The following is a 43,433-nucleotide window of genomic DNA, read 5'->3' as shown; positions in this document are numbered from 1 at the left end:
CGGACGCGCCGGCGGGCCCCGAGCCGGTCGGCGATCGGTCGGGGAGCATGGGAGAGCCGTCGGCCCGTGGCCCGAGCCGCGGCCCGTGCGGGCCGTCGTCGGGGTCGATTCGGCGGCGGGTCCGGTAGTCGGTGGAGCGCTCGACCGGGGTGCGGCCGATCGCCGAGATCATCTCGACGTAGTCGTCGAACGACCGGTACTCGCCGTACTCGCCGCCCGCGCGCTTCGTGATCTCCTCCGAGAGGATGGTCCCCATGAAGTCGTCGGCGCCGCAGTTGAGCAGCTTCAGCCCGTGGGCGTCGCCCGACTTCACCCACGAGGCTTGGACGTGGTCGACGTTGTCTAAGAAGAGGCGCGCGACCGCCACCACGAGCTCGTCCTCGTCACGCGAGGGGCCGGAGTCGACGACGCCGTGCCGGTAGAGGGGGGTGTTCTGGTGAATGAACGAGAGCGGGACGAACTCCGTGATCCCGCCGGTGCGGTCTTGGAGGTCGCGGATCACCTGCAGGTGCTGTGCGCGGTGCGCGACCGTCTCCACGTGGCCGTACATCATCGTCGAGGTGACGTCGAGGCCGACGTTCATCGCGCCCTCCATCGCCGCCACCCAGTCGTCGGTGCGGATCTTCCCCGGGCAGATCACGTCGCGGACCTCGTCGACGAGGATCTCCGCGGCGGTGCCGGGCGCCGAGTCGAGCCCCGCGGCCGCCAGCTCGCGGTAGACGCGCTCGTACTCCCAGCCGGTGCCGCGGGCGGCGTGGTACGCCTCCTCCGGGGTCATCGAGTGCAGGTGGACGCCGCCGACCGACATCGCCTCGAGCTGGTCGACGTAGGTGCCCGGATCGGTGGCGTACAGCTCGGGCGGCTTGTAGTTCACCTCGCTCGCCGGGTCGTCGTAGCCGGCGAGGATCTCGTGGTGCTCCTCGCTCAGCGCCAGCGCGGGGTGGAGGCCGGAGACGGAACACACCTCGTAGATCCCCATGTCGAGCGCGTCCTCGACGACCTCGCGGGACTCCGCGGGGGTCTTGGTGAAGCCGGCGTGGTCGGCGTCGCTGTCGGCCTCGAACGCGTGCGCCGAGTCCTTGAAGTTACAGAACAGACAGCCCGTGTTGCAGGCGGTCGTGACGTTGTTGTTGAGGTTGGCGACGAACGTCACTTCGTCGCCGACCTCCTCGCGGCGCCGGCGGTCGGCGGCTTCGAGGACGGCCTCCTTCCGGACCGAGTCGATCCCCTCGGTGTCGGTGCCGGTCGCGAGCAGCTCGGTCGCGTCGTCGACGGAGAGGCGGTCGCCGTCGCGGGCCTTCGCGAGGGCGTTTTCGAACGACTGGTCGGTGGACGGCTCGGCGAAGCCGAAGTCGTCGTCGAGATCGGCGGCGTCGCGGTCTGTCGCGTCGTGGTCCCGCGCCGGGTTCATCGCGTGTGTCTCTCCGTCCCACGGATAAAAACGAGACGGTCACGACACCCCCTTCTCAGAAGTGTGATGCGCGCCGCGAGCGAGGTTCCAGCGGGAACGGAGGTGACGGACCGCCGTCGGCGACGTGGGTTATCGACCGCCGAGAAGCGTCGTCGTCGATACGTAAACGACTGACGAGGCTGGGGAGGTGTTCCCCGCGGAGGAGTCGATCACCGAAAGCCGAGCGGCCGGGGCGTTGACAGTGATCACCGCGTCGTTGAGGAAGAGATGCGACGGATCTGCTCAATAGCACTGCTCGTCCCGAGCGCAGTCAGGGAAGCTAAACCGCTCGACGCCGTACGCGGCGTACATATGCAGTTCTGTGACGACTGCGGTTCGATGATGGTCTCTCAAGACGGGGAGATGGTGTGTCAGAACGACGACTGCGGCGGCACCGCCGAGCGCGACGAGGCGCTCGCCGCCGACTTCGAGTCCACCACGGAGCAGACCGGCGACGAGGTGATCGAGACCGAGGAGGGCGCGAACTTCGAGGGGAAGCCGACCGCGACCGATGTCGTCTGCGACGAGTGCGGCCACGGCGAGGCGTGGTACACGATCAAACAGACCGGCGCCGCCGACGAGCCCCCGACGCGCTTCTTTAAATGCAAGGAGTGTGGCCGGCGCTGGCGCGGGTACAACTGATCGGATCGCTCACCGATTTCGCGGCGACCACCGCCAAACCCTCAGCCGCTCGGTTATAAGTAGCAGAACACGGATCGACGGTACCCACCGCCAAAGCCCCACCCGACCGCACCGCGACCACACCTCACACCTCCCCAGCCTCGTCAGTCGCGTTCGGTTATCAATCGCCGTCCAGCCGCACTCCGAAAAACGCCGCCACGCGCTCCCCCACGTCGCCCGCGCGCCCCACGAAGAAGTGGTCCGACTCGAACGCCTCCGTCTCGATCCCGAGCTCCTCCGCCCGCTTCACGACCGGCTCCCAGTCGGCCGTCGAGTCGCGGGTCGCGTACAGGACCCGGGTCGGCACGCCGAGGTCGACGAGCCCGCCGAGGGCGATGACCGCGTCGACGTCGGGATTCAGCCGCGCGGTGGGCGCGAGCGCGCAGACGCCGACGAGCCCGGGACGCGAGGCGGCCGTCACGAGCGCGACCGTGCCTCCGAACGAGAAGCCGAAGAGTCCCACGCGCTCGTAGCGCGCGGTCGCCCACGCGACCGCGTTGTCGGCGTCCGTGCTCTCGCCGTACCCCTCGTCCCAGTCGCCGTAGTCGAAGCGGAGGCAGTCGATCCCGCGCTCGCTCAGCGCGTCGCTCGCGGCGGTCAGGCGCACGTCGCCGCGGTGGCCGCGCTGCTGTGGGTGCGGCGGGCAGGCGACGACGACCGCATCGGATCGGGCGTCGTCGCTCGCAGCGGTGTCAAGACTCGCGCGCACGTTGCGGCCGCCGGGGATGAGGACGGTGTCGCTCACGGGTTCGAAAACCGGACCGCCGCGTCAGGGCACCTGCGTCACGCGGTCGACGTCGTCGAGAGCGGCGAGGTCCTCCGCGAGCGCCTCCTGGTCGGCGCCGGCCTCGTAGTAGAAGACCAGGTCGAAGGTGCCGTCGCGGAGGAGCTGCTGGCACTCCCAGACGAACTCCTCGCCGTCGAGGGTGAGGCCTTGGAACTGGTTCGAGGAGAAGCTCGTATCGTCGTTGCCGGCCTCGATGTACGCCTCACCCTTGTCGGCGTGGTCGGCGATGACGCCGTTGATGGCGACCGTGAGCTCGTGCATCTCCAAGTCCTCCTGCCCGCCGAGCGTCGTGTGGACGATACAGCCTCGGAGTTCGATGTCTCCCGGCTCCAGCAGGGCCTTCGTCCGCGTGTAGAGGTCGGAGTCGACGGTCTCGCTCATGGGTCAGCGTTCTGGCTCCGGTGATAAACGGGTGACGGTTCCCCGCCGGGCCCGGGCTCGGAGACTCACCGTTGCAGCGACACGACCACGTCCCCGCCCGTGCCGTCCGATTCCCCCTCTCCGGCCTCGACCGCGACCAGCCCGTCGTCGGCGAGGTCGCCGACGAGCCCGCGGAGCCACTCCCGCCCGTGCTCGCCGTCGGGCGCGTAGTCGACTCGGATCCGGGGGTCGAGCTCGTCGAGCGCCAGCGCGTCGTACTCGCCGAGCGTCCGGACCACGCGCCCGCGGAACTGCCGGCGGCTCCCCTCGAAGCTCGGCTGCTCGGGCACGTCGGGCGCGGTGAAATCGCCCGTCTCGTACGCGTGACACCGCCCGCGCCACGGGCAGCCGGCCTCGTCGCAGCGCGGTGTCGTCCCGCAGGCGACGCCCCCGAGCTCCATGATCGCGTTGTTCCAGACGCGTGACTCGCCGTCGGGCATCACGCGCGAGGCGACCCGCCCGAACGCCGCGTCGTCGTCGGGGACCGCGAACGCACGATAGTTGGCGAGAGATACCATAGATCCGGAGAAGACGCAGCCATCCGTCTCCAGAGAGGTATTATCTAGGCTACGATTCGTCTACTATCGAGCTGATGTAGTCTTCGAGCGTGTCATAGACTGGGTTGAACTCGGGAAGATCCGCAACCAGGTCGGGGAGGGTATTCTGCCACCCGTCGCGGATTTCATCCCGTTTCTCCCCGGGAAGTCCATCTCCGAGGTCGATGTCCAGACCGTCGTGTTCACACTTTCGCGTGAATGCTGGAAGAATAACTGAGTCATCAACGTCAGTCTCGGTAATCATCCGATAGAGATCGTAGTAGTCACGGGCCTGCGATCGCTGATAGAGCGCTCGCAACTTCTCTGCGAAAATCTCCTCCAGGCTGTACGCGGCCAACTCGAATTCGGGGACATCTTCGTAGCTGTGGTGATGGCTTACCGAATCGAACGCCACGTGTTCGTCGATCATCACGTCCAGACTCGTTGTGTTCTTGTGACCGAGAACAGCGTTGTACTGGATATCGATATCGACGTAGTGTGTCGGATACGCTTCTTTCTGTAGCTCGCGGTGTTTGGTCACCTCGAAGTCGATGCCGGAGGCTCTGGTAGCGTCTTCCAATACGTCTCGCAACTCCGCTTCGCTCCCCTGGTACTCTCCCTCGACACCGAAATCAAGATCCTCCGAATAGCGCCACGTCTCCGGGAAGTACAACTTACTGAGCGCAGTGCCGCCCTTGAACAGCAGGTTATCGCCGTACTGGCTCGTGTATATCGCCCAGAGGATCCACGAATTGACGTAGTTCTTCTCCGCGTAGCCGAGTCGAACATCCAGCTCTCTGGCCAGCCGTCGGAGGTGCGCTTCGGAAATCATTATGAGAAGTCCTCCGGCTGGAACGACTCGGGGCCGACATTCAGGCGGAGCTGGTACGTGCTGTTGCGGGTTCCCTTCGCTTCTCTCGTCGGATCAAGCAACGGGTACCCGGTCGTGAAGTCCGCAACGAGCTCGTCGTACTCCGGCATACCGATGTCCAACTGGTCGGCGAGGTAAACGATTCGTTTCGTCGCGGCACCGTTCCCAACTCGCCGCAGATACTCAACGACCCGCTTCCAGGAGCATCGCGTTTCTGCCGCGTTCTGCATTGCCTTTGCAAGCTCGTCGATGCCTCCACAGAACTCCGGATGGTCAGCGCAATCGACCAGCGTTTTCTCGATACTCGAAATATTCACTTGGGTAGACCCAACCGCAGTCGGTTGATAGCCGAAGAACTTCTGTTCAGTGACTGTCACCGGTTGATAGGTAACCCCGTGGATTTCACGCTCTTGGGCGCGTTCTGTCGTCACGATGTACACAGTACGGGACAGCTGCTCTGTAAGCCCGTGATGGTTCATCGCACTCCAGTACCCGATGTACATCGGCTTGACGAGTGCGGACGCGATCACGAACTCGTGTTCGGTATACACGGCGTTCTCACCCGCAGCGAGCGGCAGGATGAGATACTTCCCGTACGCGATCCGCTCAAGCCAGCCCTTCTCCTTGAGCGTATACGCCATATCCTTGGCTGACTTCCGAGGGATGTCCATGACATCCGCGATGTCACCGATGGTGATGATCTGTTGGCCCTCGCTTGCGAGCCGTGAGAGCGCCTGCGATTCACGTGTTGACAGGCTCTTTCTTTTAGTGTCTTTCTTGTTTGTGGGCTCCATAGCCGCTTAGCGTACATAGAATCTAAATCTGAACGGAAATAAAGGTACTCGTTGAGATTGGGTTTACCGAAAGTCGCCTTGATAGACGCTCAAAATACATAGACACAAAATAGAGTGTGAAATAAAATCGGCCTTCTCGTATGTGAGTCGTTCAGCGGGCCTAAATCAGACTACTGGAGGCGAGCAGTTATCTGATCGCCCCTTTCCTCGACTTGGATGAGACCGTCGTCGGCGAGGTCCGAAAGGAGACCTCGCAGCCACTTTCGCCCGTGCTCACCGTCAGGTGTGTAGTCCACTCGGATCCGATGACCAAGCGTGTCCAGATCCATCTCGTCGTGTTCACCGAGAAGCCGAACGATCCGTCCACGGAACTGGCGACGGCTTCCCTCGAAGCTCGGCTGAGTGGGAACGTCGGGCGCGGTGAAGTCGCCGGTCTGGTACGCGTGACACCACTCGCGCCACGGGCAACTTACCTCGTCACACCGTGGTTTCTTCCCGCAAGCAACGCCGCCGAGTTCCATAATCGCGTTGTTCCAGATTCGGGACTCTCCGGCCGGCATGAGGGCGTTCGCAACGGTTTCGTAGTCCGGATCGTCCGCATTACGGATTTCTGCAAACGCGCGGTGGAGCACGCGCTTCACGTTGGTGTCGACGACCGCGTCGCCGTTGTTAAAGGCGAACGACGCCACCGCGTTGGCGGTGTACGGGCCGACGCCCATCAGCTCCTGCAGTTCCGCGGGCGACTCCGGGAACTCGCCGTCGTAGTCGTCCTCGACCTGTTCGGCGGCCTCGTGGAGGTACTTCGCGCGGTTGTTGTAGCCGAGCGAGTGGTCGGACCAGAACGCGACCACGTCGCCGCGGTCGGCGGCGGCGAGGTCGGCGGTCGTCGGCCACTCGTCGAGGAAGTCCTCCCACGCGGGGACCACCCGATCGAGCTGCGTCTGCTGGCTCATCACCTCGCTGACGAGGATCGCGTACGGGTCCTCGGTGCGCCGCCACGGGAAGTCGCGGTGGTCGGCCTCGTACCAGTCGACGAGTCCCTCGCGGACCGCGTCGAGGCCGGCCGGGAGCTCCGGGGCGTCGCCGTCGGTGAGGCCCTCCGTGCCGCCGTCGGCGCGCAGGGGCGTACCGCCGTCGCAGTCGACGACGGACCCTCCCGCGGCCGCGTCCGGATCGGTCATTACCGGTGCTCAGGTCGGCGCTCGTTTATGAATGCTGGTCCTCGGTCGGCTCGACCGAGACCATCGAGCGCGGGTCGCGGTCGGGGCCGGGGTAGTCGCCGCTACCGACCTCGGGGTAGAGGCTCTCGGCCGAGAACACGGTCGCGAACGCCCGTGGCTCGCGGACGCTCACCGCCATCCGGTCCCGGAGCCCGGCCGCGGCTCCCGGCCCGGTGAGCGACGTATCGAGGCTCACGACCTGCATCGCGGCGCCGCGGTACGCCGACGCCAGCGCCGGGTGGTCGCCCGGGGGATGCGCGACCGGCTCGCGCCACGCCTCGACCGCGTCGCGCCAGTCGGCCGCGAGGCCGGAGTCCGCGAGCGCGGCGATCACCGCCTCGGCGTCGTCGAGGAGGGCGTCGCTGGCGACGAGCGTCGTCCACGAGTGCGCGCGCAGCGCGTCGAGCGCCTCGCGGGCCGCGCCGCCGACGAGGAGATCCGCCGCGAGTACGTCGGCGTCGGCGACGACGCGGGCGGGGCTCGGCTCGCGGTCGAGCGGGGAGATGTCGCCCTCTGCGTCGTCGCCACCGGTGCCCGATCGGCGCTCCGCGAGCGCCGCGCGAACCGCCTCGGCGCTCGCGTCGTACGCTGCGCCGCGGTCGAACAGCTCGTCGAAGGTCATTGTCGGTGGATCGAGGGCGAGGGATATCGGGCTTGCGGCCGACGGCGACGGCTTTGAGAGGGAGGGCCGTCCGCGAGAGAACCGAAACGGGCCTCGCCCGTGATTTGAACTCGGAGTCTTCCTCTCACCGACACGATATCGACGCGTTTCGTGGCCCCAAAACGACTCTTCGACCGCCTTCAGACAACACGGTTTCAACGCGCTTTCAACTCCTATCGGCGTCTCAACGTTCGGTCGACTGGTCCCTGTCGTGATCCAGCGCGTCCAGATCCAGATCCAACGACTGTGACGGTGTGGAATCGGTAAACGAGGCGAATCCGAACTCGTCGGTATTCCCGTCCTCGCCGTCACGGTACTCGTACATGAGGTTCCCGTCGACGACGGCGTAGATGTCTTTCGTGGTGTCGTGAATCACCCGCTTCTCGGAGTCGATGGCGATGTCGACCAGATCGACCAGCGCTTCGACCGGGACACGAGCGTATTTTCCTGTCGTCGGGATGGTTCCCCGAGAGATCCACTCGACGTACCGCACGCGTTCGTACTGCCGACGGAACTCGTCGAAATCACCGATCTGCCGTCTGGTGTGCCAAACGCCCACTGCGAGGCTTATCGCCCCGAGACCGCCGAGACTGGTTCCCAGATCGCGCGGAGAGACGCGGCCACCAGAGCCGAAGAGACCACTCGCCGTTTCGCCTCCGGCGACGGTCCGCTGTATCGTTGTCACGTTCGTCTGTTGGTCCCGCTGCGGGGTCTGCAGTTCGTACACGCGGTCGGTAACCGTCAGCGGAGCCACAGCCGTCGTTTGCCCGTTGTATCTGTCGGTGTGGTACAGCGCGTTGGCCGTGACCTGCGCTTCGATCGTACCGATGTCGCCGGCTTCAGTGGTCACGTTCGACAGCTGTTCGCGGGCGAGCTGTTGGACATCGAGCGTGGTACGGGTTCGCGCGGTGCCGTTTGTCACCTCCTGAGTATCGATAGCGAGGGTCTGTGAGTCCCGCCAAAAGACCTCTCCATTCCGCGTTGCCGACAGCTCGAGGACGACCTGCTGTGTGACCGAGACGGTTCGGTCGGCCGGCGTCGACGTGACGGCGATCAACTCCACTTCCGGGGTTGCCGTCCGGAGGTACACCGGCATATCGGTCAGCGTCTCGCTCCGATTGTACAACGACGTGTTTCCGGTTACCGTCGCCTCCGTCGACAGCGTCGTCTCGACGGTCATCGAATCGGTCTCGACGGCGACCGGTTGTGGTTGCGGCTCCGAGGCGACGCCGGCCGCAACGCTGCCGACTGCGATAACGCCGACGAGAAGCAGTACCGGTACGAGACGGTGCCAGTACTTGATACAGAGGTATTTTGCTCGAAGCTGAAGGTCGCTCGTCATCCGATCGACCTCACAACGGTGAACCGTTCGTTCATACTACTACAACCGGCATACGTGTCAAAAAGTGTATGCTAACCCGACTGTGAGCGGGCCACTTACCGCCGGGTAAGTCAGTCGGAGGCCTCACCGCAGCGGACGATCACGACGCTCTCCCAGCTCACGTCGATTCGTTCACCGTTCCACTGCCGTCGGCCCTATCCGTGACCACGATGCGTTCGCTCTGGACCTCGCCAGTGCTGTCGAACAGCCGAACCGTGATCTCGAAGCGCTCACCGGTTCGCTGACCGCCACTTTTGAAGCTGATCGTGTCGCTCCGTGCACTCGACTCTCTGGTTATTACGCCGTCACTCCGGTCGAGATTCCTGATCTCGACTCCGACCCGATCGAACGAGCCCGTGTCGTTCGCGACGGTGTAGCTGACGGCGTACTCCGCTTTTCCCCCCTTAGCGCTCGTCGTCTGATCGACGATCTCGGTGTTCCCGAAGACGAGCGTCGAGTCCGCACAGCCGCTCGTATCGACCGTCGTCGATCGAGTGGCACGCCCGCTGAACTGTCCGTTTGCGTTCGCGGAAATCGTCACGGTCAGTTCGCTCTGCGGAGACTCACAGCTAACGCTGGCCGCCGTCGTAATCGAGTCGCCAGGGCCGAGCGTTGCTCGACTGTTCGACAATGCGGCCGACGCAGACACGTCGACAGTCAGTGTTCGATTGAGTTGGTTCGTCACGGTGACGAGCCGGTCCTCACCGCCTGCCCGTACGCTGTCTGTGACATCGATACCGAGGAAGCCACCGGTGTCATCTACAACCGGGGCCGCGGCTCCACGATCGACCGAGCCAGTCGTGAACGCCACTGAGGGTGCGGCCACGAACCCGGAGACGAGAAGCCCGATTACGACCCCGACGACGAGGAGCAGTGCCCAACTGCCGCCTCCGTTTCGAGACCGCGAGCGTGACCGTCGACCGAGGGTCATCGACGACCTCCGAACGTGCGCTCAAGCCGACTTCGACTGCTCCGAAGCGGCACTGTCGAGTCGACGAGCAGCCAGTAGATGACGTACAGTGGCAGGACGCCGGTCACCACGGTCGCGATCGCCGCGACCAGCGGGTGTATCTCGTGGAGCAGTGTGATGATACCCTCCGGCAGCGTCGCAGGGTAGGGATGTATCCGGATGCTCGTCGAGTGGGACCCCGCGGTCTCCGGCGCCGTAATCCGGGTCTCGACGGTCCGGCTCGACGACTCGAACGGTTGCCATGGAAGCCAGCCGGCGGCCTCCCCCGGCGGTTGGCTGCCGTCAGCCACGCCTGGCTCCAGTGTCGTGCGGACGATTTCCATTCCGTGGGCCTCGGTGACGACGTGTGCGAACGGCGATGTTGTCATCTGGAGTGAGATCGATTCGGTTTCGCTCTCGCCGACCGTCAGCGTCGACGGGAGCGGGGTCGGCTGTTCGGTGACTGTGTAGACCTCCGTCTGCCCGACGGCCCCCATCGAGACGAACGCGACACTCACAACGATCACCAACACCAGCACCGGGAGAACGACCTCCCGACTCCTGAGGACGTTTTTCCGCGTCCTCCGTCTGTCGGACCCCGAACTGGTCAGCAGGTAGGCAGCGAGTGCGCCCGCGACCAGATACCAGTAGCTCGTGATCGCCCCGATCACCGTTCCGAGATACGGGATGACGACCAGACTCCCTCCGAGCGTTAGGAGTTTTCCCGACACGTCGGACGGACTGACGAGGGAGTAGCCCGACGCTTGGTCAGTCGAGGGGTTACCGTCGCCCTTGGTGACGATACCGTCAGGAGTCACCTGTGTCGCCCGGTGTGTTACGTACGTTGACCGCTCCTCGGAGTAGAACGTGATGACATCTCCGGGCTGAACTGTCTCGACCGGGACGAGGACGTACCCCTCGTCGGTGTCGATTGTCGGCGACATACTGTCCGAGGAGACGTACGAAATCTGGACAGGTGCTCCGGCTGGCAGGGCAAGTGCTACGAGGACCAAGAGCCCGACAGCGATGCCAGCTTTGTGTATCATTGGTGTCTGGAACGTCGGAAATGGAGGCGGTCGGCGCGGTTACTCAGTAGCTGCTTGCGACGGAATTAGGCGCCACCTTCGACGGTGTCGTCGATGCTGAATCCGAGCGTCCCCGAGAGGTCCGCATTCGGACCGAGAAGGTCGGAGCTGTGGCCCGTATCGACAGTGACGACGACGTAGTAGGTGGTGTTGGCCGGAGCGCTCCACGATGCGGTCGTGCCCGAGGCGCTGATCGTGTCGACGAGAGTGCCACTGCCGTCGTAGACCTCGAACTTGAGGTTGTCCTCGGCGGTGGCGTCAGTGGTGTTGGCTCTGTATTCGGTCTCGATCACGTGGGACTCGACGTCGTTGTTCGTGATCATGAACGCCTGTGAGGCGGTCGGGTCGGCGGGGTTGCCCAGTTCGAACAGCGCGTTCGTGTTCGCGCCGCCTGCCGTGCCCGCGGTGAAGTCGATGCCGAGCTGGCCTTCACCGTCTTGGAACACTAACTCGCCGGAAGTGCCGTCGGTAAGGCCGAGCAGTCCGGCCTCGTCGGCGACGACGTCAACGTTTGCTTGCCGGTCGACCTGTGCCGTGGTGAACGCACTCGTGCCAACGGAGACCCCAGCGACAAGGAGCACTCCGGCAACGAGCAGCGTTTTCGTAAGCTGTGACATTACATGCAATTCAATGTGAGCGCCACGTATATACATAAGCTAACTGATAAGTTAGCAGCCGTGTTACCCGGTGGTAAGTGGGAGCCGAGATCGACGGTCCCGCGCGGGAGCGTCGGCCCTGCGATCCGAACAGCGGGGGTCGACACAAACGTCGACCGTCGCTGGTGTACTCGACGGCTGACCTCTTCGAGGGAGAATTGCAGATCGGAACGAGCGTCGTGCTGAGGCTCCTCGAGTCAATCGAATTCCGCGATCAAACGCCGACCCTCACGTCGTCTTTGACGGGCTCAGCGTGGACGCGGCGAGTCCGATTCACGATCGGGACAAACCCCGAATACCCCCGAGAGTGACCCACGACGCCACCGACATTTCATTCCGCCGTCTCGGAACCCGACGCGGTTCCCGAGCCATCCCCGCTCCTCTTCGACCGATGCGATCGTCCGGCGGGTTCAGAACTCTGTTCCGTCCTCGCAGTAGTCTCGTACCGTCTCGGTGATCGGCTCCCGGTTGGAAATCGACTGCCGGATTCTGTCGAGTGCCTCGGCGTTGATCTCTTCGTCCTGCGGGAACCGGCAGTTCCGCCCGAGAACTTCGAATTTGTCGGAGCCGAATTGCTCGCAGAACCGCTCGTTCGCATGTCTCAGTGGATTACCGCTCACACTGGTGTCTCCGATCGTGATTCCGGTCGGTTCGTCGTCCGTCGCCCGCGCTTTTGCCCGGAGTTCGGACTGCTGTTCGACGCGATCGGTGATGTCGCGGGAAACGAAGAGGTGTTGGCCGGGGACGATGTTCGCGGTTCCGGTGTACTCGACGGTCCGTTCGCACCTATCACCGTCGACGATCGTCATCGTGTCACGCGTGGTTCCGTTCGCGAGGAACGACTCCCACGTGGCGTCGAAATCGAAGTCGTCCGGGAGGAGCTCGGGGACCGACTGACCGAGCAGTGCCTCCTTGGTGGCGCCGTAGAGATCGGCCGCCGTCGAGTTGGCGTCGATAATTCGCCCGTCGTCGTCGGTGATTACCATCGCATCGTTCGACTCCTCGAAGGCTGCCCGGTACTGATCGCGTGCCCGCGTGCATTCCGGAACCCGATCCTGTCCCGTCGGCATCGAGTCGGCAGGCGGCTCTGTGGCTTGCGGAACCGACACGGTCATCCTGGTTCCGTCCGCGGTCACCGTCGACTCGACAGTGCCACCGTGGCCGGTGACGATCCAGTGGACGATCCAGAGGCCGAGACCGCTGCCGTGGACAAGCGGTGTTTCGGCCTCGTTTTCGAGTACGTCCCGTTCCTGTCGAGGAAGCCCCGGTCCGTCGTCGGTGACATGAACCGCAACCGCAGTCGGCGTCTGTTCGACCTCGACAGCGACGGTCGGACTGTCCCCGCCGTGTTTGACAGCGTTGTCGAGTAGCTCTTTGAGCGCCCGTTCGAAGTTCGGACGGACTGGTGTCGTGAGTCCCTCGCTGGCGTCGACAGTGATCGACGCCGCAGGGGTCTCGTCGTCGGCCGTGCTAACGACACGCGCAGCGAGTGCGCCGATATCGGTCGGCTCCCGCGAGGCCGTCTGATCGATAACCGACTCGAGGGTGCGGGCCTTGTCGCCTAGCTTGATGAGTTTGTCGACGTTTTTGAGAATCAGGTCGCTACGGAGCTCGGACTCCAACTGGTCGGCCATCGCTTGGGCGTGCCCTCGGATAACCGTCAAGTTGTTCCGGAGATTGTGCCGAAGAATCCGGCTGAGAACGGTCGTGAGGTTGGCCTGATTTCGAATTTTCTTCTCTTTCCGATCGCATTTAAATTCGTCTCCCAGCACTCGCGCCAACAGTTCTGCAAACAGCAGCTCCGCGTCATCAAACGGCCTGCTCCGTGGCTCTTCGGAAACAAAACACACTGTCCCACGCTGTGTTCCGTCGACGATGAGCGGCGTGCCGAGATAGCAGTGGCAGCCGAACGTTTGATACCCCGGATCGTCGGCAAACCCCTGATTTGGGAGGTCGTGGAGAGCGATCTGCGTGTCATCCTCAGTTGTTCGCCGACAGTAGGTAGTCGAGAGCTCGCGGGGGCTGTGCTCCGGGACGCCCTCGGGTATTTCCGTACTAACGATCGGCTCCCAGTAGTTGAATTGCTCGTCGGTCACCGCGAGGTAGCCGAAGTCGGCCCCCAGATACTCGATCCCAAGGTCGAGTGCGTCCGTCGCTTTCTGTTGAGTGGACGTGTCTTGGCGAACAATCTCGTCAAGCCGGTTTCGTGCTGTGTGAACAGTGGGGTTAGCGCTACTCATCTGAGTTGACTTCCCGTCTAACACCGGTCGTCGACCCCGTCGTGAGACGCTCCTGTCTCGACAGGCGGAGTTATCTGTTCGGCACTGACGGTGCGTGTGGTCGGCTGGTTGGGTGGGCGATCGATGGTCACACGGCGTCGAGACGAGCGCCTCCGCTTCCCCGCCGCGCACGGCTCTGAATCACACCGTCGGGTGTGCACCGAGTCTGCGGATAAGTACCGTATGATCATACACAAAGGGGGTGTCTGGTATACATAAACGTGGGCGAACACTGCGGTAAGTACCCTACTAACGTACATCTCAGTGGCTAAGCTAACGGTAAGTACCTCGATTACCTCGAAGTTAGCGACGTTATATATACGAGGTTCGAAGACGTTTCAGCAATGTATCATCAGTTGGAATGCTTCCCCAAGCGGGCGGTTATCTAATGGTTCCGAACGTCGCACAGAGCCAAGACGGCGAAAAACTGCGTGTCCTGTTTGTCGGAACGCCCCCGATAAATCTGCAGGAAGCGTGTGACGAGTCCTGTACTCGGCCGGTCGACATCGATGTCGTCACCGACGGTCGGGAAGCAATCCAGTGGCTTACTGATACCAGCGACGGTGAACCGTCAGTCGACCAGCCACGGCCGGACCTCGTGTTGCTGCAGTTCGATTTCGAGCTGCCCGACGGGATGACCGTCCTTCATGCGATCAAATCCAGCCCGCGTCTCGAAACACTGCCCGTGATCGTCCTCAACCCCGACGAGAGTAATGTCGACATGACGTACGAGGCCGGCGGGAACGCACATGTCAAGATCCCGCAAACGTCTGAGAGATACGTCGACCTCATTGGATCGATCGAACAGTTCTGGTTCGAGTGGGCGGAGTATCCGGCAGAGTCCTTATATTCTGCTGAGTAGATGTATGAATATGACTGATTCACACACAAACGAGACACCAGTGGTTCCGGAGTCGCTTCTCGACAGTGTCTCCCTGCTCTCGAAAAAGTGGCATCCGGCTATCGTCCGCTGTCTGTCCAACGACGACGGCCTCGGATTCAGTGACCTCGAGCGTCGGCTCGATGGTATCTCTGCGAAGGTACTGACCGACGCGCTGACAGATCTCCGAGAGTACGAGATCATCGAGCGTCACGAGATCAGCCAGAGTCCGCTCCGCGTCAACTACACGCTAACCGAGCGGGGCAAAGAGCTTGACGACGTGATCGAATCGCTCGCCGACTGGGGCGAAACCCATCTCGCCGAACCGGAGACCGAACAGGTCGTTTTGGTCGCTGACGACAACAAGCGCATCAACACGATGCACACCGCTTGGCTGGAAAACGACTACACCGTCCGGACAGCCAATGACGGCGAAGAGACGCTCCGGAATCTCGACACCGACGTCGGTGTCGTCGTCTTGGATCGCCGAATGCCGGGCCTCTCCGGCGGAGAAGTTCTCGACTGGATTCGGTCTCAACGGTACGACATCCGCGTCGTCATGGTGACCTCCGAAGATCCCGACTTCGAGATTCTCGACATGGAGTTCGACGAGTACCTTACGAAACCCGTTCGCCAAGACGAACTCCACGCAGTGGTCGCGGATCTCTTCGACCGCCGAGAGTACAGTACGGAACTGCAAGAGTATCTCGGGATTCGGTCGAAACTCGCGCTGTTACAGGTCGAGTACCCCGAGGAAACTCTCGAAACGAACGAGCTGTATCAGCGCCTCCGGAGCCGACTCGATGAACTCGAATCCACGGGCATCGATCTCGACGATGTCGACGCCGAGGCGATCGAACGCCTCCCGATCGGAGGCGCCGAATGAGCGCTGATATAACCGACAACTCGGTCGAAGACTGCACGCCCGGGAAGATACTGGGTCGCGTCGACGAGGCGATCTGTGCACTCAACGGCGACGGTGAATTCACCTTCGTCAACGAACGGGCGGCAGCGATGTTGGAACGGTCACCCGACGAACTACTCGGCCGAGACGTCTGGGAGGCCCTGTCGGATATCAGTGAGACAACCGTCGAGGAGGAACTCCAGCAGGCGCTGTCGACACAGACGTCGACCCGGTTCGAAAGCTACCAAGAGGAGCTCGACCGTTGGGTCAAGGTGTGCATCTATCCGGACGAAAACGGGGCCACGGCGTTTTTTTACGATATCTCCGATGAGCGCAGCGAACGAATCGACGCACAGCGGCAACGTCGGCTGTTCGAGACCGTCTTCAAGGAGACCGAAGACGCCCTCATCGTTGCCGACACCGACCGCCGGATCACCGAGTTTAATCCAGCGGCTGAACGGCTGTTCGGCTACGAGACAACCGAAGTGATCGGCGAGGAGACGCGCCTCCTCTACGCCGATGAAGCGGAGTACGACCGCCAAGGAGACCGGCGGTTCAACGACCAGGCCCCCGTGCGCGAGGAGACGTATCTGAGCGAATACGAGCGAGCCGACGGAACGACGTTCACCGGTGAAACCTTCGGGACGGCGCTCAAAGCCCCGGACAACGATACGCTGGCGTTTCTCGGCTCGATCAGAGATGTCAGCGCGCAGATCGAGTACGAACAGGCGCTTGAATCCCACAACGACGCGCTCGCAGCGTTTCACGACATTTCGACCGACGATGACCGGTCGGTCGGCGAACGGATCGACGCAATTCTCGAGGTCGGCAGTGAGTATCTGGGACTCGACCTCGGCATTTTCTCGACCATCGACGGCGACGAGTACACCGCCGAAAGAGTCACCGCACCGGACGACGCGATCCGGCCGGGCGATCAGTTCGACCTCGGTGAGACGTTCTGTGATCTCGTCATCGACACCGAGGAACTGGTGGCCGTGGCCAACGCCGGCGACAGCGAGCTAGCGGCCCATCCGGCCTACCAGTCTCAGGGTCTCGAATCGTACATTGGTACCTCGGTGGTTGTCGACGGCGAGCGGTACGGTACGCTCAACTTCTCACAGACAGCCGCACGTCAGCGACCGTTCACGGAGGGCGAACGCACGGTGGTGCGTATCTTCGCCCAGTGGATCGGCAAGGAACTGAGTCGACGGCAGAACAAACAGCGGGCGGCCGCAAATCGCGACCGGCTGCGCCAGATCATCGACCTGTTGCCACAGTTGGTGTTCGCTAAGGACAGGGACAACGAGTACATCCTGGTCAATCAGGCGCTTGCCGACGCCTACGGGTCGACCGTCGAAGAGGTCGAAGGCTCGACCGACGCCGATTTCGTCACGTCGGAAGCCGAAGCCAAACAGTTCCAAGAAGACGATCTCGCGGTCATCAATTCGGGCGAGCAAAAAGTGATCCCCGAAGAGCCGCTGACGAAAGCCGACGGCGAGACGGTAACCCTACAGACGACGAAAATCCCGTACGATCCCGTCGACCACGACAGGGAGGCCGTACTCGGCGTTGCAACCGACGTCACAGACGCCAAACAGCGGGAACGAGAACTCGAAGAGATATCACAGCGACTCACCGTTGCCTTGGAGGCCACGAACGCGGGCGTCTGGGAGTTGAATCTGGAGACCGAGGACGTGGTCTGGACGGAATCCATGGAACAGCTGTTCGGTCTCGAACCCGGCGCGTCCGACGGGACCTACGAGGAGTTCTTAGAGCCCGTTCATCCCGACGATGTCCCTACGGTACGGGAATCACTCGAATCGGTAACCGCGGACGGCGACACGCTGCAAGTGGAGTACCGCATCGAACAAGACGATGGGACGCAGCTGTGGATCGAAGCCCGCGCCGAACTGCACGCCGGGACGAACACGACGCGTCGACTGGTCGGGATCGCGACCGATATCACCGAGCGAAAAGAGCGTGATGCAGAAATAGAGCTCCAAGCGGCGGCCATGGAGGTGGCGATGGACGGTATTGCCATCCTTGATGGCGACGAGTACGTCTATATGAACCAAGCCCACGCCGACATCTTTGAGTATGACCCCGAGGAACTGCTCGGCTGCGAGTGGCGAGACCTCTACGGTGACGCCGAGATCGAACGGATCGAAACCCAAGTGTTTCCGGAACTCACCGAAACCGGGTCGTGGCGAGGCGAAACCCGCGGCCGAAAGCAGGACGGGACCCTTGTCCACCAAGACCTCGGCCTCTCGATTCTCGACAGCGGTGAGTTGATCTGCACGAACCGGGATATCACTGCTCAAAAGGAGCGCGAACAGGAACTCATGCGACAGCGAACCCGCATTCGAGCCCTGTTCGACAACTCTCCGGACGGCATCGTGATTCACGACGCCGAGGGAGCCGTGTTCGATGTCAACGAAACGATGGCCGAGTCGCTCGGTTACGACCGGGAGACGCTCTGCTCGATGCACGTGGCCGAATTCGAAGCGGGGATCGACCAGTCGGAACTCAGCTCCATCTGGTCGGAAATGGAACTGAACGACATCCTCAAAGTGGAAGGCAGACACCGTCGACGGGACGGTGAGACGTTCCCTGTCGAGGTGTGGGTAAATAAGGTCGAAGTCGGCGGGGACACTCGATACATTGCTGTGGCCCGCGATATCACCGAGCAGAAACGCCTCGAACGTTCCCTCCGAGAAAGCGAACAGTCGGTCCGGGAACTCACCGGTATCGCCTCGGATACCGACCGGGGGTTCGAAGCCAAACTCACGGCCCTACTGGAACTTGGGACCGAACGGCTCGGCATCCCGTACGGCTTCTTGAACAAGATCGAAAACGGCACACAACACGTCATTCAGGCCGTTGGCGATCACCCTCAGCTTCGGACGGGAGCTTCGGCCCCGAAGTCGGAGTCGTACTGCCGAAAGACCATCCAGCAAGCCGGACCACTTGCTATTCAAGATTCGGTCGCCGAAGGGTGGAAAGACGACGCAGCCTACAAACGGTTCGATCTCGGCTGTTATATCGGCGGGACCGTCACCGTTGACGGCGAGATGTACGGCACGCTCTGTTTCGCCGATCAACACGCTCGTGAGCACGAGTTCACTGACACGGAGCGCGCGTTCGTGAAGCTACTCGTACAGTGGGCCAGCCACGAACTCGCCACGGAGTCCTTCGAGACGAAGCTGCACGAGATCAACGAGACGGCCCAACGACTCATGGCCGTGCCGTCCACGTCACAGATCGCATCCATCGCGGTTGAAAGCGCCAAATCGATCCTGCAGATGCCGATGACCGGTGTCTGGTGGTACGACGAGGAACGTGAGACGCTCGTTCCGGAGGTGATAACTGAGGAGGCCAGCGAGTACATCGGCGAGCAGCCGACCTTCGAACGGGGGACGGCACTCGCGTGGGACGCGTTCGAAGCCGGTACCGTTCAGATATACGACGATCTCAGCGCGGTCGACGGGCTGCACAACGAGGAGACAGATCTCAACTCCGAAGCCATCGTGCCGCTGGGCGACCACGGGGTCATGATCGCCGGCTCGGCCGAAAACCGAGATTTCTCCGAAACGGATTTCAACCTCCTCGAAGTGCTCTCGTCGACCGTCGAAGCCGCTCTGACCCGTGCAGAGCGCGAAACGGTCCTCCGTGAAACCCAACAACAACTCAAGCAGTCCAACGAGGAACTCGAACAGTTCGCGTATGCGGCCTCTCACGACTTACAGGAGCCACTACGAACGATATCGAGCTACCTCACGCTGTTGGACCGGCGGTACGGCGATGACCTCGACGACGACGCCGCCGAGTTCATCGAGTTCGCGGTCGACGGGGCCGACCGGATGCGAAACATGATTCAGGCGCTGTTGGCCTACTCGCGGGTCGATACTCGCGGGGAGTCTTTTGAGGTGATCGACATCTCGGAACTCTTCGAGCGCGTCACCGCCAGCCTCGATGTCAAAATCACCGAAACCGACGCCACCGTGTCGCTACCGGCAACTGAGGCCACGGTCTTCGGTGATGCAAACCAGCTCTCCCAACTGTTCCAGAATCTCGTCGAAAACGGCATCAAATACAATACGGAGCAACCGGAAATCGACATCTCAGTGAGCCACCACGACGGGATGGTAACCTTCGACGTTGCCGATAACGGCATCGGGATGGAAGCCGACCAGATCGACGAAATCTTCGAGGTGTTCCAACGGCTCCACACCCGCGAGGAGTTCGAGGGAACGGGAATCGGGCTGTCAATCTGCCGGAAGATCGTCGATCGTCACGGCGGCGAGATTACCGTTGAATCCCGACCAAGAGAGGGGTCGACGTTTCGTATCTCCCTGCCAACTGGGGCTGATACGAATGAATAAATCGACAGCCAACTCGTCGGTTCCACACGTGTTTGCTATCGAGGACAATCCGGCCGACATCCGGCTTGTCAGGGAGGGCGTCGACGCCGCCGATATCGAACTCGCCCTCCACGTTCTCAACAGTGGGCAACAGGCGGCGGATAAACTCACCGCAATCGACGCTGATAGCCCGGAAGACCACCCGGATTTAATACTCTTAGACCTGAACCTTCCAGGAAAATCGGGATTCGATCTGCTGGAGGTCGTCCGCAACGAGTCCGCGTTCCGAGACGTCCCCGTCGTGATCGTCTCGAGTTCGGAGAACCCCGACGACATCAACCGCAGTTACGAATTATCGGCAAACGCGTATATAACGAAGCCAACAGATCCAGACGATTACATTGAGATGATCGACGCCACCGTCAACTTCTGGGTCGTCACTGCCACCCGATCAACAGCCAATGAGTAATCCAAATCTCACACACATCCTCCTCGTCGAGGATAATCCAGCTGATGCCCGTCTGATCAAAGAGTATGTCACCGAACAGTCATGGCCAGACATCGATGCCGACACACCGGTAATCGAACACGTAGACCGCCTGGGGAGCGCTCGGAAGACCGCCACTGACGACATCGATATCATCCTGTTGGACCTCGGCCTCCCGGACAGTTCCGGTGTCGAGACACTCGACGAGATGCTTGGAATGAGCGGGTCAACACCGGTTGTCGTCCTGACCGGACTCGACGACGAACGCGTCGGAGTCGATGCGGTCGAACACGGGGCCCAAGACTACCTCGTCAAGGGCGATCTCTCACCTCGACTGCTCCAACAGACCCTTCAGTATGCGACTCGGCGGGAACGACAACAACAGCAACTCCAGCAGCGGAACGCCGAGCTGGCACTGTTAAACCAAGTCGTTCGTCACGACATCCGAAACGACGTGGCCGTGATTTTGGGCTGGGGCGACGGGCTCGAACCCCACGTCGACGAGGAGGGCCAAACCTATCTCGATCGGATGCTGAACGCAGGCGAACACATCACTAGCATCACCGAGACGGTCGGTGATTTCCTCGACGTCTTGGAAGGAACGAGTGACCCTGAACTTCACCCCGTCGACCTCGAAAGCGTACTCACAAACGAGATCGAGAAAGCGCGGTCGGCCTACGACAACGCCACGATCACCCTGACGGGTGACCTCCACAGCGGACTCACCGTCACCGCGACGGATCTCCTCTCGTCAGTGTTTCGGAACCTCCTGAACAATGCGGTCTCGCACAACGACAAACCGAAGCCTGACATCACCGTCCACGTCGAAGAGAACGAGGAGACCGTCTCCGTGCAGATCGCCGACAACGGACCGGGCGTTCCCGACAGTCAGAAAAACGAGATCTTTGGTCGCGGCGAGATGGGGCTTGAAAGCTCTGGCTCCGGTATCGGCCTCTATCTCGTCGACACGCTCGTCACAATGTACAACGGGTCGGTTACGCTCGAAGATAACGATCCAGCGGGAAGCGTCTTTACCGTCACTCTCGAAACGTAGCCGGCCACCTTGGCAGTATTGTCCGCGAACGGCTCCGGTGAATCGCCGGACTGCGTCTACTCTCACCGTTTCATCGCTCGCCTGATGTTGTAGGCCGCACACGTCAGAACGATACCACGAAATCCGCGGTCACACGGTCGGGCCCGCACCGCGTGACCGAGTGTACGCTTCACCATCGACCGCGTTGTCCGAGAGACCCTTTTCGTGCGTGGATTCAAACACACCGGGTACTCGTTCTTGCGTGGTGTACATTGTTTCACCGACGAAGAACCCAGTAACTACCGGACGTAACAGCCAAAGAGAGCCTAGGCCGAGATTTGAACTCGGGGTCTCGTCCTTACCAAGGACGCGCTTTACCGCTAAGCTACCCAGGCGCGCAATCAGTCGTTGACGGGAGTCGACTTTAGTGGTTTCGATTCGGGGGCGTCCCGACACGGAGACACACACCGTCCTGTCGCCGTCGGGCGACCTCACCGGTCCGTCGCGCTCACGGCACGGTCCGAGATGTCCGCGATCCGATCGGCGGTCGCCTCCGGGAGCGCGCGCCCCGGCGGCGGGAACTCGCCGTCGTAGTCGGCCGCCAGCTCGCGGGCGTACGTCAGCAGCTCCTCGGGCGGGTCGCCGCCGGCGGCCGTGGTGCCGGCGACGACCGCCAGTTCGAGGGCGTCGACCTCCAGGCTCCGGTCGAGCGCGGTCGCCGCCGCGGGGTCGGTCCCCTCGCGGTCGCGGAGTGTCTGGTCACGGCCGAACGCGCGCACGACCTCGACCGCGGCGCCGGCCGCGTCGGTACACGCCAGAAGCGAAAAGCCGCGCGAGACGAGCACGTCGGCCGTGAGCACGTCCATGTCCGCGTCGATGTCGGTCTCGCGGGTCGGCGCGGTCACCCACGGCTCCTCGTGGGCCACCGTCCGGGTGAGCCGGAGTCCCTCGTAGATGAGCTGCACGCCTGCCGCCCGGTCGACGACCTCGTCGAGGCTCACGCCGGGGTCGACTGCGCGGGCCGTGACCAGCGCCAGCACTCCGGGCGTCACGGCGGCGTCGAGGATGCGGCGTTCGAGGGCCTCGCGCAGCTGTTCGGGCTCGACGTCCGCGAGCGCCTCGTGTGCGGCCTCACGCGCTCGCGCGGCATCGTCCATTACCATCAGTTAGTCGAGCGAAGGGCAAAGACCTTTGGAAACGACCGGGATACGACACCGTGATCCGCACCCGCACCGACGACCGCGTCCGCGTCGTCACGATCGACCGCCCAGCGCGGCGGAACGCGCTTCGGCCCGAGGACCTGGCCGCCCTCCGACGCGCCGTCGCCGACGCCGAAACCCCCGTCACGTACCTCCGCGGCGCCGGCGACGCCTTCTGTGCCGGCGCCGACCTCGACGCCGTCGCCGGCCTCGCAAGCAGTGGTGGTGATCCCGAGAACGACGCCGACGCGGCGTCGTTCGCTCGCCATGGCCAGCGCACCGCCGCGGCGATCGCGGACGCCGACACGGTCGTCGTCTGCGGGGTCGACGGCGCGGCTCGCGGCGGCGGAGTCGAACTCGCGCTCGCGGCCGATGTCCGGGTCGCGACCCCGGCGGCGACGTTCGCCGAGCCGGGCGTCGAGTTCGGGCTGTTCGGCGCGTGGGGCGGCACGGTCCGACTCCCGCGGGTGATGCGCGAGGGCGACGCTCTCGACTTCGCGCTCTCGGGCCGCGTCCTCGACGCGGACGAGGCGCTCCGGACCGGGCTCGTCTCCCGCGTCGTCGACGACCCCCGCGCGGTCGCCGACGAAATCGCGGACGGCAAGCCGGGCGCGCTGCGGGCAGTCAAGCGTCGGGTGCGCGACCGGCGGGAGGACGCCGTGCAGGCGGACGCGGAGGCCGAGGCGTTCGCCGCCCTCGTCCGGACCCACGGGGCCGAGATCGCGGCGTCGCGGACGGAGTGAGTCCCCGAGCGAATCGGGACGACCCCGCCGCCGTCCCGATGTGACAGGTTTAAGTGGACCTCCGACTAATCATCGAATGCGAAGCACGCACCGGTAGTGTAGTGGTATCACGCAACCTTGCCATGGTTGCAACCCGAGTTCAAATCTCGGCCGGTGCACTTCCGACTGACTCCGTCAGTCGACGTTCGTCTCACTTCGTTCGACGAACTCCTTTCAGTCGTGCACCGCCCTGATTCCCCGCTCGCCGCGTCGCCGGCGCATTTTCACTAACTTCACCCGGCAGCGTTCCGCTCGTCGACCGGCGATAGCCGCCGCGAGAACGCCCAACCGGCGTCGGCGCAAACCTGTTCGCTTAACCGGGCGTGCGTTGTTGATGGGGGTATATGGTTGAGGTCTTGCTCCTCGTCGGGTTCGTGGTTGCGGCGTTCGTCGGGTACAACATCGGTGGTGCCACGACCGGTCCGGCGTTCGGGCCGGCCGTCGGGTCGGGAGTGCTCTCGAAGTCGGGCGCCGCGGCGCTGATGTCGGTGTTCTTCTTCATCGGTGCCGGCACGCTCGGGCAGCGCGTCGTGACGACGCTCGGAGAGGACCTCGTCACCGGGGGGAGCGTGTTCACGCTGGAGACGAGCATCGTCGTCCTCTTTTTCATCGGCGGCGCGCTGTTCGTCGGGAACTTCGCCGGCGTCCCCGCGTCGACCTCGATGACGGCGGTCGGAGCGATCGCGGGGCTCGGACTCGCGACGGGCACCCTCGACAGGGCGGTGATGGGAGAGATCGCCATCTGGTGGATCGTCGCGCCGATCATCGGGTTCTGGGTCTCCGGGGTCGTCGGGCGCTACTTCTATCCGGCCATCGACAGCTGGGTGGCGATAGACAGCACCGAGGGCGCGCTGTTCGAGTTCGACCGCTCCGGGACGATTCCGAAGCCAGTTCTGGGCCCGAACACGACTCGCCGCGAGCTCGTCGGTGGAATCATCGTCATCGCCATCGGCTGTCTGATGGCCTTCTCGTCGGGCACCTCCAACATCGCGAACGCGATCGCGCCGCTCGTCGCGCTCGACAACGTCGAGATGACGCCGATGATCCTGCTCGGGAGCGCCGCGGTCGCGGTCGGGGCGTTCACGATCGCCCGGCGGACGCTCGACACGCTCGGGAACGACATCACCGACCTCCCGCTGACCGCGGCGATCGTCGTCGCCTGCGTCTCCTCCGGGATCGTCATCAGCCTCTCGGCGGTCGGAATCCCGGCGTCGTTCGTCATCATCGCGACGATGTCGATCGTCGGGCTCGGCTGGGGGCGCGCGACGCGGACGGTCACGGTCAAACAGGGGATCAGCGGCGAGAAGGAGCCGAAAGTGTCCGTCGGCGCGCTGAAGGCGGACGAGACGGGGCCGATCGGCGAGGGCGACCCGACCGACATCCCCTCGGCGTCGGACCTGTTCAATCCGAGCACGAGCGCGCGCGTCGTCCTGATGCAGAACGTCGTCCCGCTCCTCTCGACGGTCGGGGCGCTCGTCACGTTCTCCGTGCTGTTCCAATTCGTCTGGTAACGGGCGGAATCTGACGGGAGCGGCAGCCTACCGCCCGAACCGACGCTGTCGGTCTTGGAAGTCGAGAACCGCGCGCAGGTAGTCCCGCTTCCTGAAGTCGCGCCAGTTCACGTCGGTGAAGTAGAGCTCGGCGTACACCGACTGCCAGATCGCGAAGTCGGAGAGCCGCTCCGCGCCCGTCTTGATCACGAGGTCCGGCTCCTCCGGAAACACGAGCCGGTCGGCGATGTCGTCCGCGTCGATAGCCGCCGGATCGAGATCGCCCTCGGCGACGTCGCTCGCGATCTCGCGAACCGCGGCCGCGAACTCCGCCTTTCCGCCGAGCCCGACTGTGATTCTGATCGGGGCGTCGCTGTCGGCGGTTTTGCTGTCGCTTTCTCCGCCGCTGTCGGCATGCTCCTCGTCGCCGTCGGCCGCTTCGTCGGCGTCGTCCGGACCGCGCACGACGAACCGATCCGGCGCGTCGAGCCGGCGGAGCTCGCGCGTGAGCGTCGGGACCACGGACTCGTCGAGCACCGATACCGAGACGGTGACGCGCTCGGCGCCGTACTCCAGCGCCCACCCGAGCGCCTCGGCGAGGGTGTCGAACGCCCCGTCCGCGAGGAGATCCCGCTCGGTGATGACGATCGCGACGTGCTCTGGGGGATCCCCGTCGTGGAGGCGGTGGCGAACGGCGAGGTACGTGTCGTACAGGCCCACGTGCGGTGGTCCCGCCGCCGGGGCTAAAAGCTCACGTCCGCCGACGAGGGGTTTAATTCGCCGTCGGCCGTAGCGGGAGCGATGGCAGACAGCTACCGCGGGGTGTTCGGCGCGATCCCCTACGCGATCCGTCACACCGAGTCGTGGACCATGCGCGTGTACGGGGTCGTCGGCGCGCTCACGGCCGGGCTGATCGCGACCGTCGTCACCCTCGCGCTCGTCGTCTGGATGGCGGAGACGGCCGACGTGCAGGGCGGGACCTTCCTGTTCTCGCGGTCGCTGTACGTGATCGCCGGGTTCGCCGCGGTCGCGCCGCTGCTCGCCCCGCTCCTGTTCGTCGCGCGGCGCCACCGCCGTAGCGACCCCGTGCGACCGGGGTACGACCGGAAGCTGGCGTACGGCGGCTTCCTCTTTCTCCTGTCGCTGTACGTCGGGATGGTGATCTCCGCGCCGGCGGAGCTCCGAGAGCCGACCGAGTCCGTGGTCGTCAGCGCCCTCTACGCGCTCCCGCGGCCGGCCGGCGTCGTTCCCCCGATCGCCGCCGCGCTCGTCGTGTTCGCGGTTCACTACCGACTCCGCGGGGCCGGGGACGCGGCCGACGAGACGGCGTCCGACGGGGAGTCAGCGGGCGGGACCGCGAGCCACGCGGACGAGCCCCCGGTCGACGACGACTGACGCGGCTCGAAACCCGGAAAAGGGTCGGCCACCTATCACGTGGTAATGACCGACGAGCCGGAGCGCACCGACGCAGCGGAATCGAAGGGCGCCGACGGGAACGCGGACGCCGACGGAAAAGAGAGCACGTTCCTCGTCACGCACGTCGAGAGCGACTCGGCAGTGTTGAAAGACGTCCACGACGGACAGGTCCACACGCTGAGCTCGAACCCCGGGCTCGACGTCGACGACGCGATCGAGGCGACCGTCGCGCCCGACCCGCCGATGGAGGTCACGTACCGCGTGATCGAGGTGGCGGAGCGTCGGCGCCTCTCGATCGAGGAGAGCGAGGAGCCCCCGACCGTCCACGAGCGCGAGCTCGCGACGGAGACGCAGACCGGCGAACTCGCGCGCGAGCCGCGTGCGGGCGAGGGGGAGGTCCACGTGCTGACACCGCCCGAAGGAGACACCGAGAACGCGGTCGACGACGTGATCGAGGACCGCGAGGCGACGCTCTCGCGGGCCGCCCGACTTGGGGTGAACCGCGTCGAGGTCCGCTCCGAGCCGGGGGTCGTCAGCGTCCGGTACATGCCCTGACTCAGTCGGGGTTGGCGCCCGACGGACCGGCCGCGCTCTGGACCCGCCAGCCGCCGTCGACGTCGCCGACGCGCGTCTCGTAGCCGACGGCCGTGTCGCCGGTCACGACCGCGGCGTCGACGGTGTCGCGGTCGGCGCCGACGGCCTCGATCCGCTCCACGCGGAACGGCACGTCGAGGCTGTCCCCGCAGCAGCCGACATCGACGAACTCCTCGCGGACGTCGCCGACCGCGACTCGGTCCAGCACCCGAGCGAAGTACCCCCGGTAGCGGTCCGCCTCGACTTGGTCGCGTCCCCAGCCGCTGAGCCCTTCCGGATACGAGAGCACGACGCGATCGGCCTCGGGCAGTTCCATGCGTACTGCTACCACGCCGGTCGGGTTGTTCGTTTCGGTGACCCGCGCCGATCTGACCGGAGCGCAACCGAGTGAGAAGGCTTATTCGCGCCCGCGCAGGAACCGCTATTTATGGTAGCGATCGACGTACCGGAGGTCAACTACACCGAGTACTCGAACCGGCAGCTCGTGGCGATCCCGCTCGCGGTCCTCGTTCTCGCGCTCGCGATCATTCTGGGTTGGTATCTCGTCACGGGAGCGCCGGCGAACCTCGGACTGGCGTTTACCGGCGGCGTCGAGCTCCGGATCGCCGACGACGGTGGTACCGTCGAGGAACGCATCGAAACCGAGTTCGACAGACAGCCCGACTCGATCCGGTCGATCCCCGCGGACGACGTGTTCGTCGTCACCTTCCGCGCGGCCGACGAGGACCCCGAGGGACTGGCCGACGAGCTCGCGCAACAGGCCGACGACGCGGGGTTCACCACGACGGCGATCGACCAGGTGTCCCCGAGCTTCGCCAGCGATACGGCACAGACCGCGATCTTCGGGGTCGCGCTGGCGTTCCTCGGAATGAGCGTGCTCGTGTTCGCGCTGTTCCGGACGTTCATTCCGTCGCTCGCGGTGGTCGCCTCGGCGTTCTCTGACCTGGTCATCCCGATCGCCGTGATGAACCTCCTCGGGATCCAGATGACGCTGGGGACCATCGCGGCGCTCTTGATGATCATCGGGTACAGCGTCGACTCCGACATCCTGTTGAACAACTCCGTGCTGCGCCGGACCGGTGACTTCTACGAGTCGGTGAGTCGGGCGATGCGGACCGGGGTCACGATGACGCTCACGTCGATGGCCGCGATGATCGTGATGGCGGTCGTCGCCTCGCTTTTCGGCGTCGACCTCCTCCGGAACATCGGGATCATCCTGACGGTCGGTCTCTGTGCCGACCTCATGAACACGTACCTGCTGAACGTCTCGCTGCTCCGCTGGTACAAGTTCGAGGGGGTGAAACGCTAATGCTCGAACCGATCAAGAACAACTGGCGGATCCTGCTGCTCGTCGTCGTCGTGGCCGGCGCGTCGGTCGCGCTGTTCGCCCCGCAGTTCGCGCCAGAGACCGCGCCGGGCGAGAACCAGAGCGACGTGAGCCAAGGGATCACGAATCTCCAGTACGGACTGGACTTGGAGGGCGGCACCCGCGTCCGGGCCCCGCTGAAGGGGTACACCGCCACCGGCGTCGACTTCGCGGGCGACGACCCAGCGACGGTCGAACGGGCCGTCGCCGACGAGCTCGACGGGGTGCAGCTCCGCGACGTCGGGTCGAGCCTCGGTGAGGACGAGCAGGCCGTCGAGGTCACCGACCCGTCCGTGAGCGAGGACGAGTTCCGGGCGGCGATGGACGCCTCCGGATACTCCTACGAGAGCGTTCGCCCCGGCGTGACCGGGGAGACCCGCGACCTCACGCAGAGCATCATCGAGGGCAAGATCAACGAGGCGGGGCTCTCCGGCGGGAGCGTCCAACAGGTCCAGTCGCTCACCGGCGAGTACTTCATGCTCGTCGAGGTGCCCGGCGAGGGTCGGAGCGACGTGGTCTCGCTGCTCCAAGAGCGCGGAACGGTCCAGATCGACATCGCGTACCCGACCGGCAACGGCACCGCCGTCGAGGCGGGCGTGCTCACTCAAGACGACTTCGAGAACATCGGGACGGCCTCCCAGCGGGAGACCAGTACCATCTCGTACGTCCCGGTGACGGTCAGGAACACCGCCTCCGACGGCCAGCAGTCGCCCGCGGACGGGTTCCAACAGGCCGTCGTCGACTACGGCTTCCCCTCGGCGTATCAGAGCCAGCAGGACCGCTGCGGGTACGACCCCGAGACGGGCGAAATCGAGAACTCGAACCCCTGCCTCCTGCTCACCGTCGACGGCGAAGTCGTCAACTCCTTCGGGATGGATCCGGGGCTCGCCGACAGCATGGCAAGCGGCTCGTGGGCCCAGCAGGGGAACTTCCAGCTGACCACGCCCGAGTTCTCGACGGCCCAGGAGATCTCGGTCAACCTGCGCGCCGGCGCGCTGCCGGCGGAGCTCGACATCAGCGGCGAGGGGACCTCCAGTACCATCTCGGCCACCCAGGGGGAGAACTACAAGAACTACTCGCTAGTGACGGGGATCCTCGCGGTGTTCGCGGTCGCGGGTATGGTGTTCTTACGCTACCGCGAGCCCGCGGTGGCGCTGCCGATGATCGTCACGGCGCTCGCGGAGGTGTACGCCCTGCTCGGCTTCGCCGCCTTGGTGAGCTACCCGATCGAGCTGGCGGTCATCGCCGGCTTCATCGCGGTCGTCGGGACCGGGGTCGACGACCTGGTGATCATCGCCGACGAGGTGATGAGCGAGGGCGAGGTGAACTCCCGGAAGGTGTTCAACTCACGGTTCCGCCGGGCCTTCTGGGTCATCGGCGCCGCCGCCGCGACGACAATCGTCGCGATGTCGCCGCTGATGGTGCTCTCGCTCGGGGACCTCTCCGGGTTCGCGATCTTCACTATCCTCGGCGTCCTGATCGGCGTCCTGATCACTCGCCCGGCTTACGGCGACATCCTGCGCCGCCTGCTCACGATCCGGTGAGGGGATCCGAGAGCGGCGCCCCGTCCCCTCGCCGCGTCGTTCGGCGCATCGAGACGGACGCGACCCCGACAAACTATTAGTTTAGACGTACCTAATTCAACCACGATGACCGACGGCTGCCACGAGGCGTCCGGCTCGATCGACCCGCGGATCAGGGGACCGGTCGCCGTGCGGGCGGCGCCGTCACGGCGCTCGGCCTCGACCGTCGAACGACGGGGAGACGGGACCGCATGACCTACCTGGAGATACTGATCGTCGCGTTCGTGGCTCAGCTGGCCGTGCTCCCGGGCGAGAAAGTGCAGTTCATGATCGCCGCGCTGTCGACGCGGTACGACCCGAAGGTGGTCGTCGCGGCCGCCGGCTCCGCGTTCGCGGGCTGGACCGCGGTCGAGATCGCCTTCGGGCAGGCGCTGCAGTCGGCGCTACCGGAGGTCGTGCTCGACGCCGTGACCGCGGCGCTGTTCTTCGCGTTCGCGTACCTACTGTACCGGTCGATGCCGGAGCACGACGCCGGACCGGTCGCGTCCAGCAACGGCGGCACGGATCCGACGCCCGCCGGGACCGAGACGCCGGACCCCTCGGCGGTCGACACCGACTACGCCGACCTCGACTCGGTCTCGCTCCCCGGTCCGCTCGACCGGTACGAGGGATCGTTCGGCGGCTTCCTCCCGATATTCGTACTCATGGCCACCGGCGAGTTCGGCGACAAGACGCAGCTGGTCACGATCGGGCTGGCGGTGCAGTACGGGGTGACCTCCGCCATCTGGGTCGGCGAGATGCTCGCGATTATCCCGATCAGCCTCGCGAACGCCTACTTTTTCCACACGTTCGCACACCGATTCGACATGCGGCGCGCGCACATCGCGTCCGCGGCGCTGTTCGCCTTCTTCGGTGCCGACACCGTCCTCTCGATCGTCGCCGGCTTCTCCGTCTGGGAGACGTTCATCGGCGTCGTGAGCGGGGCGGTCTCGACGCTCGTCTAGAAGTCGTCGAGCCCCGACTGCTCGGCGGCCGCCAGCACGTCGTCACAGGTCGACCACGACCGGCGCGCGCAGTCCGGGACATCGCCGTTGTAGGCGACGTACGCCCGCAGGAACGACCGCGTCGTCGGGTCGCTCGGGTAGCCGCTCCCGACGGCCTCGTATCCCGGATACCGGTCGTCGATCGCAGCCATCCGGGCGTCGCGGGCCACCTTGGCGACCACGCTCGCCGCACCGACGACCGGGTCGTCCTCGTCGGCGCCGTGGAAGGCTTCGACGTCGACCACGGGGAGGTCGGCGCTCTCGTCGCCGTCCGCCCCGACGAACTCACCGAGCCGACGCGCGAACCGCGCCTCGCTGGTGTCGCCCGCATCGGCGACGACGCGGACCGGCCCCGCGGGGCGTTTCTCGCTCGTCGCCGGCCCGTCGGTCTCGGCGAGCGCGGCCCGCACCGCCCGCGCCTGCCCGCGGACCGTGAGCGTGTTCATATCGGTGTCGGGGCGGTCGATCTCCGCTGGCTCGACGAGCGCGACGCCGACGGCGACGCGGTCGCTCCCGCGGATCGCCGCGTCTAACGCCTCGCGTCGTTCCGGGGTGAGTCGCTTCGAGTCGTCGATGTCGGCCGGGAGGTTCGACGGCGCCGCCAGCACGGCCGCGGCGACCATCGGTCCGAGCACGGGCCCCTTCCCGGCCTCGTCGACGCCGAGGTACACGCGTCGGTGGTCGTCGGCGAACGGTAAATACGTTCAGAAAGCGGTCGGCCGTCGGTCAGTTCAGTCGATGAGGACCGCGTTGACCTGCCCGGACTGGCCGGGACGCGAGGTGACGCGGGCGCGACCGGCGGACGTGTCGATGATAGCGCCCTTGGTGACGATGTTCCGGCGGGCGTAGTTGACGTTGGAGGGGTTGTCGACGACGTTCTCGATATCGGCCTCGCTGACCTCGCCGTCGTCGGCGACTTGTGCGACGTTCGTCGCGAGCGCGCGGACCTTCCGCTCGCTGCCGCGGGAGTCGATGTACTGGACTCGCGTCTCGCCGACGGTGGTCTCGGCGGGCTCGCGACCGAGCTGGTGGCGCTTCTTCTTCGAGGCGGGCTTGAGTCGGCCGCCCGTCCGCTTGCGCGTGGAGCGTCCCTGGTCTTTCATACAGGTACGAACAGCCAGCGAATACTTGAAGCGTTCGACTCGTCTCGGCAGCGAGGCGGCGCCTGACAGGTCCGAGGGTCCGTCGCCGGTTCTCGACGGCTCACGCGAACTGGCGCTCGAACGAACGGATCCCCTCGTCGGTGCCGACGACGACGAGCTCGTCGTTCGCGCCGATCCGCGTGCCGGGCCCGATCTCCGTCACGGTCTCGTCGTCGCGCTCGATCGCGATGACGGTGCAGCCGGTCTTCTGCCGGACGTTCGCCCGTCCGATCGTCCGCCCCGCAAGCCGCGGTACGCGCCTCCTGACGACCTCGATCTGCTGGTTGAGCGAGAGCACGTCGCGGTCCTCGATGACGGTCGAGGCTGACATCCGCCCGGTGACGGTCGCGAGCGAGAGGACGTAGTCGGCGCCCGCGCGGTGCATCTTCCTGACGCTCGCGGTCTCCTCGACCCGGGCGAGCACCTGCGCGTTCGGCGCGAGGTCGCGGACCACGAGCGCCGTGAACTCAGTCGTCGTGTCGTCGGGCAGCGCGAGCACGACCGTCTGCGCCGACTCGACGCCGGCGGCGCGCAGCGTCTCCGGCTCGGTCGCGTCGCCGACCACGTCGACGCCCTCCGCTTCCTCCCGGTCGACGACCGTGACGGGCAGGTCGGCGTCCGTGACCGTTTCGTCGACGCTCCGGCCCACCTGGCCGTATCCGATGACGACCGTCTCGCCGGCGCCGAACCGCCGCGTGGCGGAGTTCGTCAGATCGACGAGCCGCTCCAGCTGGTCCGACCGCCCGGAGACGAGCAGGACCGTTCCGGCCGACAGCGTCGCGTCCGGCGGAGGCGCCGCGTCGAACTCGCCGTCGACCCACGCGCCGATCACGTTGACGCCGGCGCGTTCACGGATCCCGCTGTCGGCCAGCGTCGATCCCGCGAGGGGGCTCCCGTGCGGGACCGACACCTCCGCCAGCCGCAGGGAGTCGCCGATTTCGACCGCCTCGCCGAGATCGGTCTGGAGCGCGGTCGTCACCTTCGCGGCGAGGCTCTCGCCGAGCAGCGACCGCGGCGAGAGCACCTCGTCCGCGCCGGCGAGCCGGTGGTACCGCTCGCGATCCGGGTCCTCGACGACGCTGACGACGCGCACGTCCGGCGACAGCTCCTTCGCAGCGAGCACGATGCTCGCGTCCACTTGGTCGGAGACGTCCGTCACCAGCGCCCGCGCGTCGGCGAGATTCGCGGCCGCCAGCCCGTCGGTCGACTCCGGGTCCGCGCGGACCACGGTTCGGCCCGTCTCGTGGAGCCGCAGCGCCCGGTCGTCGTCCGGTTCGACGACCGCGTAGGGGATCTCGTGGGAGTCGAACTCCTCGATGAGCGCCGCGGACCGCGAGGTGTTCGAACAGACCACGACGTGGCCGGACAGCTCCTCGTCGAGCGACGTGGGGGCGCTCGTCGAGAAGGCCTCCTCTAAGAGCGGCGTGACGACGACCGGGAGCGCCCCGATCAACAGCACCATGCCCACGAGGTCCATCACGACGATGAACGCGTTCAGCTGCTGGCTCTCCCAGGGCGCGTCCCCGCCGAACCCGGTCGTCGTGAACATTTCGACCGAGAACCGAAGCGCCTCGATCATCGTGCGGGGGTCGCCCTCGTACACCCGCATTCCGTAGCGGTAGACGATCGCGGTGAAGATCAGCACGAAGAGGACGAAGCCGAAGTATCCGCCGACGCGACGCTTCCACGAGTCCATCGGATCGCCGTACATCGTCCATCCACAAAAACGGGGCACGTCCGGCGGCGCCACAGGCGGGGTGCGGTCGCGCGCCCGGCCGAGACGAAGTTCGATGGTTTAACTCACCGTGAGATCTAACGGGGGGACATGGTGCGGGACCAGTCGCGCGAGGAGGATCTGCCGTCGGTTGACGACGTGCTCGACGCGCTGGCCGACGACGCCGCGCGCCGGATCGTGACGGCGCTCACCGAGCCGAAGACGGCGAGCGACCTCTCCGAGGAGTGCGACATCCCCCTGTCGACGACGTACCGGAAACTGGAGAAGCTCACTGACGCCTCCCTGCTCCGGGAGTCGACGGACATCCGCCGCGACGGACAGCACACGACGCGCTACTCCGTCTCGTTCGACGCCGTGACGGTCTCGATCGACGACGCGGACGACGAGGCGGACGGTCCCCGCGATCTCACCGTCGAGTTCTCCCGCTCGGAGCCCACGCGGGACGAGCGGCTGGCCGACCTGTGGTCGGAACTGCGAGAGGAAACATGACAATGTACATCGACCTCGCCATCATCGTGGCAAAGACCGCCATCCTCGTGCTCGGTGGCAGTATCACCTACTACGCGCTCCGCGCGTACGGCAGGACGGGCGACCCCTCGCTGCGCGCCCTTGGAATCGGCTTCGGAACCGTGACCGTCGGCGCGCTGATCGGCGGCGTCTCCCACCAGGTCATCGGCGCCGATCTGGCGGTGGGGATCGCGATCAACAGCCTGCTGACCGCGGTCGGCTTCGGCGTCATCGTCTACTCGCTGTACGTGGAGTGACCGCGCTCGGCTCTCTCTACTCCCGCCGGACCCGGCGACGGGTCCGCCGATTGTCGATGTCCGACGACTGTCGATGTCCGACGACTGTCGATGTCCGACGACTGTCGACATCCGACGAACCCCGTCTTCGGTAGCCTTTTGCGGCGCTCCGCCCTCGATTCGCGTAATGAGCGACGCACGCGAGGAGCTCTCTCGCCGGATCGCCGGCGAGATAACGCTCAGCGACGACCCCGGGGCGACGCTCCGGAAGTGGCGGACCGACTTCGACGTCTCCCAGACCGAGCTCGCCGACCAGCTCGACGTCTCCTCGTCGGTGATCTCCGACTACGAGAGCGGGCGCCGCGAGAGCCCGGGAATCGGCGTCGTGCGCCGGATCGTCGACGGGCTCTTGGACATCGACGAGCGGCGCGGCGGCGGTCGCCTCCGCCAGTACGCCCGCGTGCTCTCGGCGGGGTTCGAGAGCGACATCGTCCACGACCTCCGCGAGTACTCGACCGCGGTGCCGGTCGAGGAGTTTTACGGGGCGATGGACGCGACGGAGGTCGTCCGCGGCGACCAAGACCACGTCAACGGTCACACCGTGATCAACTCCATCGAGGCGATCACGCGACTCTCCAGCGAGGAGTTCTACCGCCTGTACGGGCAGTCGACGAACCGCGCGCTCGTGTTCACGGGGGTGACCCGCGGCGAGTCGCCGCTGGTCGCGCTCCGGGTCGTGAGTCCGACGCCGAACGCGGTCGTCCTCCACGGGATCGAGCCGGAGGACCTCTGGGGGCACGCCGCCGACCTCGCCCGCGTCGACCGCTTCTCGCTGGCGACGTCGACGCGCGACCTCGACGACTGTCTCGCCGACCTGCAGTCGCTGTGACCGCCTCGACCTGACCGCCGCCGCTGCCGGCTCACCACACCACTCGAACCGCGGCCCTGAAACCGCCGGCGCCCCTCCGACCTAGTATGACCGACGAGTACGTCGAGCGGCTCCGAGCCAACCGCCGCGAGAAGGACGACTTCTTCGCCGACCACCCGCAGTCGCCGATCCCGCCCGAGCACCGCGACGGGTTCGACGGGCTCGACTACTTCCCGCCAGACCCCGACTACCGCGTCGAGGCGACCGTGACGGTCCACGACGACCCCGAACCGGTCGAGATGGAGACGACCGCGAGCAATCCGGTCCGGTACCTCCGGGTCGTCACCTTCGCCGTCGAGGTCGGCGGCGAGGAGCACGCGCTCGCCGGCTACCGACAGGAGGGCGACGAGGGCGAGATATTCGTCCCCTTCCGCGACAAGACGACCGGCCAGCAGACGTACTATCAGGGCCGATACATGGAGCTGGAGCCGGAGGGAGAACTCTCCGACGGCGACGCCGTCACCCTCGATTTCAACCTCGCGTACAACCCCTTCTGCGCGTACAGTGAGACGTTCGCCTGTCCGCTCCCGCCCGAGGAGAACTGGCTGGAGATCGTCGTCCCGGCCGGCGAGCGGGCACCCGACATCGAGTAGTCGGCTCCGCGTCGCCGCCTTCCGCGGCTCTCCTCCTCTCCCTCCGCGCTCACTCCCCGCGATCCCGGATGATCATAACCTTCACGCGGTTGACGGCGTCGAAGTCGCGGAGCTGGTAGCTCAGGTCGCGGACGCGCGCCGCGTCGCCGCGGCAGAACAGCGATTCGAGACACCACTCGCCTTGGTGGGTGTGGCTGGTGTTGAGTATCACGTCCTGATACGCGTGCTGGACGCCGTGGAGCTCCCGGATCACGTCGTGGTGGCGGTAGTCGAAGCCGACGAGCGCGATCACCTCGCCGGTCATCGACTCGAGACGCGCGTGTGACTCGACGTACTCCCGCATCGCCTCCCGGACCGCCCGCGACCGGTTATCGATCCCCTCCTCCCGCCAGACGCGGTCGAACGCGTCGCGGAGGTCCGTCGGCACGTTGACGCTCGTTCGCATGGCTCCGGGTTCGCCGCGCCCCCACAAGAGTCCGGGTATTACGATCCCCCGATCCGGTAGTAACAACCGCTATCGGCGGCTCCATCCGAGTCGACGGTAATGCTCCACGGCGAGGCGACCGGACTGCACCTCGGGGCGGTCGCGCTCGGCGCCGTCCACGGCGGCGAACCCGGACACGGCCGGCCGGTCGCCACCCCTGCCGCTCTCGACCGGACGCACGCCCGAACGTACGGGCTCGCCGCGGACACGATCGGTCGCGCCGCAGTTACGATCGAACTCGCCGAGCGCACGGCGTCTCCGACGGAGCCGTGTGAGAGGCCGACAGCGGGCACTGGACCGCTCTGTTATCTTTCGCGGGAAACGTGTTATCTTTCGCGTGGAAAAAGAAGAGCGCCGCGCTCAGTCGCCGTACACGTCTGCGGCCCGCTCGGCCAGCGCCGACGGGTCCGTTCGGCCGGTGATCACGTCCACGGCTTCTCCGTCCTCGAACAGCACGAAGGCGGGGGCCGCGTTGACGCCGACCGACCGGCAGAAGTCCGGCGAGCGTTCGCCGGCGACGCCGCCGACCGCTGCGTCGTCCGGGAACGCCGCCAGAACCTCGTCTAACTCCGCTTTCATCGCTTCGCAGGGGTCACAGAACAGCTTCCAGACGGTGACGACACACCGCTCGTGGCCGTCGATGAAGGCCTCGTAGCTCTCGTCGTCGAGGTGTTCGACCGCGTCGGGTACCGGCGTCTCCGGGCCCAATTCGGTCGCCATCTGTGCCATCGCGGTCAGTTCGAGGGTCGTGTACGAGCCGTCGACGTTCGACCGGAGCGTCAGGAACGTGGCGAACTCCTCGCGAGAGATGTCGAGTTCCGCGACCCGGTCGGCGGCCTCGGCCGCCGAGTCGAGGCCGAACACGTCGGCGACGGACTCGTGGAACTCGTCGTCGGGCATCGGGACGTACGTGTCGTAGTACACCTCCCGATCGGCCTCGAACTCCTCGATCGTGTTGACCGTGTCCGTCTCCGCGTCGATGCGAACGACGCCCTCGTCGCGTAGCGCGTCAAGCAGCGTCTCGGGGGACAGCGTGTCCGCCATCTCAGACACCGAGGTACTTTTCGCGCGTCTCTTGGTCCGCTTGGAGCTCCTCGGCGGGCCCCTCGAAGACGACGCGGCCACGGTCCAGCACGTAACACCGGTCGGCGATCTTCATCGCGGCCAGCGCGTTCTGTTCGACCAACAGTATCGTGGTGCCGTCCTCGCTGATGCGTCGAATCGCGTTCTCGACGGCCTCGATGATCTGCGGAGCCAGCCCCTCGTACGGTTCGTCGAGCATCAACAGGTCGGTGCTCTGGTGGAGCGCCCGGGCGATCGCCAGCATCTGTTGCTCGCCGCCCGATAGCGTCCCGGCCTTCTGTGAGCGCCGCTCGTTAAGCCGGGGGAAGTACTCGTAGATGTCCGACGTGGACATGCCCTCGTCGCGGAAGTTGAGGTCTCGCCACAGCGTGTTCGCTTTGTTGCGGACGGTGTCCGCGAGGTGGAGGTTCTCGGCGACGGTGAGATCGGAGAACACGCGTCGCTCCTCCGGGACCAGCGAGATGCCCCTGACGGCGATGTCCTCGGGCGGCTCGTCGGTGATGTCGGTCCCGTCGAACTGGATGCGACCGCTTCGGACGTCCGGCGGTGTCGCCCCCGCGATACACCGCAACGTCGACGTCTTCCCTGCACCGTTGCGGCCCAAGAGGGCCGTTATCTCGCCGTCGTCGACGCTCAGCGACAGGTCCTGGATGATGTGGCTCTCGCCGTAGTAGCCGTCGATCGCCTCGACGTCGAGCAGCGTCACTCCTCGACACCCCCCAAGTACGCTTCCTGGACGGCCGGGTCGTTCTGCACTTCCTCCGGCGTCCCCGCAGCGATGACCGATCCGCGGTTGAGGACGACGATACGGTCGGAGATGTCGAAGACGATCTCCATGTCGTGCTCGACGAGGAGGAACGTCAGGTCCAGTTCCTCTTTCACCCGTTTGATGAGGTCGACGGTCGATTGCGTCTCGTCGGGTGACATCCCGGCAGTCGGTTCGTCCATCAGCAGCATGTCCGGTTCGGCGGCTAACGCGATACCGAGTTCGAGGCGTCGCTTGTTGCCGTAGTCCAGACTGTCCGCCTGTGCCTCTCGCTCACCGTACAGACCGACCGATCTGAGGACGTCGTCCGCGAGCTCGTCGACCGCCGGGTAGCTGTTCCGGTGTCGGAAGAAGTTGAACCGGAACGAGCCGTGTTCGGCCGCTAACGCGGCGATAGTCGCGTTCTCCTTGACGCTCAGCTCCGGGAAGATCGAGGCCGTCTGGAACGACTTGCTCATGCCCTCTTGAACGACTTGGTGGGGGTCCATGCCGACGATGGACTCTCCCTTGAACGAGATATCGCCGTGACTCGGTTCCAGCCGTCTGGTGACGAGGTTGATGAACGTCGATTTCCCCGCTCCGTTGGGGCCGATGAGGCTTACGCCCTCGCCCTGTTCGACTTCCATATTCACCTCGTCGACTGCCGTGAGACCGCCGAACTGCTTCGTGAGTTGTTCAGTTTGTAGAAGCGTCATGACTCGTCACCTCCGGTGACCTTGTCACGCAGATACTCGACACCGCCCCAGATGCCGTCGGGGAAGACAACGACGGCGACGACGAACACGATCCCGAGGATGAGATGCCAGAACGGGCCGAGCGTTTCGAACCCGCTGACGATGTTCTCGATGTACAGGTACAGGCCGGCGCCGAACAACGGCCCGAACAGCGACCCGACACCGCCAAGCACGGTCATAATGACGATCGCCCCGGATTCGGTCCAGTACAGCGATTCCAGCGGCACGTAGTTCCCCTCGATGGCGAACAGGCTCCCGGCGATACCGGCGAAGGCTGCCGAGATGACGAACGCCATCAGTTTGTATCGCCAGACGTGTAGGCCGACGAACTCGGCCCGCCGCTCGTTCTCTCGGATCGCGCGGAACACGGTCCCGTACGGCGAATGCAGGATGCGATTCGCCATCGCGACCGACAGCACGGTGACGGCGGCCACGAACACGTACAGCATGTTGTCGACCGCTATCGACAGCGGAAACGGCACTCCGCCGTGGAGGTCGATGACGCCCAGTAGCGGGCCAATGGTGACCGAGGTGAACCCGTTTTCACCGTTCGTGAGGAACGCGAGCGGCGACGCCGCGAGGTAGAACGCCATCTGGCCGAACGTCAGCGTGAGGATGGCGAAGTAGATCCCGCCGCGGCGCAGCGACAGGAAGCCGACGACCCACGCCAGCAACACCGCGAACGCCGTGCCGGCAAGCAACACCAGCAACGGTTGGCTGCTGACGCTCGCGCTGAAGATACCGGCCGCATAGGCCGCACCGCCCCAGAAGACGGCGTGACCGAACGACAGCAGTCCGGTGTACCCCAGCAGGATGTCGAACCCGATGGCGAAGATCCCCCAGATGAGCATCAGCGTCGCTAGTTGCGTGTAGCCATCGAGGAAGTTGTTGAAGATGAACGGGAAGACGAGCACACCGACGACCGTTATCAGGACCGTCGAGATCTCCCGTTCGCGGAACCGCGACAGTCTGTCGCCGAGTTCGTCACTGACGTCCGGGTCCGCCTCAGCCGCTGCCGTCGGAGTCGCGTCACGTGGTTCGTCGCTCATGCGACGTCCACCTCCGAACCGAGGAGCCCCTGCGGACGCACCAACAGGACGACTGCCGCGAGGGCGTATATGCCGACTTGGCTCCACGCGGCGTAGCCGGTTTGGATGAGCGCCACCTGCAGCGTGCCGAGCATCAGTCCGGCCACCACGGCCCCCTCAATCTTCCCGACACCGCCGATGACGACGGTCAGGAAGGCCGGCACCAACTGCTCGGTGCCGATGTTGGGGTTGACGTTCGCGAGCGGCCCGCCGACGACGCCGGCCACCCCGGCGAGCGCGGCACCGATCCCGAAGACGACGAGGTAGGGCCGGCTGAGCCGAATGCCCAGTAGCCGAACCATTTCCCCGTCGAGCGTCCCCGCCTGGACGATGAGTCCGAAGTCGGTGTACTCGACCAACGCGTAGACGCCCATCACGAGCACCGCGGTGATCGCGATGACGCCGAGGCGCCATCGCGGGAAGTTCCCGATGATCGGCAGCGCGATCGGTCCGGACGCCCACCCCGGCTGTGGGAACGGTTGGCTGTTCCCGCCGAGCAGCGCTCGGAGCAGCTCCTGAACGATGACCGCGAGCCCGAACGTGACGAGAATCTGGTCGGTGTCGGGCCGGTCGTAGAACGACTGAGCGACGAACCGTTCCATCAGGATGCCGATGATGAACACGATGATCGGTACCAAGATGAGCGCGGCAGTGAACCCGAGGCCGATACCGTACGTTTCGATCCCCCAGTCCGCGAACTGTCCGTTCGACAGCGGCACCTGTCCGGTGATGAACAGCCCGAGGTACGCGCCGATGAGGTATAACGCCCCGTGCGCGAAGTTAACGAACTTTAGCGTCCCGAGGATGATCGACAGTCCGACTGCCAGCAGGACGTATATCGCCCCCTGCTGCAGCCCGTTCAACAGTATGGTTAGTATGTCTGCAAGCACCGTCACGTGTGAGATTCCTCATCGAACGTCGCTCTCGAAAGGGTTTCGGTCCTGACCGCGGGATCTCCAGTACCGGGCAGCGCGACTCCCTGCAGCGTGCCTCCCGAGGCGGTCCCGTGCTGTTCAGCCGGCTCGCTGCGCATCACTCGTCACCGTAGTCTCCAAGTTCACACTCGGCGGCCGGACCGGAGTCACAGCCGTACCCGACGTCGTCTCGGGACGTGATCTGCACGAGGTCGATGAAGTTCCCGCCGGACTGCTCGCTCTCCGGGAGCCCCTGTGCGACCGGAATCGCTCGCTGGGCTTGGTGGTCGCACGCGCGCATTTTCTCCTCGCCGATACCGACGTTGTCGTACTCGTAGTCCTCGAGCTCGCGGATGACCTCGGGCGGATAGAACGTGCCTGCCCGCTCGGCGGCAGCCGCGTACTGCAGCGTCTGGGCGTAGGCGAGTTGGGCCGGCCCGGACGGCACGCGGTCGTACTCCTCTTGGAACGTTTCGGTGAAGCTGTTCGAGGCGTCGTTGTCGATCTGCGAGTCCCACGCGATCGTCCCGAACACGCCTTCGATGGAGCCGCCGGCCGCCTGCGCCATCGGCCGGTTGTACAGCGGAACGACGATCTCCATATCCTCGTCGAGGCCGGCGTCGACGGCTTGGGAAACGGAGTTCGCGCCGTCGAGACCGTAGTGGTTGAGCACTAACACGTCCGCGCCGCTGTTCGCGGCCTCCGAGAGGTACGAGGAGAAGTCGCTGGTCCCCAGCGGAGTCGGCACGCTGTCGAGTGCCTCCCACCCGATCTCCGAGAGGAACTGGTCCATCGACTCCTGTTGGGTCTGACCCCAGGAGTAGTCCGCGTACAACTGGTAGAAGCTATTGTCGGACCCGTACTCGCCTTCGAGTACCGGCGCGAGCGCCTGTCCCGTCATGTACGCGTTGAACATCTCACGGAACCCGTACCGGACGCAGTCCTTCCCCGTGGTGTCGTTCGAGTGGGTCAGACAGGCCATGAACATGACCTTCTCCTGCTGACAGAGGCCCTGCACGGCGATGGCCACCGCGCTTGAAGAGCCGCCAGAGACCATCACGGCGTCGTCTCGATTTATCATCCGCTGTGCGGACTGTCGAGCGGTGTCGGCGTCGGTCGCCGTGTCGCCGTTCACCGATTCGACCGTGTAGCCGAGGACGCCGTCGCCGCTGAGGTCCTCGAAGTCCTCTATCCAGCCGCCTCCGTTGTTGAGGTGCTTCTTCGCCAACTGATAGGCTCGGAGTTCGTCCTGTCCCTCGGACGAATACGGGCCCGACTGAGGGACGTTGAATCCGAACGTAACGGCATCACCCTCGACCGGGAAGTTCCCGAGCGCCGGATAGCTGTCGCCGCCACCACCACCGCCGTCACCGCCATCGCCGTCACCACCGCCGCCGTCACCACCGCCGCCGTCACCACCGTCGCCCGTACAACCGGCTAAACCGGAGAGGCCCACCGCGCCTGCGATACCCGTAGTTTGCAACAACTGTCGTCGACTCACCGAGTTGCCATTGGTTGGCATGATTCACACGGTGGGCCCATTTGTCATAATAGTTTGGGATAATGAATCAGAAATTCCATTTGTGTGACAGGGAAATTAATACACATTGTTGGACCATGTATGTGATAAAATGACACAATTAGACTACTTTTGAGGTCACTTACCGATCCTCTCGTCCAAAAACGCCTTGGAGCGGGTCAGGAGGTCACGTTCGCAGACGGCCAGACCACGTTCATTGCGGAGACCCCGCGACGGTTCGTGGACGAGAGCGATACCTTCAACATTCCCGGGGTCGTCTGCATTTACACCCCCGGTGCGGTCGCGATGGAAGCGATTTCGATACGGTTCACCCGAGACACGGTGAGACGCGCGGGGTTCACGCGGCCCGCCTCCGCGGGCGTCGTACTCGCGCGACGCATCGGAGCCAGTCGGAAACGTCGCGGTGGGATGGCAGAGTGGCCCATTGCGCCGGTCTTGAAAACCGGTAGCCTCACGGCTTCCTGGGTTCGAATCCCAGTCCCACCGTCAGCGCGCGGCGCACCCGCGCACCGTTCAATGTTGTCGAAACCGTTCGTAGTTACGTTCGTGACGCCCGGAGCCGTTGCGGCGATCATCGCAGTCACGACCGATCCGGCCTGAACCGCGAGCCTATCGCTCTCGATCCGGGTCGTCCGATAACACTCATGTCAGGTGACGTGTGGTATCATGTGCCGCATTATCTTTAACAGGTTTCCGGTACATGTTGTTCACAGGTGATACAACGATGAGCTACGAACTCGATCCGTTACCGTACGATTACGACGCGCTGGAACCGCACATCTCCGAGCAGGTGCTCGAATGGCATCACGACACCCACCACCAGGGGTACGTGAAC

Annotated in this window: 43 protein-coding genes, 3 tRNA genes and 3 pseudogenes; 21 read left to right on the top strand and 28 right to left on the bottom strand. The window is 64.8% G+C overall.

Annotated features, from left to right (window positions below; all coding sequences use genetic code 11):
• A partial coding sequence (cofH, locus tag OQF71_RS03515) for a 7,8-didemethyl-8-hydroxy-5-deazariboflavin synthase subunit CofH (RefSeq protein WP_280585833.1) occupies positions 1-1,411 on the bottom strand: 1,411 nt, incomplete at its 3' end.
• 351 nt (positions 1,412-1,762) lie between these two features.
• Here cofH and OQF71_RS03510 point away from each other — a divergent pair.
• Positions 1,763-2,092 carry a transcription factor S gene (locus OQF71_RS03510; RefSeq protein ID WP_280585831.1) on the top strand — a complete coding sequence of 110 codons (330 nt, stop codon included), beginning with the start codon at positions 1,763-1,765 and terminating at the stop codon, positions 2,090-2,092.
• Between the two features lie 160 nt (positions 2,093-2,252).
• Here OQF71_RS03510 and OQF71_RS03505 read toward each other — a convergent pair whose 3' ends face one another.
• The 12 genes and pseudogenes from OQF71_RS03505 to OQF71_RS03450 all read right to left on the bottom strand — a co-directional run bounded on the left by OQF71_RS03505 (position 2,253) and on the right by OQF71_RS03450 (position 13,731).
• Complete coding sequence (locus tag OQF71_RS03505; RefSeq protein WP_280585829.1) at positions 2,253-2,876, bottom strand: CocE/NonD family hydrolase; 624 nt, start codon at positions 2,874-2,876, stop codon at positions 2,253-2,255.
• A 24-nt stretch (positions 2,877-2,900) separates the two neighbouring features.
• Positions 2,901-3,299 (bottom strand): DUF5778 family protein, encoded by a 399-nt coding sequence (locus tag OQF71_RS03500; protein WP_280585828.1) that lies wholly within the window; start codon positions 3,297-3,299, stop codon positions 2,901-2,903.
• Between the two features lie 65 nt (positions 3,300-3,364).
• Positions 3,365-3,838: pseudogene (locus OQF71_RS03495) on the bottom strand (A/G-specific adenine glycosylase); the annotation flags it as partial.
• Between the two features lie 67 nt (positions 3,839-3,905).
• On the bottom strand, positions 3,906-4,706 hold the full coding sequence (locus OQF71_RS03490) for a nucleotidyl transferase AbiEii/AbiGii toxin family protein (RefSeq protein ID WP_280585827.1): 801 nt from the start codon (positions 4,704-4,706) through the stop codon (positions 3,906-3,908).
• Positions 4,706-5,539, bottom strand: coding sequence for a type IV toxin-antitoxin system AbiEi family antitoxin (locus OQF71_RS03485; RefSeq protein ID WP_280585826.1), 834 nt, complete (start codon positions 5,537-5,539; stop codon positions 4,706-4,708). The genes OQF71_RS03490 and OQF71_RS03485 overlap by 1 nt, the downstream gene beginning before the upstream one ends.
• A 170-nt stretch (positions 5,540-5,709) precedes the next feature.
• Positions 5,710-6,720: an A/G-specific adenine glycosylase gene (locus tag OQF71_RS03480; RefSeq protein ID WP_280585824.1), complete on the bottom strand. Its 1,011-nt coding sequence runs from the start codon at positions 6,718-6,720 to the stop codon at positions 5,710-5,712.
• Between the two features lie 25 nt (positions 6,721-6,745).
• Entirely contained in the window at positions 6,746-7,381 is a 636-nt protein-coding gene (locus OQF71_RS03475; RefSeq protein WP_280585823.1) for a hypothetical protein, read from the bottom strand.
• 223 nt (positions 7,382-7,604) lie between these two features.
• Positions 7,605-8,600: a DUF5305 family protein gene (locus tag OQF71_RS03470; protein ID WP_280585822.1), complete on the bottom strand. Its 996-nt coding sequence runs from the start codon at positions 8,598-8,600 to the stop codon at positions 7,605-7,607.
• 319 nt (positions 8,601-8,919) lie between these two features.
• Complete coding sequence (locus OQF71_RS03465; RefSeq protein ID WP_280585820.1) at positions 8,920-9,732, bottom strand: hypothetical protein; 813 nt, start codon at positions 9,730-9,732, stop codon at positions 8,920-8,922.
• Positions 9,729-10,796 carry a signal peptidase I gene (locus tag OQF71_RS03460; RefSeq protein ID WP_280585819.1) on the bottom strand — a complete coding sequence of 356 codons (1,068 nt, stop codon included), beginning with the start codon at positions 10,794-10,796 and terminating at the stop codon, positions 9,729-9,731. Before OQF71_RS03460 ends, OQF71_RS03465 begins: the two co-directional genes overlap by 4 nt.
• 65 nt (positions 10,797-10,861) lie before the next feature.
• Complete coding sequence (locus OQF71_RS03455; protein WP_280585818.1) at positions 10,862-11,452, bottom strand: hypothetical protein; 591 nt, start codon at positions 11,450-11,452, stop codon at positions 10,862-10,864.
• Between the two features lie 449 nt (positions 11,453-11,901).
• A complete protein-coding gene (locus OQF71_RS03450) occupies positions 11,902-13,731 on the bottom strand; it encodes a PAS domain S-box protein (protein WP_280585817.1) in 1,830 nt (609 codons plus the stop codon).
• Positions 13,732-14,158: 427 nt separating this feature from the next.
• Between OQF71_RS03450 and OQF71_RS03445 the strand changes: the two genes are divergently transcribed.
• Genes OQF71_RS03445 through OQF71_RS03425 form a run of 5 tightly spaced genes read left to right on the top strand, consistent with a single transcriptional unit; the run spans position 14,159 to position 21,456 of the window.
• A complete protein-coding gene (locus tag OQF71_RS03445; protein WP_280585816.1) occupies positions 14,159-14,632 on the top strand; it encodes a hypothetical protein in 474 nt (157 codons plus the stop codon).
• The gene (locus OQF71_RS03440) at positions 14,562-15,536 is read left to right on the top strand and encodes a winged helix-turn-helix transcriptional regulator (RefSeq protein WP_280585815.1); all 975 of its coding nucleotides are present in this window, start codon (positions 14,562-14,564) and stop codon (positions 15,534-15,536) included. Before OQF71_RS03445 ends, OQF71_RS03440 begins: the two co-directional genes overlap by 71 nt.
• Entirely contained in the window at positions 15,533-19,936 is a 4,404-nt protein-coding gene (locus tag OQF71_RS03435) for a PAS domain S-box protein (protein WP_280585813.1), read from the top strand. Before OQF71_RS03440 ends, OQF71_RS03435 begins: the two co-directional genes overlap by 4 nt.
• 28 nt (positions 19,937-19,964) lie before the next feature.
• Positions 19,965-20,384 (top strand): response regulator, encoded by a 420-nt coding sequence (locus OQF71_RS03430; protein ID WP_280585812.1) that lies wholly within the window; start codon positions 19,965-19,967, stop codon positions 20,382-20,384.
• On the top strand, positions 20,377-21,456 hold the full coding sequence (locus tag OQF71_RS03425) for an ATP-binding protein (protein ID WP_280585810.1): 1,080 nt from the start codon (positions 20,377-20,379) through the stop codon (positions 21,454-21,456). Before OQF71_RS03430 ends, OQF71_RS03425 begins: the two co-directional genes overlap by 8 nt.
• A gap of 62 nt (positions 21,457-21,518) precedes the next feature.
• Here the strand turns inward: OQF71_RS03425 and OQF71_RS03420 are convergent.
• The 3 genes and pseudogenes from OQF71_RS03420 to OQF71_RS03410 form a co-directional block, all read right to left on the bottom strand.
• A pseudogene (locus OQF71_RS03420) lies at positions 21,519-21,659 on the bottom strand (IS5/IS1182 family transposase); the annotation flags it as partial.
• Between the two features lie 99 nt (positions 21,660-21,758).
• A tRNA-Thr gene (locus OQF71_RS03415) sits at positions 21,759-21,830 on the bottom strand.
• Between the two features lie 96 nt (positions 21,831-21,926).
• On the bottom strand, positions 21,927-22,592 hold the full coding sequence (locus OQF71_RS03410) for a hypothetical protein (RefSeq protein WP_280585808.1): 666 nt from the start codon (positions 22,590-22,592) through the stop codon (positions 21,927-21,929).
• A 59-nt stretch (positions 22,593-22,651) separates the two neighbouring features.
• On the opposite strand from OQF71_RS03410, the gene OQF71_RS03405 reads away from it, so the two are divergent.
• The 3 genes from OQF71_RS03405 (at position 22,652) to OQF71_RS03395 (ending at position 24,927) form a co-directional block, all read left to right on the top strand.
• On the top strand, positions 22,652-23,377 hold the full coding sequence (locus OQF71_RS03405) for an enoyl-CoA hydratase/isomerase family protein (protein ID WP_280585807.1): 726 nt from the start codon (positions 22,652-22,654) through the stop codon (positions 23,375-23,377).
• An 87-nt stretch (positions 23,378-23,464) separates the two neighbouring features.
• Positions 23,465-23,535: transfer RNA gene (locus OQF71_RS03400), tRNA-Gly, on the top strand.
• A 225-nt stretch (positions 23,536-23,760) separates the two neighbouring features.
• Positions 23,761-24,927: an inorganic phosphate transporter gene (locus OQF71_RS03395; protein WP_280585805.1), complete on the top strand. Its 1,167-nt coding sequence runs from the start codon at positions 23,761-23,763 to the stop codon at positions 24,925-24,927.
• A gap of 27 nt (positions 24,928-24,954) precedes the next feature.
• Here OQF71_RS03395 and OQF71_RS03390 read toward each other — a convergent pair whose 3' ends face one another.
• A complete protein-coding gene (locus OQF71_RS03390) occupies positions 24,955-25,626 on the bottom strand; it encodes an undecaprenyl diphosphate synthase family protein (protein ID WP_280585804.1) in 672 nt (223 codons plus the stop codon).
• A gap of 81 nt (positions 25,627-25,707) precedes the next feature.
• On the opposite strand from OQF71_RS03390, the gene OQF71_RS03385 reads away from it, so the two are divergent.
• Together OQF71_RS03385 and OQF71_RS03380 are read left to right on the top strand one after the other, a co-directional pair.
• A complete protein-coding gene (locus tag OQF71_RS03385) occupies positions 25,708-26,301 on the top strand; it encodes a hypothetical protein (protein ID WP_280585803.1) in 594 nt (197 codons plus the stop codon).
• A gap of 45 nt (positions 26,302-26,346) precedes the next feature.
• Entirely contained in the window at positions 26,347-26,877 is a 531-nt protein-coding gene (locus OQF71_RS03380; protein WP_280585801.1) for a DUF5812 family protein, read from the top strand.
• A gap of 1 nt (position 26,878) precedes the next feature.
• On the opposite strand, the gene OQF71_RS03375 is transcribed toward OQF71_RS03380, so the two are convergent.
• On the bottom strand, positions 26,879-27,232 hold the full coding sequence (locus tag OQF71_RS03375) for a hypothetical protein (protein WP_280585800.1): 354 nt from the start codon (positions 27,230-27,232) through the stop codon (positions 26,879-26,881).
• 111 nt (positions 27,233-27,343) lie between these two features.
• Between OQF71_RS03375 and secF the strand changes: the two genes are divergently transcribed.
• The 4 genes from secF (at position 27,344) to OQF71_RS03355 (ending at position 30,809) form a co-directional block, all read left to right on the top strand.
• Positions 27,344-28,225, top strand: a complete 882-nt coding sequence (gene secF / locus OQF71_RS03370) for a protein translocase subunit SecF (RefSeq protein ID WP_280585799.1) — start codon at positions 27,344-27,346, stop codon at positions 28,223-28,225.
• Positions 28,225-29,826: a preprotein translocase subunit SecD gene (locus OQF71_RS03365; protein WP_280585798.1), complete on the top strand. Its 1,602-nt coding sequence runs from the start codon at positions 28,225-28,227 to the stop codon at positions 29,824-29,826. The genes secF and OQF71_RS03365 overlap by 1 nt, the downstream gene beginning before the upstream one ends.
• Positions 29,827-29,931: 105 nt before the next feature.
• Positions 29,932-30,060, top strand: a complete 129-nt coding sequence (locus OQF71_RS03360; RefSeq protein ID WP_280585797.1) for a hypothetical protein — start codon at positions 29,932-29,934, stop codon at positions 30,058-30,060.
• Complete coding sequence (locus tag OQF71_RS03355; RefSeq protein WP_280585796.1) at positions 30,057-30,809, top strand: TMEM165/GDT1 family protein; 753 nt, start codon at positions 30,057-30,059, stop codon at positions 30,807-30,809. Before OQF71_RS03360 ends, OQF71_RS03355 begins: the two co-directional genes overlap by 4 nt.
• Here OQF71_RS03355 and rnhB read toward each other — a convergent pair.
• The 3 genes from rnhB to OQF71_RS03340 form a co-directional block, all read right to left on the bottom strand.
• The gene (gene rnhB / locus OQF71_RS03350) at positions 30,806-31,519 is read right to left on the bottom strand and encodes a ribonuclease HII (protein ID WP_280585795.1); all 714 of its coding nucleotides are present in this window, start codon (positions 31,517-31,519) and stop codon (positions 30,806-30,808) included. The two genes, OQF71_RS03355 and rnhB, sit on opposite strands and share 4 nt — an antisense overlap.
• A gap of 60 nt (positions 31,520-31,579) precedes the next feature.
• Positions 31,580-31,951: a 30S ribosomal protein S8e gene (locus OQF71_RS03345; RefSeq protein ID WP_280585794.1), complete on the bottom strand. Its 372-nt coding sequence runs from the start codon at positions 31,949-31,951 to the stop codon at positions 31,580-31,582.
• A gap of 100 nt (positions 31,952-32,051) precedes the next feature.
• On the bottom strand, positions 32,052-33,686 hold the full coding sequence (locus OQF71_RS03340; RefSeq protein ID WP_280585793.1) for an NAD-binding protein: 1,635 nt from the start codon (positions 33,684-33,686) through the stop codon (positions 32,052-32,054).
• Positions 33,687-33,815: 129 nt separating this feature from the next.
• Between OQF71_RS03340 and OQF71_RS03335 the strand changes: the two genes are divergently transcribed.
• The 4 genes from OQF71_RS03335 (at position 33,816) to OQF71_RS03320 (ending at position 35,989) form a co-directional block, all read left to right on the top strand.
• Positions 33,816-34,214, top strand: a complete 399-nt coding sequence (locus OQF71_RS03335; protein WP_280585792.1) for a helix-turn-helix domain-containing protein — start codon at positions 33,816-33,818, stop codon at positions 34,212-34,214.
• A complete protein-coding gene (locus OQF71_RS03330; protein ID WP_280585791.1) occupies positions 34,211-34,489 on the top strand; it encodes a hypothetical protein in 279 nt (92 codons plus the stop codon). The genes OQF71_RS03335 and OQF71_RS03330 overlap by 4 nt, the downstream gene beginning before the upstream one ends.
• Positions 34,490-34,655: 166 nt before the next feature.
• Entirely contained in the window at positions 34,656-35,357 is a 702-nt protein-coding gene (locus OQF71_RS03325) for a helix-turn-helix domain-containing protein (RefSeq protein ID WP_280585790.1), read from the top strand.
• 86 nt (positions 35,358-35,443) lie between these two features.
• Positions 35,444-35,989, top strand: a complete 546-nt coding sequence (locus OQF71_RS03320; protein ID WP_280585789.1) for a DUF1684 domain-containing protein — start codon at positions 35,444-35,446, stop codon at positions 35,987-35,989.
• A gap of 49 nt (positions 35,990-36,038) precedes the next feature.
• Here OQF71_RS03320 and OQF71_RS03315 read toward each other — a convergent pair whose 3' ends face one another.
• From OQF71_RS03315 to OQF71_RS03285, 7 genes are all read right to left on the bottom strand, one after another.
• The gene (locus tag OQF71_RS03315) at positions 36,039-36,434 is read right to left on the bottom strand and encodes a CopG family transcriptional regulator (RefSeq protein WP_280585788.1); all 396 of its coding nucleotides are present in this window, start codon (positions 36,432-36,434) and stop codon (positions 36,039-36,041) included.
• A gap of 399 nt (positions 36,435-36,833) precedes the next feature.
• A complete protein-coding gene (locus OQF71_RS03310) occupies positions 36,834-37,517 on the bottom strand; it encodes a thioredoxin family protein (RefSeq protein WP_280585787.1) in 684 nt (227 codons plus the stop codon).
• A 1-nt stretch (position 37,518) separates the two neighbouring features.
• Positions 37,519-38,262, bottom strand: a complete 744-nt coding sequence (locus OQF71_RS03305) for an ABC transporter ATP-binding protein (protein WP_280585786.1) — start codon at positions 38,260-38,262, stop codon at positions 37,519-37,521.
• Positions 38,259-39,017, bottom strand: a complete 759-nt coding sequence (locus tag OQF71_RS03300) for an ABC transporter ATP-binding protein (protein ID WP_280585785.1) — start codon at positions 39,015-39,017, stop codon at positions 38,259-38,261. The genes OQF71_RS03305 and OQF71_RS03300 overlap by 4 nt, the downstream gene beginning before the upstream one ends.
• Entirely contained in the window at positions 39,014-40,105 is a 1,092-nt protein-coding gene (locus tag OQF71_RS03295) for a branched-chain amino acid ABC transporter permease (protein ID WP_280585784.1), read from the bottom strand. Before OQF71_RS03295 ends, OQF71_RS03300 begins: the two co-directional genes overlap by 4 nt.
• Positions 40,102-41,040, bottom strand: coding sequence for a branched-chain amino acid ABC transporter permease (locus tag OQF71_RS03290; protein WP_280585783.1), 939 nt, complete (start codon positions 41,038-41,040; stop codon positions 40,102-40,104). Before OQF71_RS03290 ends, OQF71_RS03295 begins: the two co-directional genes overlap by 4 nt.
• A 136-nt stretch (positions 41,041-41,176) precedes the next feature.
• Entirely contained in the window at positions 41,177-42,580 is a 1,404-nt protein-coding gene (locus tag OQF71_RS03285; protein ID WP_280585782.1) for a substrate-binding protein, read from the bottom strand.
• Between the two features lie 420 nt (positions 42,581-43,000).
• On the opposite strand from OQF71_RS03285, the gene OQF71_RS03280 reads away from it, so the two are divergent.
• Positions 43,001-43,084, top strand: a tRNA-Ser gene (locus tag OQF71_RS03280).
• Positions 43,085-43,322: 238 nt separating this feature from the next.
• Positions 43,323-43,433: pseudogene (locus tag OQF71_RS03275) on the top strand (superoxide dismutase); the annotation flags it as partial.

The organism is Halorubrum sp. Boch-26 (genome assembly GCF_029889805.1).
Lineage (GTDB): Archaea > Halobacteriota > Halobacteria > Halobacteriales > Haloferacaceae > Halorubrum.
This window is presented reverse-complemented; position numbering and strand designations above follow the sequence as displayed.

Coding starts and splice junctions, on each gene's coding strand:
- OQF71_RS03335 (WP_280585792.1), top strand. CDS start 33,816: ATGGTGCGGGACCAGTCGCGCGAGGAGGATCTGCCGTCGGTTGACGAC.
- OQF71_RS03375 (WP_280585800.1), bottom strand. CDS start 27,232: ATGGAACTGCCCGAGGCCGATCGCGTCGTGCTCTCGTATCCGGAAGGG.
- OQF71_RS03395 (WP_280585805.1), top strand. CDS start 23,761: ATGGTTGAGGTCTTGCTCCTCGTCGGGTTCGTGGTTGCGGCGTTCGTC.
- OQF71_RS03490 (WP_280585827.1), bottom strand. CDS start 4,706: ATGATTTCCGAAGCGCACCTCCGACGGCTGGCCAGAGAGCTGGATGTT.
- OQF71_RS03340 (WP_280585793.1), bottom strand. CDS start 33,686: ATGGACTCGTGGAAGCGTCGCGTCGGCGGATACTTCGGCTTCGTCCTC.
- OQF71_RS03485 (WP_280585826.1), bottom strand. CDS start 5,539: ATGGAGCCCACAAACAAGAAAGACACTAAAAGAAAGAGCCTGTCAACA.
- OQF71_RS03320 (WP_280585789.1), top strand. CDS start 35,444: ATGACCGACGAGTACGTCGAGCGGCTCCGAGCCAACCGCCGCGAGAAG.
- OQF71_RS03380 (WP_280585801.1), top strand. CDS start 26,347: ATGACCGACGAGCCGGAGCGCACCGACGCAGCGGAATCGAAGGGCGCC.
- OQF71_RS03345 (WP_280585794.1), bottom strand. CDS start 31,951: ATGAAAGACCAGGGACGCTCCACGCGCAAGCGGACGGGCGGCCGACTC.
- OQF71_RS03500 (WP_280585828.1), bottom strand. CDS start 3,299: ATGAGCGAGACCGTCGACTCCGACCTCTACACGCGGACGAAGGCCCTG.
- OQF71_RS03360 (WP_280585797.1), top strand. CDS start 29,932: ATGACCGACGGCTGCCACGAGGCGTCCGGCTCGATCGACCCGCGGATC.
- OQF71_RS03470 (WP_280585822.1), bottom strand. CDS start 8,600: ATGACCGTCGAGACGACGCTGTCGACGGAGGCGACGGTAACCGGAAAC.
- OQF71_RS03460 (WP_280585819.1), bottom strand. CDS start 10,796: ATGATACACAAAGCTGGCATCGCTGTCGGGCTCTTGGTCCTCGTAGCA.
- OQF71_RS03465 (WP_280585820.1), bottom strand. CDS start 9,732: ATGACCCTCGGTCGACGGTCACGCTCGCGGTCTCGAAACGGAGGCGGC.
- OQF71_RS03325 (WP_280585790.1), top strand. CDS start 34,656: ATGAGCGACGCACGCGAGGAGCTCTCTCGCCGGATCGCCGGCGAGATA.
- OQF71_RS03445 (WP_280585816.1), top strand. CDS start 14,159: ATGGTTCCGAACGTCGCACAGAGCCAAGACGGCGAAAAACTGCGTGTC.
- OQF71_RS03510 (WP_280585831.1), top strand. CDS start 1,763: ATGCAGTTCTGTGACGACTGCGGTTCGATGATGGTCTCTCAAGACGGG.
- OQF71_RS03330 (WP_280585791.1), top strand. CDS start 34,211: ATGACAATGTACATCGACCTCGCCATCATCGTGGCAAAGACCGCCATC.
- OQF71_RS03285 (WP_280585782.1), bottom strand. CDS start 42,580: ATGCCAACCAATGGCAACTCGGTGAGTCGACGACAGTTGTTGCAAACT.
- OQF71_RS03385 (WP_280585803.1), top strand. CDS start 25,708: ATGGCAGACAGCTACCGCGGGGTGTTCGGCGCGATCCCCTACGCGATC.
- OQF71_RS03435 (WP_280585813.1), top strand. CDS start 15,533: ATGAGCGCTGATATAACCGACAACTCGGTCGAAGACTGCACGCCCGGG.
- OQF71_RS03365 (WP_280585798.1), top strand. CDS start 28,225: ATGCTCGAACCGATCAAGAACAACTGGCGGATCCTGCTGCTCGTCGTC.
- OQF71_RS03475 (WP_280585823.1), bottom strand. CDS start 7,381: ATGACCTTCGACGAGCTGTTCGACCGCGGCGCAGCGTACGACGCGAGC.
- OQF71_RS03480 (WP_280585824.1), bottom strand. CDS start 6,720: ATGACCGATCCGGACGCGGCCGCGGGAGGGTCCGTCGTCGACTGCGAC.
- OQF71_RS03355 (WP_280585796.1), top strand. CDS start 30,057: ATGACCTACCTGGAGATACTGATCGTCGCGTTCGTGGCTCAGCTGGCC.
- OQF71_RS03450 (WP_280585817.1), bottom strand. CDS start 13,731: ATGAGTAGCGCTAACCCCACTGTTCACACAGCACGAAACCGGCTTGAC.
- secF (WP_280585799.1), top strand. CDS start 27,344: ATGGTAGCGATCGACGTACCGGAGGTCAACTACACCGAGTACTCGAAC.
- OQF71_RS03300 (WP_280585785.1), bottom strand. CDS start 39,017: ATGACGCTTCTACAAACTGAACAACTCACGAAGCAGTTCGGCGGTCTC.
- OQF71_RS03455 (WP_280585818.1), bottom strand. CDS start 11,452: ATGTCACAGCTTACGAAAACGCTGCTCGTTGCCGGAGTGCTCCTTGTC.
- OQF71_RS03410 (WP_280585808.1), bottom strand. CDS start 22,592: ATGGACGATGCCGCGCGAGCGCGTGAGGCCGCACACGAGGCGCTCGCG.
- OQF71_RS03310 (WP_280585787.1), bottom strand. CDS start 37,517: ATGGCGGACACGCTGTCCCCCGAGACGCTGCTTGACGCGCTACGCGAC.
- OQF71_RS03315 (WP_280585788.1), bottom strand. CDS start 36,434: ATGCGAACGAGCGTCAACGTGCCGACGGACCTCCGCGACGCGTTCGAC.
- OQF71_RS03425 (WP_280585810.1), top strand. CDS start 20,377: ATGAGTAATCCAAATCTCACACACATCCTCCTCGTCGAGGATAATCCA.
- OQF71_RS03295 (WP_280585784.1), bottom strand. CDS start 40,105: ATGAGCGACGAACCACGTGACGCGACTCCGACGGCAGCGGCTGAGGCG.